Annotated in this window: 40 protein-coding genes and 1 other RNA gene (1 of these 41 only partly in view); 12 read left to right on the forward strand and 29 right to left on the reverse strand. The window is 71.8% G+C overall.

Annotation, left to right across the window (positions count from 1 at the left end; translation table 11 throughout):
- The 5 genes from ssrA to ftsE all read right to left on the reverse strand — a co-directional run.
- Positions 1 to 289, reverse strand: a transfer-messenger RNA (tmRNA) gene (gene ssrA / locus AB0L06_RS33625); it reaches 84 nt to the left of the window's first position.
- A 338-nt stretch (positions 290 to 627) separates the two neighbouring features.
- Positions 628 to 2,664, reverse strand: coding sequence for a penicillin-binding transpeptidase domain-containing protein (locus AB0L06_RS33630; RefSeq protein WP_500235186.1), 2,037 nt, complete (start codon positions 2,662 to 2,664; stop codon positions 628 to 630).
- Positions 2,665 to 2,673: 9 nt separating this feature from the next.
- Entirely contained in the window at positions 2,674 to 3,147 is a 474-nt protein-coding gene (gene smpB / locus AB0L06_RS33635) for an SsrA-binding protein SmpB (RefSeq protein ID WP_500235187.1), read from the reverse strand.
- A gap of 153 nt (positions 3,148 to 3,300) precedes the next feature.
- A complete protein-coding gene (gene ftsX, locus AB0L06_RS33640; RefSeq protein ID WP_500235188.1) occupies positions 3,301 to 4,206 on the reverse strand; it encodes a permease-like cell division protein FtsX in 906 nt (301 codons plus the stop codon).
- A 156-nt stretch (positions 4,207 to 4,362) separates the two neighbouring features.
- Entirely contained in the window at positions 4,363 to 5,052 is a 690-nt protein-coding gene (gene ftsE, locus AB0L06_RS33645; protein WP_500235189.1) for a cell division ATP-binding protein FtsE, read from the reverse strand.
- A 374-nt stretch (positions 5,053 to 5,426) separates the two neighbouring features.
- Here ftsE and AB0L06_RS33650 point away from each other — a divergent pair, with 374 nt between their 5' ends.
- Positions 5,427 to 5,612, forward strand: a complete 186-nt coding sequence (locus tag AB0L06_RS33650; protein WP_026415743.1) for a hypothetical protein — start codon at positions 5,427 to 5,429, stop codon at positions 5,610 to 5,612.
- Between the two features lie 91 nt (positions 5,613 to 5,703).
- Here the strand turns inward: AB0L06_RS33650 and AB0L06_RS33655 are convergent, their stop codons facing one another.
- Complete coding sequence (locus AB0L06_RS33655; protein WP_500235190.1) at positions 5,704 to 6,771, reverse strand: DUF8094 domain-containing protein; 1,068 nt, start codon at positions 6,769 to 6,771, stop codon at positions 5,704 to 5,706.
- Between the two features lie 117 nt (positions 6,772 to 6,888).
- On the opposite strand from AB0L06_RS33655, the gene prfB reads away from it, so the two are divergent.
- Together prfB and AB0L06_RS33665 are read left to right on the forward strand one after the other, a co-directional pair.
- Positions 6,889 to 8,010: a peptide chain release factor 2 gene (gene prfB / locus AB0L06_RS33660; RefSeq protein ID WP_500235191.1), complete on the forward strand. Its 1,122-nt coding sequence runs from the start codon at positions 6,889 to 6,891 to the stop codon at positions 8,008 to 8,010.
- A 178-nt stretch (positions 8,011 to 8,188) separates the two neighbouring features.
- A complete protein-coding gene (locus AB0L06_RS33665) occupies positions 8,189 to 9,259 on the forward strand; it encodes a DUF8094 domain-containing protein (protein WP_500235192.1) in 1,071 nt (356 codons plus the stop codon).
- A 70-nt stretch (positions 9,260 to 9,329) separates the two neighbouring features.
- Here the strand turns inward: AB0L06_RS33665 and AB0L06_RS33670 are convergent, their stop codons facing one another.
- Positions 9,330 to 10,016, reverse strand: coding sequence for a hypothetical protein (locus AB0L06_RS33670; protein ID WP_500235193.1), 687 nt, complete (start codon positions 10,014 to 10,016; stop codon positions 9,330 to 9,332).
- A 51-nt stretch (positions 10,017 to 10,067) separates the two neighbouring features.
- Positions 10,068 to 10,631 carry a hypothetical protein gene (locus AB0L06_RS33675; protein ID WP_500235194.1) on the reverse strand — a complete coding sequence of 188 codons (564 nt, stop codon included), beginning with the start codon at positions 10,629 to 10,631 and terminating at the stop codon, positions 10,068 to 10,070.
- A gap of 98 nt (positions 10,632 to 10,729) precedes the next feature.
- On the opposite strand from AB0L06_RS33675, the gene AB0L06_RS33680 reads away from it, so the two are divergent.
- Complete coding sequence (locus tag AB0L06_RS33680; protein WP_500235195.1) at positions 10,730 to 11,248, forward strand: GNAT family N-acetyltransferase; 519 nt, start codon at positions 10,730 to 10,732, stop codon at positions 11,246 to 11,248.
- Between the two features lie 25 nt (positions 11,249 to 11,273).
- Here the strand turns inward: AB0L06_RS33680 and AB0L06_RS33685 are convergent, their stop codons facing one another.
- On the reverse strand, positions 11,274 to 12,143 hold the full coding sequence (locus AB0L06_RS33685; protein WP_500235196.1) for a methyltransferase domain-containing protein: 870 nt from the start codon (positions 12,141 to 12,143) through the stop codon (positions 11,274 to 11,276).
- Between the two features lie 108 nt (positions 12,144 to 12,251).
- Positions 12,252 to 12,698: an ATP-binding protein gene (locus AB0L06_RS33690; protein ID WP_500235197.1), complete on the reverse strand. Its 447-nt coding sequence runs from the start codon at positions 12,696 to 12,698 to the stop codon at positions 12,252 to 12,254.
- 300 nt (positions 12,699 to 12,998) lie between these two features.
- Between AB0L06_RS33690 and AB0L06_RS33695 the strand changes: the two genes are divergently transcribed.
- Positions 12,999 to 13,862, forward strand: coding sequence for a helix-turn-helix domain-containing protein (locus tag AB0L06_RS33695; RefSeq protein ID WP_500235198.1), 864 nt, complete (start codon positions 12,999 to 13,001; stop codon positions 13,860 to 13,862).
- Between the two features lie 171 nt (positions 13,863 to 14,033).
- Here AB0L06_RS33695 and AB0L06_RS33700 read toward each other — a convergent pair whose 3' ends face one another.
- From AB0L06_RS33700 to AB0L06_RS33710, 3 genes are all read right to left on the reverse strand, one after another.
- A complete protein-coding gene (locus tag AB0L06_RS33700) occupies positions 14,034 to 14,282 on the reverse strand; it encodes an ATP synthase subunit C-like protein (protein WP_500235199.1) in 249 nt (82 codons plus the stop codon).
- 245 nt (positions 14,283 to 14,527) lie between these two features.
- Positions 14,528 to 19,363, reverse strand: a complete 4,836-nt coding sequence (locus tag AB0L06_RS33705; RefSeq protein WP_500235200.1) for an NAD-glutamate dehydrogenase — start codon at positions 19,361 to 19,363, stop codon at positions 14,528 to 14,530.
- A gap of 403 nt (positions 19,364 to 19,766) precedes the next feature.
- Positions 19,767 to 21,362, reverse strand: coding sequence for a serine/threonine-protein kinase (locus AB0L06_RS33710; RefSeq protein WP_500235201.1), 1,596 nt, complete (start codon positions 21,360 to 21,362; stop codon positions 19,767 to 19,769).
- Between the two features lie 398 nt (positions 21,363 to 21,760).
- On the opposite strand from AB0L06_RS33710, the gene AB0L06_RS33715 reads away from it, so the two are divergent.
- On the forward strand, positions 21,761 to 22,888 hold the full coding sequence (locus AB0L06_RS33715; protein WP_500235202.1) for a C40 family peptidase: 1,128 nt from the start codon (positions 21,761 to 21,763) through the stop codon (positions 22,886 to 22,888).
- A 78-nt stretch (positions 22,889 to 22,966) separates the two neighbouring features.
- Complete coding sequence (locus AB0L06_RS33720) at positions 22,967 to 23,569, forward strand: hypothetical protein (protein WP_500235203.1); 603 nt, start codon at positions 22,967 to 22,969, stop codon at positions 23,567 to 23,569.
- Between the two features lie 7 nt (positions 23,570 to 23,576).
- Here the strand turns inward: AB0L06_RS33720 and AB0L06_RS33725 are convergent, their stop codons facing one another.
- The 9 genes from AB0L06_RS33725 to AB0L06_RS33765 all read right to left on the reverse strand — a co-directional run bounded on the left by AB0L06_RS33725 (position 23,577) and on the right by AB0L06_RS33765 (position 33,508).
- Entirely contained in the window at positions 23,577 to 25,535 is a 1,959-nt protein-coding gene (locus tag AB0L06_RS33725; protein WP_500235204.1) for an acetoacetate--CoA ligase, read from the reverse strand.
- 178 nt (positions 25,536 to 25,713) lie between these two features.
- A complete protein-coding gene (locus AB0L06_RS33730; protein ID WP_500235205.1) occupies positions 25,714 to 26,427 on the reverse strand; it encodes an HAD family hydrolase in 714 nt (237 codons plus the stop codon).
- A gap of 9 nt (positions 26,428 to 26,436) precedes the next feature.
- Positions 26,437 to 26,970, reverse strand: coding sequence for a hypothetical protein (locus tag AB0L06_RS33735; protein ID WP_500235206.1), 534 nt, complete (start codon positions 26,968 to 26,970; stop codon positions 26,437 to 26,439).
- Positions 26,971 to 27,020: 50 nt separating this feature from the next.
- The gene (gene pruA, locus AB0L06_RS33740; RefSeq protein WP_500235207.1) at positions 27,021 to 28,649 is read right to left on the reverse strand and encodes an L-glutamate gamma-semialdehyde dehydrogenase; all 1,629 of its coding nucleotides are present in this window, start codon (positions 28,647 to 28,649) and stop codon (positions 27,021 to 27,023) included.
- A 131-nt stretch (positions 28,650 to 28,780) separates the two neighbouring features.
- On the reverse strand, positions 28,781 to 29,272 hold the full coding sequence (locus AB0L06_RS33745) for a DUF6912 family protein (protein ID WP_500235208.1): 492 nt from the start codon (positions 29,270 to 29,272) through the stop codon (positions 28,781 to 28,783).
- Positions 29,273 to 29,299: 27 nt separating this feature from the next.
- Positions 29,300 to 29,935 (reverse strand): HAD family hydrolase, encoded by a 636-nt coding sequence (locus AB0L06_RS33750; protein ID WP_500235209.1) that lies wholly within the window; start codon positions 29,933 to 29,935, stop codon positions 29,300 to 29,302.
- Positions 29,932 to 31,407, reverse strand: a complete 1,476-nt coding sequence (locus tag AB0L06_RS33755) for a hypothetical protein (RefSeq protein ID WP_500235210.1) — start codon at positions 31,405 to 31,407, stop codon at positions 29,932 to 29,934. The genes AB0L06_RS33750 and AB0L06_RS33755 overlap by 4 nt, the downstream gene beginning before the upstream one ends.
- Before the next feature lie 242 nt (positions 31,408 to 31,649).
- Positions 31,650 to 32,546: an N-acetylmuramic acid 6-phosphate etherase gene (locus AB0L06_RS33760; protein ID WP_500235211.1), complete on the reverse strand. Its 897-nt coding sequence runs from the start codon at positions 32,544 to 32,546 to the stop codon at positions 31,650 to 31,652.
- A complete protein-coding gene (locus AB0L06_RS33765) occupies positions 32,543 to 33,508 on the reverse strand; it encodes a MurR/RpiR family transcriptional regulator (RefSeq protein WP_500235212.1) in 966 nt (321 codons plus the stop codon). Before AB0L06_RS33765 ends, AB0L06_RS33760 begins: the two co-directional genes overlap by 4 nt.
- An 88-nt stretch (positions 33,509 to 33,596) precedes the next feature.
- Between AB0L06_RS33765 and AB0L06_RS33770 the strand changes: the two genes are divergently transcribed.
- Both AB0L06_RS33770 and AB0L06_RS33775 read left to right on the forward strand, forming a co-directional pair.
- The gene (locus tag AB0L06_RS33770; RefSeq protein WP_500235213.1) at positions 33,597 to 34,673 is read left to right on the forward strand and encodes an N-acetylglucosamine kinase; all 1,077 of its coding nucleotides are present in this window, start codon (positions 33,597 to 33,599) and stop codon (positions 34,671 to 34,673) included.
- A 270-nt stretch (positions 34,674 to 34,943) separates the two neighbouring features.
- Positions 34,944 to 36,587, forward strand: coding sequence for a glycoside hydrolase family 3 protein (locus AB0L06_RS33775; protein WP_500235214.1), 1,644 nt, complete (start codon positions 34,944 to 34,946; stop codon positions 36,585 to 36,587).
- A 78-nt stretch (positions 36,588 to 36,665) separates the two neighbouring features.
- Here the strand turns inward: AB0L06_RS33775 and ptsP are convergent, their stop codons facing one another.
- From ptsP to nagA, 7 genes are read right to left on the reverse strand one after another with little or no spacing between them, the layout of a single operon-like run.
- Positions 36,666 to 38,396 carry a phosphoenolpyruvate--protein phosphotransferase gene (gene ptsP / locus AB0L06_RS33780; protein WP_500235215.1) on the reverse strand — a complete coding sequence of 577 codons (1,731 nt, stop codon included), beginning with the start codon at positions 38,394 to 38,396 and terminating at the stop codon, positions 36,666 to 36,668.
- On the reverse strand, positions 38,389 to 38,661 hold the full coding sequence (locus AB0L06_RS33785) for an HPr family phosphocarrier protein (RefSeq protein WP_500235216.1): 273 nt from the start codon (positions 38,659 to 38,661) through the stop codon (positions 38,389 to 38,391). Before AB0L06_RS33785 ends, ptsP begins: the two co-directional genes overlap by 8 nt.
- A complete protein-coding gene (locus AB0L06_RS33790; protein ID WP_500235217.1) occupies positions 38,658 to 39,350 on the reverse strand; it encodes an HAD family hydrolase in 693 nt (230 codons plus the stop codon). Before AB0L06_RS33790 ends, AB0L06_RS33785 begins: the two co-directional genes overlap by 4 nt.
- Positions 39,341 to 39,790 (reverse strand): PTS sugar transporter subunit IIA, encoded by a 450-nt coding sequence (locus AB0L06_RS33795; RefSeq protein ID WP_500235218.1) that lies wholly within the window; start codon positions 39,788 to 39,790, stop codon positions 39,341 to 39,343. Before AB0L06_RS33795 ends, AB0L06_RS33790 begins: the two co-directional genes overlap by 10 nt.
- Before the next feature lie 17 nt (positions 39,791 to 39,807).
- The gene (locus tag AB0L06_RS33800; RefSeq protein WP_500235219.1) at positions 39,808 to 40,164 is read right to left on the reverse strand and encodes a PTS sugar transporter subunit IIB; all 357 of its coding nucleotides are present in this window, start codon (positions 40,162 to 40,164) and stop codon (positions 39,808 to 39,810) included.
- A 25-nt stretch (positions 40,165 to 40,189) separates the two neighbouring features.
- Positions 40,190 to 41,233, reverse strand: a complete 1,044-nt coding sequence (locus AB0L06_RS33805; RefSeq protein WP_500235220.1) for an SIS domain-containing protein — start codon at positions 41,231 to 41,233, stop codon at positions 40,190 to 40,192.
- Complete coding sequence (gene nagA, locus AB0L06_RS33810) at positions 41,230 to 42,390, reverse strand: N-acetylglucosamine-6-phosphate deacetylase (protein ID WP_500235221.1); 1,161 nt, start codon at positions 42,388 to 42,390, stop codon at positions 41,230 to 41,232. Before nagA ends, AB0L06_RS33805 begins: the two co-directional genes overlap by 4 nt.
- Before the next feature lie 144 nt (positions 42,391 to 42,534).
- Between nagA and AB0L06_RS33815 the strand changes: the two genes are divergently transcribed.
- The 3 genes from AB0L06_RS33815 (at position 42,535) to AB0L06_RS33825 (ending at position 46,307) form a co-directional block, all read left to right on the forward strand.
- Positions 42,535 to 43,818, forward strand: a complete 1,284-nt coding sequence (locus tag AB0L06_RS33815) for a PTS transporter subunit EIIC (protein WP_500235222.1) — start codon at positions 42,535 to 42,537, stop codon at positions 43,816 to 43,818.
- Between the two features lie 333 nt (positions 43,819 to 44,151).
- On the forward strand, positions 44,152 to 44,892 hold the full coding sequence (locus tag AB0L06_RS33820; RefSeq protein ID WP_500235223.1) for a GntR family transcriptional regulator: 741 nt from the start codon (positions 44,152 to 44,154) through the stop codon (positions 44,890 to 44,892).
- A 71-nt stretch (positions 44,893 to 44,963) separates the two neighbouring features.
- Positions 44,964 to 46,307 carry a PTS transporter subunit EIIC gene (locus AB0L06_RS33825; protein ID WP_500235224.1) on the forward strand — a complete coding sequence of 448 codons (1,344 nt, stop codon included), beginning with the start codon at positions 44,964 to 44,966 and terminating at the stop codon, positions 46,305 to 46,307.
- Positions 46,308 to 46,432: the final 125 nt, after the last annotated feature.

The following is a 46,432-nucleotide window of genomic DNA, read 5'->3' on the forward strand; positions in this document are numbered from 1 at the left end:
GCCCCAGCGCTCTCGCAGGCGAGTCGCTGACGGGCTCAGTCGCTGTTAGGTGTTCTCTACTGCCCCGCGACCGGGCGGCAGAGTGGAGTCTCCTGATGATGCCGGATCCCGGGGCGGAGACGTACCCGGGCCGGCAGAGTCGCTACTCGCCTCAGGCGGCGAGAGCGAACTCGGACTGCTTCTTGTTGGCAGTTATAGGTTTGCTGTCACAGGATTAACGAGGTCACAACAGCAACCCTCGACCCGCTTCCCCTGGCTCGACCTACCGAAGTCGAGACCGGTCACCCCCATGTTGACTTGTCAAGAAGTCGGACGCCTGGGCGTCCACCACCAGACACTAGTAGGTCAACGCCGCGGATGCCAACGGGATTCCCGGGGGCCGGAGAAAAGTGACGCCCCGGTGGGCGGCGAACATGTCGCGCCCACCGGGGCCGACCGGCAGGGTCAGGCCGGTCCGGACGGCAGAGCCTCCCCCGAGACGAGGCTCTGGTCTCATCACGGCGACTGGGTCCGCAACCCCCCAAGCGGTGTCCCAGTCACCTGTGAAGACGTGCGGAACGGCTCGGATGGTTGCTTCCGCCGAGTCAAGAGATCACCAAAAGGTGACGGAAGTCTCACCGCATGTGATCAGGGGTTGCGGGTGGGGCCGGTCGCCGGGTTCGCACCCGTGCCGGGCGACTGGTGGCCCGGCGTCTGGCCGCCGGTCCCCGGACGCTGTCCACCGGTGCCCGGGGTCGTCCCCTTCGGCGGCTTGGTGGTGGACGGCGGGCTCACCGTGGTGCCGTTCAGGAAGTTCGCGGCGATCTTCGCCGCGTTCGCCCTTCCCTCGACCGCGATCGCGAACGCGATGTCGTCGCGGAACCCGACGAACCAGGACACGATCTTGGTGCGGCCGCCCTCCTGGTAGGTCACCTGCGCGCTCACGCCGGAGACCTTGCCGCCGCTGGTGGCGTTCGCGTCATTCGCCGCACCGGTCTGGACGGACCGGCGCACCATCACCTTCAGGTCGCTGGCCGTGATCGCGTTGAGCAAGTTCGCCTGCGCGGACGGGGTGTCCGCCGGGTCCTTGGTGATGAACGGCGGGCGCCACACCCCGGACGACACGGCGGCGGCCGCCGCGGCCATCGCCAGCGGCGAGGTGGTGACGCCGCCCTGCCCGGTCGCGATCAGCGCCTTCTGGCCGTCGTTGGCGGGGGTCGGGATCGTCCCGGCGTAGGACGGGAAGAGGCCGCCCCAATCCTTGCCGAGGCCGAAGCGGGCCGCCGCCTGGGGCAGCGCCTGCTGCGGGAGCTTGGTGGCGAGCTGCGCGAGGGTCGTGGCGCAGTTCACAGAGAAGGCGCGCTCCAGGGTGCTGTTACGGCCCGCCTTCCCGGACGGGTTGGACACCGTCTGCCCGCCCACGTTCGTCGTGGCGGGGCACTCGGTCGGCGTGGTCTTCGCGATCTGGTTCTGGAGCAGCGCGTCCGCGGTGACGAAGGAGAACGCCATGCCCGGCGGGTAGTGGCCCTCCATGGCCTCGTCACGGCCGCTGGTGTGGTGGTTCGACACGGCCAGCACGTCACCCGTGCCGGGCCGCACCGCGACCAGGGACGCCGGGACCGAGCCCTTCAGCTGTGCGAGCACCTGGTCGGCGCGCGGCTGGAGCCTGCGGTCGAGGGTGGTGACGATCGGGGCCGGGTCATGGCCGCTCCACGAGCGCAGCGGCGTGATGTCCTTGCCCTCCGGGTCCTGCGCGACGACGTCGATCGAGGGGGTGCCCGCCAGGCGGCGCTGTTGCAGCAGCTGGAGGCCGCTGACGCCGATCGTGTCGCCCGGCTGGTAGGGGGCGCCGACCTGCTGCAGCCGGTCGGCGGTGGCCGCGCCGAGCTCGCCGACGACCTCGGGGGCGAACAGCGCCTGGATCGGCGCGCTGATGACCTTGAACTGCAGGCCGTCCACCTGCCTGAGCCGCTCGATCAGCTTGTCGCCGCTGGAACGCTGGAGGGTCAGCAGGGGGAGGAACTTCTGCGGGGGCGCGGACTGGACGCGGCCGAGCAGCCGCTCGCCGTCCAGCCGCCGGCCGCCCTCGATCTTGGTGGTCTTCACCATCTGGTCGATGGTGGCCTTCGGGTCCTTCAGCTGCCCGGGGATGACCCCGACCAGGTCGGCCGGGACGGACTTCAGCACCGTCTTGGCGTTCTGGTCCTGGATCGCCGCGCGTCGCGGGACGGTGGTGACCACCGCGAGCCGCTGGCCCTGCTTCAGGCTCGGGTGGATGATCGACGGTTCCCACTTGATCTTCCAGCCGGCACCCGCGCGCTGCAGGTTCATCGAGCTGTTGTAGGTCCAGGGCTCGCCGTTCTCACCCAGGTCGATCTTCACGGCGTACTGCGCGGTCGCGGTGTCGCCGGTCTTGACGACCTTCAGCATGTCGAGCTTCAGCGCCGCAGCGTCGAGCTGCTTGCGCACTCCTCCGAGGGCGGCGGCGACCTCCGCCTTGTCCGCCCCCATGGTGTGCCCGGCGGCGGCCGGATAGTTGCCGACCTCCCAGGCGACCAGGAAGTCCCGGACGGTGGGCATGGCCGACTGTTCGGCGAAGCACGCCGACGCCGAGCCGCCGACGAGGACGACGCAGGCCCCCACCGAGATCATCCGGCGAGCCGTGCTGCGGCCTCGGAGGTTCATCGACACCCTTCACCGTCTCCTGAGCCGGGCCGCGGCCGCCTTCTGCATCTCGCGGTCGGCCTCGCGCTTGGCGATGGCCTGGCGCTTGTCGTACGCCTTCTTACCACGGCCCAGCCCGATCTCGATTTTCGCTCGACCGTCCTTGAAATAGAGCGCCAGCGGGATCAGGGTCCAGCCGGGCTCGTCGGTCTTCTGCTCGATCTTGTTGATCTCCCTGCGGTTCAGCAGCAGCTTGCGCCGACGCCGCGGGGCGTGGTTGGTCCAGGTGCCCTCGGTGTACTCGGGGATGTGGACGTTCTCCAGCCAGACCTCGTGGTCCATGACGTGCGCGTAGCCGTCAGCCAGCGAGGCCCGTCCGGCGCGAAGGGCCTTGACCTCGGTGCCCATGAGCACCAGGCCGGCCTCCCAGGTGTCGACGATCTCGTAGTCGTACCGGGCGCGCTTGTTCTGGGCGATCAACTTTCGCCCCTGCTCACGTGGCACGGGAATCAGCCTCGGTTCTGGTCGGGTCACCCCGGCCCGGCGCCGGTCGGGGGCGCCGGAACGGGAACGTCGGCCCAACGCGGAGCCGCCCGCGTCCTGAGGTGGACGGGGCGGCATCGGCACGCCGGACCTCGGCCCAGTGTAGGCGGGTGATCAGATGCGCAGGTATCGGCGCAGGGTGAGGAAGGACGCCACCGCGCAGAGCAGCACACCGAAACAGATGGCCACGATGATGACGAGCGACACCGAGCCCCAGCCCAGTCTGGACGCCATCTGGATGTTGCTCGCGAGCCGGTCGACCAGCAGCATCTTGGAGAACACCAGCAGGACGGCGGCGAGCACGCCGCCGATCAGGCCGGCGATCGCGCCCTCCAGGATGAACGGCAGCTGGATGTAGGTGTTGGACGCGCCGACCAGGCGCATGATCCCCGTCTCACGGCGCCGGTTGAACGCCGACAGCCGGACGGTGTTGCCCACCAGCAGGACCGCGGCGATCACCTGGATGCCCGCGATGATCAGCGCGGCGCTCTGCAGGCCGCCGAGGATCCGGAAGAACTTCTTCAGGATCTCCTGCTCGTTGATCACCTGGTCCACGCCGCCCTGGCCGAGGACGGCCTGGGAGACGGCCTTGTACTGCTTGGGGTCCTTCAGCCGGACGCGGAAGGAGTCCGGGATGTCGCCGGGCTTGGTGCTCTGGACGAAGCCGGGGGTGGACGCGAAGCGGTCCTTGAACCGCGTGTACGCGTCCTCCTTGCTCTCGTACTCGACCTTGGAGACCTGCGGAAGTCCCTGGAGCTTGGTCTTGAGCGCGTCCTTCTCGCCCTGCTGCGCGTCCTTGCCCGCGCACTGCGGGTTCGAGGAGGTCTTGGCGCACAGGAAGATCGAGACCTCGATCTTGTCGTACCAGTAGTTCTTGGAGGAGTTGGCCTGGTTGTGCAGCAGCAGACCGGTGCCGAAGAGCGCCATGGCGATGGCGACGGTGATGACGAGGGAGATCGTCATAGTCAGGTTCCGGCGGAGACCGATCCAGATCTCCTGGAGAACGAACTGTGCGCGCATGCCTCGCTGTCCTTGATCGCCTGTGCCCCGGTGGGAGCTTCGAATGCCGGTGCAGGCTATCGCTCTGCGACCGCTGGGCCGCGCGGGCGGCGAGCCCCGGGGCGTCCACCCCGGTTCCGCACCGTCCCGGCGTCGGGTTCGGTGGCCGTGGGGCGCCTAGTACGCCTGGCCGTAGACGCCGCGCGACTGGTCGCGGACGACGCGGCCGTCCTCAAGCTCGACGACGCGCTTGCGGAAGGCGTCGACGATGGCGGCGTCGTGCGTGGCCATGACGACGGTGGTGCCGGTCCGGTTGATCCGGTCGAGCACCTTCATGATGCCGATGGACGTGGCGGGGTCGATGTTCCCGGTCGGCTCGTCCGCCAGGAGGATCATCGGCCGGTTCACGAACGCGCGGGCGATCGCGACACGCTGCTGCTCACCACCGGACAGCTCGTCCGGCATGCGGTGCGCCTTGCCCTCCAGGCCGACGAGGTCGATGACCTCGGGGACGACCTTGTTGATGAAGCGGCGGGGCTTGCCGATCACTTCGAGGGCGAACGCGACGTTCTCGAACACGTTCTTGTTGGGCAGGAGCCGGAAGTCCTGGAACACGCAGCCGATGCGGCGGCGCAGGTGCGGGACCTTCCAGTTGCTCAGCTTGCCCAGGTCCTTCCCGGCCACGTGGACGTGGCCCTGGGACGGCCGCTCCTCCTTGAGGATCAGCCGCAGGAAGGTCGACTTGCCGGAGCCGGAGGGACCGACCAGGAAGAGGAACTCGCCCTTCTCGATGGCGACGTTCACGTGCTGGAGGGCGGGCCGGTTCTGGTTCTTGTAGCCCTTGGTGACGTTGTCGAAATGAATCACGGCTGCATCACGGCGGTTCAGCACCATTCTTGCGAAGGACCCGCGCGGTCCCAGGGGACGGACCACTCAGCGTAGCCCTCGGACTTACTTCGGGCTCGGAACACTCGACCTTAGGGGCTGAGTCCGAGGAACCGGTAACCGGACGCCCTCAGACCCCGTCCCACCTGCGACGAGCCCGGCCGCACGCCCCGCCGCAGCCGATCCGGCTCGACGGGCCGCGTGACCCCGTGCAGTGTAGGGGCGGAGGCGGGCCGCCTCGACCGCACGGGCCCTCGGCAGGCATCAGGACTTTACAACCGGTCCGCGACGAATGCCGGGGAATCGCGCCTAAAGTTCTCAGTGACAGATAGTTCCCGATCGAGAGGGGCAGCCGGATGAGCTGCGAACATCTGGTCTGCGCGAACTGCTCGGGGCCGGTGGTCGAGGGCCGGTGCCCGACCTGCCGGGCCGCCCGCGCCGAGGTGCACCGGCACGGCCCGTCCGTCCCGCCGGCCCTGGTCCTCGCCGGACTGGTGGCGCTGCTGTTCGTCGCGCTGCTGCTCCAGCGCCTCTACGGCTGATCGGCTCCACGACCGACCCCCGGCGGCTGGGCGGGCCCGGCGCCCGCCTTGTCAAGCCCGCCCTGTCGGGCGGCCCTGTCAGTAGGCCTTGTCAGTTGGCCTTCGGAAGGGGCGCGGTGGCCTTGCTGATCGTCCCGAAGAAGCCGATGACATCGGCTTTCGGAGGATTGGCGGCGCCGTTCTTCGGGTTCGCCGGGTCGGACGCGGCGAGCTGGAGCGTCTCGGTGTAGTCGATCTCATAGCCGGGGACGGTGCCGTCCAGCAGATGGGCGGTCTCCGGCGGGATCGGCGGCTTGCGCTTCGGCCGGTCCTTGGACTTCACATAGAGGCTGTTGTTGCGGAACAGGGAGTACAGCACCAGCGCGCCGCCGCGGTCGGCGCGCAGGGCGAAGATCGGGTAGGGCGTGGCGACCACCACGCTGGAGAACCCGAGCCCCTGCTTGCGGGCCTTCTTCCCGGCCGCCTGGATGTCGGCGTTCATCCCCGTCGTGACCGGGCCGGACGCCATCACCTTGGACGCCACGCTGGACGGCCCCTCGGCGGCGATCGTCGCCTGGATGCCGGGCAGGTCGCGCGGCCGGATCAGGACCGAGGTGTCACCGGTCTCCAGGGCGGTCGCGTAGCCCTGGGCGTCCAGGACGACCTTGGGCAGTTTGGTCTTCGGAGCGAGGTCGGTCTCCACGCTCAGCTTCCACTGGTCCCCCGGCGAGCGCAGGATGAACGCCATGAGCGCCGTCCGGGTGCTCTTGGGCTTGCCCTGCTCGGTCCGCGGGACGGCCGCGACGAACCACTGCGGGAACGTCTTGACCTCCTGGAATCTCGGCACATAGAAGGTCGGCTTGCCGAAGGTGAAGCGGGGCACGGGATCGCCGTCGTGGGCGGCCTTGCGGAACTCGGCGGCGGTCAGCGAGTACTGACCGTCCACGACCCAGCTCAGGGCGAGGCGCTCGTCGCCGGACGCGCGCGCGACGTCGTCGTTCACCGACCAGGACCGGAACCGGTCGGCCGCGAGCCGCGGCGTCAGGGCCACGGGCGTCGCGGTCGGACGCGGCGGGGCCGGGGTGACCTTCGTCTTGACCTTGGAGCCGCCGCCGCACGCGGACACGGACAGGGCGAGCGCCGCGAGGACGGCCGTCGCCGCCCGGTACTTCCTCGGCACCGCGCCCCCTTGCCACCGCTCACCGGCCTCCATGGCCGACCCCATCGTGATTGTGCCATTCACTAGGGTATTGGGCGATCGCTCGGGCACTGGCCGGACGGCGATAAGCTCTGTTACGTGGCTGCCATCGATCCTCAAGATCAGCTCAAGGAGCTCGACGCGACGCTGTCCGGCATCGAGCAGGTGCTGGACATCCCCGCCATGGAGCGGGACATCGCCGGGCTGCGTGAGCAGTCGGCCGATCCCGAGCTCTGGAACGACCAGGAGCGGGCCCAGGCGGTGACGCGCAAGCTGTCCCACCTGGAGGCCGAGCACAACCGGGTCACCGCCCTGCGCCAGCGCCTCGAAGACGTGGCGACGCTCTACGAGCTCGCCGGCGAGATGGACGACGCCGACACCAGGGAAGAGGCCGACGGCGAGCTCGCCTCCGTCCACAAGGCGGTCCAGCAGCTCGAGGTCCGCACCCTGATGTCCGGCGAGTACGACGCTCGCGAGGCCCTGGTCACCATCAACGCCCAGGCGGGCGGGGTGGACGCGGCCGACTGGGCGCAGCAGCTCCAGCGCATGTTCCTGCGCTGGGCCGAGCGCCACAACTACCCGACCGAGATCTATGAGACGTCCTTCGCCGAAGAGGCGGGCATCAAGTCCACGACCTTCGTGGTGAAGGCCCCCTACGCGTACGGGACGCTGCGCGGCGAGCACGGCACGCACCGGCTCGTCCGCATCTCCCCCTTCGACAACCAGGGCCGCCGCCAGACCTCGTTCGCGGGGCTGGACGTCGTCCCGGTCGTCGAGCAGAGCGACCACGTCGACATTGACGAGAGCGACCTGCGCATCGACGTGTACCGGTCGTCCGGGCCGGGCGGGCAGGGCGTCAACACCACCGACTCGGCGGTCCGGATCACCCACCTCCCGAGCGGCATCGTGGTGTCCTGCCAGAACGAGCGCTCGCAGTTGCAGAACAAGGCGACCGCGATGAACGTCCTGCAGGCCAAGCTGCTGGAGCGCAAGCGCAAGGAGGAGGCCGAGAAGATGGCCTCGCTGCGCGGCGAGGGCACCAGCTCCTGGGGCACCCAGATCCGCAACTACGTCCTGCACCCGTACCAGATCGTCAAGGACCTGCGCACCGGCGTCGAGGCGGGCAACCCCACCGCCGTGCTGGACGGCGACATCGACGATTTCATCGAGGCCGAGATCCGCTGGATGCGGCAGCAGGAGTCCGAGGCCGGCGCCTCCTGATCCGACGCCGCACGACCGGGCTTGTGAGGCCCCGTCCCCTGAGGGGGGCGGGGCCTTTTCGGTTCCACCACCCCCTCGCAAAGCGGGCATCTCTCTCATAGCGCATTCGGAGCGTGACTTCATCGTGACTCTGCGATGATGTTGCGTGGAAGCTTCGCCTCTCCCCTCGGGGGCCGTCATGTCCGCTGGCAAGATCCGTCCCGACTCGTCCCGGCGCCACCTCGCCGCCCCGCCTCCCGGTCAGGTCGCCGGGGGCTCGTCCGGAAGCGTCGTCCGGGCCCTCGCGGCCTACGGACGCGTCGGAGGGCTCGCGGTGTCCCTGCTGGTCGGGGTGCCTCTGGCGGCCGGGTGCGGGGGTTCGGACGCGGGCGCGAGCGGATCTCCCGCGCTGACGCAGGACCAGGCGCGGCAGGCGGTCGGGGCCTACGCGGCCACAGTCGGGCAGGCCGGCGACAAGCTGGACGCGTCGCTCCTGCCGAAGGCCGAGACCGACCCCCAGCTGACCATGGACACGGCCGCCGTGAAGCTGCGCCGGGCCACGAAGGCCAGGATCGGGACGCTGAAGCTCTCGCATGTCAGCGTCGCCGTCCCGCGGCTGTCCTCCTATCCGCACTGGTTCGCGGCCGAGGCGATCAGCGGGTCCGGGAAGGACGCGGTGCGCCACGCCATGCTGTTCACGCAGGCGAAGGCGGGGGCGCCCTGGCTGATGGCCGCCGACCCGTTCCCCACCGACACCGCGTTCTCCCGCATCGCCCTGGACGGCCACGGCTACGCGCAGACCGCCGAGGCGTCCGGGGGCGGGCTCGTGATCGCTCCGGACAAGCTCGCCGCCGCCCATTCCGCCCTGCTCAACGACGGTCCGCAGACCGCCGGGGCGGGCCGGCTGGCCCCGGGGCCGAAGACCACCGACGCGTACACGGCGCTGCGGCAGGCCAAGGCGGCCCTGCGGAAGGACGGCATCACCCTGGAATCGCGGTTCTCACCCGCTCCCGCCCAGGTCTTCGCGCTGCGGACCCGGGACGGCGGAGCGCTGGTCTGGTACGTCCTCAAGCAGAAAGAGGCGTATTCCGCGACGAAGAAGGGGAAGCTCACCGTTACGGGCGACCTTGTCGGGCTCGCCCCGCCGTCGTCTGTCTCGACCCGCATGGACACCACCGTGCTGATCCAGTACCTCGCGACCGTCCCGGCCAAGGGCACGGTCGGCGTGACCGGGATGTACCGGAAGGCCGTGGCCGCATCCGGCCAATGAGACCCCGTCGGGGCCGGTGCGCTCCGCTCTTCCTGACCGCTGCAGCGGTCCCGCACCGGCCCCCGACGGTCTACCCCTCCGGCGAGGCGGCGGCGTTCCCGGTCGTGGCGACGATCTCGCCGAGGCGCCGCAGCATGGCGACGTGCCCGTCGAGGTCCTCGGCGCGCGTCCTGCCAGGCAGGACGGCCGTGATCTCGCCGTCGCGAACGTTCCACGCCGGGATCTCGCTGTCCAGGTGGGCCTGGACGGCCACCGCCGAGAGCCGTCCGCGTGCCTCGGGCGGCTCGACCTCGAACCTGGCGTCGAAGGCGTCCGCGTCGGTGGCGTTGCGGGCGAGGGACGCCATCAGCTTCGCGCCGAGGCCCCGCTCGCGAACCTCCATGTCGGGTGTCCCGTCCTCGGCCCGGACGGTCAGCACGGTCAGGTGATAGGTGACGTTCTGGCTGCGTTTGGACCCGTCCGCGCCGCCGACGGACTTCCGGACGTCGTAGGAGCCGCAGCCGATCGTGGCGTCACGGCCGTCGACCTGGCCTTCGAGCAGGAGGCCGAGCCGGAAGTCCTCTTGCGGGGGACGGTCATGCCACGGGGGCCGGGGGTTCTCGTCGGTGAACGCCCAGCCGTGTGCGTCCGCCCACTCCCGCACTCCGCGCAGCCGGGCCTTGTCGACCTGGTTCCGCGCGTACACCATCCCGCCCGCGACCGCGAAGATCATGACCGCCACCGCTGCCGCCGCGAGGACCGTTTGGGTACCAGACACGCGTCCTCCCCTTTACCTTTTGGGACGAGGGGCGGCCGAATCCAGTTCCGGTCAGAACCGATGCCCGAGCAACTCGGCGAGGCGGCGGGCCGTGCCGAGATGTTCGTCCAGGTCGGAGAGGTGGAGCGGGGTGTCCCGGACGACCATCAGTTCGCCCTGCCGCAGGCTCCAGAGCGGCAGCTCGTCGTCCAGGCGGGCGCGGATGAGGTCGGACGAGAGGTGGTCGCGGGCGGGGTCGCCCGGCTTCACGTCCGTGTCGAGCCGTTCGGCGTCCATCCGGACGACGAGGACGGTGAGGTGGTTCGTCACGGTCTCGGTGCGTTTGTCGCCGTTGGCGTCCGTGACGACGCGCCTGGTCGGGTAGGTGCCGTGGCCGAGCGACACCGGCAGCCCGCCGACGTCCCCGGTCAGCAGTTCACGGACGCGGAAGCCGTCGCGTCCGACCTGCCCGCGCCACGGCACCCTCAGATCGCCCTCGTTGAAGTTCCAGCGGTGCTCAGCCGCCCAGTCGCGCAGGCTCCGGACGCGCTCGTCCTCTTCCGCGGCCCTCTCGCGGGACGCGCCGACCGCGACCAGCACGATCGCGGCGACGAGCACGGCCCCGAGTATCACCATCCCCGCCACGCGGCTCCTTCCCGTCCCCCGTCGGACGCGACGTCCTGGACGTCGGTTCCGCTTGACCGGTTTTGCCCCGATCCAGCACCCTCAACCCCATGATCATCATCAGGCCCGGGGACACCGGGGACATCACGGCCGTCCTCGGCCTCTTCGACCGCGCCGTGGAATGGCTCGTCGCGCGCGGCCAGATCGGCCAGTGGGGGGACGAGCCCTGGACGGGCAACGCGCAGCGCGAGGCCCTGGTCGAGCGTCTGGCCAATTCCGATGGACTGCGCATCGCCCTCCTGGACGGAGCCGTCGCCGGTGCCGTCCACCTGGGTTCGGCACCCGGATATGTGTCGCCCGCGACTGTTTCCGAGCTTTACGTCGAGGCCCTGGTCACCGATCGCCGCCATAAGGGCGCGGGCATCGGAACCGCCTTGCTGGAGCGGGCCCGAGAGGAGGGCCTCGAGCAGGGGGTCGTGCAACTTCGCGTGGATTGCTGGGCGGGCGCCGACGGCGAACTCGTCCGCTACTACGAAAGCCAGGGATTTACCCGGGACACCGAATTCGTCGTCGCCGACCATCCCCGAGGCCCATGGCACGGCCAGGTCCTGGTCCAGCCCCTTCGGTGACCGAATTCCGGTCGAAAGGACCGCGTCAGGTCGGCTGGGTACCGGCGATGGTGTTGTCCGGAGAATCGATCCAGATGGTCTGACCCTCCGGTGTCACGGTAATGCCGTAGCGGGTGAAATCGGGGGCGCCGGATCTGATCCAGCGCTCCACGGCGTCGAAGCCGACCCGCGGGAGAAGCCGCTGGTCGCGGAGGGGCATGAAGAACGCCTGGGCGATGAAGCGGCCCTCGGCGGTGCCGTCCGCCTTCACGGTGAACAGGGCGAGCCGTCCGTCCGGATGGACCGTCTCCGCCCACGGCACGAGGAGACGGCCACCCGGGCGGGTCTGCTCGACCCACGCGTAGGGGACGGTGTGCGCGGCCGCCGTGACCATGATCCGGTCATAGGGCGCGGCGGGCGCGTACCCGTCCTTTCCGCTGCCCGTGATCACCCGCACCGGGTAGCCGGCCCGATCCAGGGCCGCTCGGGCATGGGCGGCGACGTCCTCGTCGATCTCGACGCTGACGACGTTGTCGCCGCCCAGCAGGTAGGCGAGCAGGGCGGCGTTGTAGCCGGTGCCCGTGCCGATCTCCAGCACCCGCATCCCGGGCTCGAGCTCCAGCATCTCGATCATCTCGACCATGAGCGACGGCTGGCTGCTGGAGCTGGTGGACTCCATGCCCTCCCCCGTGGACGGGTCGCACAGCTCGGGCGGCAGCGTGGGGTCGGGACGGATCTGGATGACGACCGGCTCGTCCCACCGAACCTGCTCGTGCCACTGTTCCGGGGCGTCCCTCCGGTTCAGCGGGACCAGATGGCCCTGCTCGCCGCGCACGAAGATCTCGTCGGGGATGAAGTCCTCCCGGCGCACCGCCTTGATCGCGTCGCCCGGGTCCACCCTTCGCCCAGGACGCATGGCTCTCACATCCTGTCGCCGTCGCCTGTTTTCCGGGTCCTCTTCCTTCTTACCCATCCCCACCTCCTTTCGTGACCGAGCGTGAGCGGCGAGCGATCGCTCTTCCCTTTACTTTCGGAGGAGGTCGAACCAGACGGTCGTTCTGGAACGTTCCGCCGCCCAGCCCCAGTCGGCGGCCAGGACGGCGACCATCAGGAGGCCGCGGCCCGACTCCTGCCAGTCGGACGACTCGACCAGGTGCGGGACGGTCCGCGCTCCCCCGTCGTCGGTCACCTCGACCCGCAGGCAGTCGTCCCGGACGAGCAGGCGCACGTCGACGCCCCCGCCGCGACGCCCGGACGCGGTGTACCGGACGGCGTTCGTGAGCACCTCGGACGCCAGGAGCTCGAGATCGTCCAGGTCGACGCCCCACTCGTGCGCCTCGGCGACCCCGCGTAGCGCGCGCCGGGCCACGCCGATGTCCAGCCGCCCCCCCATCCCGCCGACCAGCCTCAGCGCCGGGCAGCCACCCTCAGGCCCGCCGGACGGTCCGGGCACGAGGTGGCCGCCGGTCACCGGCGCACCGCCGCGATTCGCTCCGCAACGCAGGATGTGCCGCCCTCGACGACCTCGGCCTGCTGATCGCCATCCCATCGAAAGAACCACGCGCGCACCCCGTCGACCATCCCCGACCACGCCTTCCCCCCGAAAATCGAACTCTTCGCGTTCGCTTGCGCACCATCCGTGATCGATGGCACGCTGTGCAAAGACTGCTTATACGGAGCGCAACATGCAAGTAATGCAAAGGCATTGACCGCACTCAGTGATCAGAGTGTCACCGGCACGCCACCCTCCGTCCGGCCGGAAGGAGCGAACTTGTCGAGTCGCAGACCCGTCCTCACCATCCGCCTTCGCCGACTCGCCGCGGAGCTGCGCCGGCTCAGGAAGGACGCCGATCTGACCAGGGACGATGTCACCGAACGCACCGCGCTGAACCCGGCCACGCTCTGGCGCATCGAGACCGCCAAGACCCGCCCCCAGGCGCGCACCCTCAAGACCCTGCTCGACCTCTACGGCGCCCCCGAGGAGCAGCGCGCCGAGCTGACCGTCCTGCTCAGGGAGTCGGCCCAGCGCGGCTGGGCGCACACCCTCGCCTCCGACCTCCCCGAGCAGTACGCCGCCTACATCGAGTTCGAATGCTCGGCCAGCCGGATCTCGAACTACGAGTGCTCCTTCATCCCCGGGCTCCTCCAGACCGAGGAGTACGCCCGGGCGACGATCGAGGGCTGCGGGCCGGGGATGACCGAGGACCAGGTGGACCACCGTGTCGAGGCGAGGATCCGCCGTCAGGAGCTCCTCACGGCGGACGGGCCCCTGGAGCTGCGGGCCGTCCTCGACGAGGCGGCCCTGCGCCGCCGGGTCGGCGGCACCGGCATGATGGCGCGGCAGGCGCAACGCCTCCTGGAGGCGGCGGAAATGCGGAACGTCACCATCCAGGTCGTCCCGTTCGGCATCGGGGCGCACCCGGGGATGATGGGCTCCTTCGTCGTCATGGACTTCCCGGAGGACGTCGGCGTGCGCCTCGCCTATCTCGACGGCCAGGCCGGTGACGTCTTCCTCGAGGAGGAGGCCGATGTCGAGCGCTTCAGCCTGGCGTTCGAGCATCTCCGCAGAGCGGCGCTCAGTCCCCGGGCGTCAACGGCCCTGATCACGGAGGTCGCCAGGGATTCACGAGCCTGAGGAGAAGTTCGTTCAGCGCGGTGATCAAGGACCGGCGGCGGCCGGGTCCGAAGCGCGCCGGGGTCGTCCGGACGCCCGGTCTGGGAACCGCCGCCCCCTGACGGGGCGACGGTGCGCGTCTTTGGTGCTCGCCCTGCCTCGTGGGTCAGGCTCGGGCGGTGGTGCCGTCGTTCACTTCAGGTTCGCGTACACGAACGGCACGACGAACGCGATGAGGGACAGTGCCTCGGCCAGGGCGAACCCCAGGATCATGTTCTGGCGGATCACCCCGGTCAGCTCCGGCTGCCGGGCGATGGCCAGGCACCCGAGGCCGAAGATCAGGCCGATCGCGATCCCGGGGCCGATGGTGGCGATGCCGAAGGCCACGGCGGCGATGTGCCCCTTCACCTCGGCGACGACGGGCGGTGGTGCGTGGGTCATGCGTTGGTCCCCTCACTGGTCGCGAGGTTCTCGTGGTCGCCGGGCCGAGCCCGCTAGGGAGGATGACTGACGAACACGGGAACCTCTTCTCTGACATTTCGCTTCATGAAGGACATTCCCTGACAACCCCCGCCTGACGATCGTTTGGACGGTCCAAAAGCGGCCACGCCGGGGAGGTGTAGCGCCCCCGGGAAACACCGCGGCCCCCGTCCCGGGGTGGGACGGGGGCCGCCGTGGGCGCCTGGTTACAGGACGCTGGTGCTGGCCAGGGTGCGGACCGCGCCGAGGGCGACGGACAGGGTCGCCAGGTCGAAGCTGTCGCTCTCCCAGATCTCGGTCAGCGTCTGCTGGGCCCGGGTGACGGCCGTGCGGTTCTTCTCGGCCCAGGCGGCGAGCCGCTCCTCCGGCCGGGTGCCGGAGGCCGAGGTGACCAGGACGTCACGGGTGAGCGCCGCGTGCGCGGAGTACAGGTCGTCCCGCAGGGCGGACCGGGCCATGGAGCGCCAGCGGTCGTCGCGCGGGAGGGCGATGATGCGCTCGCGCAGCCGGGTGAGGTCGAGGCGGTCGGCCAGGTCGAAGTAGACCTCGGCGACCTCCTCGACCGGACGGCCCGTCTCCTTGGCGATCGTGACCAGGTCGAACGTGGAGAAGGCCGGGACGAACATGGCGGCCTTCTCGGCGAGCTCGTCCGGGACGCCGCGCTCGGCGAACGAGTCGCGGCGCTGCTCGAAGGCGGTGAGGTCGGGGCCGGCGAGCAGCTTGGGGAACTGCGCCGACAGGGCGACCGCGCCGCCGCCGAAGTAGTCGATCGTCTCCTGGATGTCGAACGGGGGCCGCCGGTTGTGCAGCAGCCAGCGGGCGCCGCGCTCGGTGAGCTTGCGGGCCTCCAGCAGCATCGCGATCTGCGTCGACTCGTCCACCTGGTAGTCGAGGGCGTCGACCGAGCGCCAGAAGCGCGGCATGTCGAAGACCTCGCGGGCCACCAGGTACGCGCGGGCGATGTCGGACGACGACGCGCCGGTCTCCTCGTTCAGGCGGAACACGAACGTGGTGCCGGAGTTGTTGATCACGTCGTTCACCACGGCGGTGGTGATGATCTCGCGGCGCAGCGGGTGCCGGTCCATGTGCTCGCGGAACCGCTCGCGCAGCGGGGTCGGGAAGTAGTCGACCAGCCAGGACGCCAGGTAGGGGTCGTCCGGCAGGCCGTTGGCGATCAGCTCGCCGTCCAGGGTGAGCTTGGCGTAGGCGAGCAGCACCGAGAACTCCGGGCCGGTCAGGCCGAGGCCGGCCTGGCGGCGCTCGGCCAGCGCCTTGTCGTCCGGGAGGAACTCCAGGCGGCGCTTGAGCTTGCCCTCCCGCTCCAGCTTCCGCAGGTAGCGGGCGTGGACGTGGAGCATGGCCGGGGCCTGCGCGCGGGACGCGGCGAGCACCACGTTCTGCGCGTAGTTGTCGCGCAGCACCAGCGAGCCGACCTCGTCGGTCATCTCGTAGAGCAGGGTGTCGCGCTGCTTGCGGGTGAGCTCGCCGTCCCGCACGACCTGGTCGAGCAGGATCTTGATGTTGACCTCGTGGTCGGAGGTGTCCACACCGGCGGAGTTGTCGATGAAGTCGGTGTTGACCAGGCCGCCCGCGCGGGCGTACTCGATCCGGCCGAGCTGGGTGAGGCCGAGGTTGCCGCCCTCGCCGACGACCTTGCAGCGCAGGTCGGCGCCGTCCACCCGGACCAGGTCGTTGGCCTTGTCGCCGACGTCGGCGTTGTTCTCGGTGGTCGCCTTGACGTAGGTCCCGATGCCGCCGTTCCAGAGCAGGTCCACCGGCGCGCACAGGGCGGCGTGGATCAGCTCGTACGGGGTCATGGACAGGACGCCCTCGGCGATGCCGAGCGCCCGCCGCATCTCCGGCGTGATCTTGATGGACTTGGCGGTGCGCGGGAACACGCCGCCGCCCCGGGAGATCAGGGACGCGTCGTAGTCGGCCCACGAGCTGCGCGGCAGCGCGAACAGCCGCTGCCGCTCGGCGAACGAGCGGGCGGCGTCCGGGTCGGGGTCGACGAAGACGTGCCGGTGGTCGAACGCCGCGACGAGCCGGGTGTGCTCGCTCAGCAGCATGCCGTTGCCGAACACGTCGCCGGACATGTCGCCGATGCCGACGGCGGTGAAGTCCTCGTTCTGGATGTCCTTGCCCAGCGAGCGGAAGTGGTACTTGACCGACTCCCACGCGCCGCGCGCGGTGATGCCCATCGCCTTGTGGTCGTAGCCGACCGAGCCGCCGGAGGCGAACGCGTCGCCGAGCCAGAAGCCGTACTCGGCGGCGACGCCGTTGGCGATGTCGGAGAACGTCGCGGTGCCCTTGTCGGCCGCGACGACCAGGTAGGTGTCGTCGCCGTCGTGCCGGACGACGTCCACCGGCGGGACGACCTTGCCGTCCACCAGGTTGTCGGTGAGGTCGAGCAGGCCGGAGATGAACTCCTTGTAGCAGGAGATGCCGGCCTTCATGAACACCTCGCGGTCCGAGGAGTCCGGCAGCTGCTTGCCGACGAACCCGCCCTTCGCCCCGGCCGGGACGATCACGGTGTTCTTCACCGCCTGCGCCTTGACCAGGCCCAGGATCTCGGTGCGGAAGTCCTCGCGCCGGTCCGACCAGCGCAGGCCGCCGCGCGCGACGGACCCGAACCGCAGGTGGACGCCCTCGACCCGCGGCGAGTACACGAAGATCTCGAACTTGGGCCGCGGGAGCGGCAGGTCCGGGATGCCCTCGGGGTCGAACTTCAGCGCCAGGTACGGCTTGCGCTGGTAGTGGTTGGTGCGCAGGGTCGCCCGGATCATCGCGAGGTAGGCGCGCAGGATGCGGTCCTCGTCGAGACTGGCGACCTCGTCCAGGCGGCCGGTGAGCTCCTCGGTGATGCCCTCCGAACGCTCGGCCTCGCCGCCGGCCAGCGCCGGGTCGAGCCGCGACTCCCACAGCCGGACGAGCAGCCGGGTGATGCCGGGGTTCCGCAGCAGCACGCCCTCGATGTAGCGCTTGGAGAAGGACGTCCCGGTCTGCCGGAGGTACATCGCGTAGGCGCGCAGGATCATCGCCTGCCGCCAGTTCAGCCCGGTGTGCAGGACGAGCGCGTTGAACCCGTCGTTCTCGATGTCCCCGCGCCACAGCGCCTCGAAGGCGTCCTGGAACAGCGCCTTGACGTCGTCCTCGGAGACGTCCGCGGCGGGCTCGTAGCGCAGTCCGAGGTCGTAGATCCAGTACCGGCGGCCCTCGGGGGTGTTGATCTCGTACGGCCGCTCGTCGGTCACCTCGACGCCCATGTTGGACAGCAGCGGCAGGACCCGGGTCAGCGAGATGGGCTCGCCCAGCCGGTAGATCTTCAGGCGGCGCTCGCCCGGCTCGGCGCGGTACGGCTCGTACAGGTTGATCGAGGTGCCGTCGACGGCGTCCGGGGCGGCGCCGAGCTCGTCCAGGCGGCGCAGGTCGTGCACCGCGGTGCGGGCCGGGAAGTCGGCCTTGTAGCCCTCGGGGAACGCGTCGCCGTAGCGGCGGCTCAGCGTGCCCGCCTTCTCCTCGCCGCACTGCTCGACGATCGCGTCGGCCAGGTCGTCCGCCCAGGAGCGGGTGGCGGCGGCGAGCCGGGACTCCAGCTCGTCGACGTCCACGTCCGGCAGCGGGCGGCCGCGCTCGGCACGGACGACGACGTGCAGGCGGGCGAGCATCGACTCGGTGACGTTGGCGCTGTAGTCGACCGCGACACCCTCGAAGGCCTGGCGCAGGATGTCCTGGATGCGCAGCCGGATCCTGGTGGTGTAGCGGTCCCGCGGGAGGTACACCATGCAGGACATGAACCGGCCGTAGGCGTCCTTGCGCAGGAACAGCTTGAGCTGGCGGCGCTCGCGCAGCCGCAGCACGCCGAGCGCGATCGGCAGCAGCTCGTCGGCGGAGATCTGGAACAGCTCGTCGCGGGGGTAGGTCTCCAGGATCTCGACGAGGTCCTGGCCGTCGTAGCTGCTGGGGGTGAAACCGCCGAGCTCGAGCACCTGGTCGAGCTTGCGCTTCAGCACCGGGATGTGCGCGATGGACTCGCTGTAGGCGACGTGCGTGAACAGGCCGAGGAACCGGCGCTCGCCGATGACCTCGCCGTTCTCGTCGAACTTCTTGACGCCGATGTAGTCCAGGTACAGCGGGCGGTGGACGGTCGAGCGCGAGTTCGCCTTGGTGACGATCAGCAGCTTCTTCTCGGTGGCCTTCTCGCGCACCTCGGGGGGCAGCGCGGCGAAGCCGCCGGACTCCGGCTTGTCGTTGCGCAGGATGCCGAGGCCGGTGCCGGGGACGGGCCGCAGCGCCGTGCCGTCGTCGGTCAACGTGTAGTCGCGGTAGCCGAGGAAGGTGAAGTGGCCGTCGGCGAGCCAGTCGAGCAGCTCGACGGTCTCGGCGCGCTCGCCCTCGGGGACGGGCGGGGCCGTCCGCGCGATCAGCTCGGAGATCTCGTTGGCCCGGGCCCGCATCTTCGGCTCGTCCTCGACCGAGACGCGCACGTCCTGCAGGACGCGCCGGAGGTCGTCCTCCAGCTCCTCCCGCCGGGCGCGGTCGGTGGTCCGGTCGATCTCGATGTGGATCCAGGACTCGTCGACGTCGGTCGGGCTCTCCTGGACCGAGCGGAACCCGTGCAGGTGCCCGGCGACGTCCCGGTCCACGCCGAGCTGCGGGTGGACGATCATGTGGGTGGTGTAGTGGTGCCGGTTCAGCTCCATCGCCACCGAGTCCACCAGGAACGCCATGTCGTCGGTGACCACCTGCACGACGGTGTGCCCGGGGTCCCAGCCGTGCTCGTCCAGCGTGGGGGTGAAGACGCGGACCTTGGCCCGGCCCTGCGGCCGCTCCTCGCCGAGCGCGCGGTGCGCCATCGCCGGCCCGCAGATGTCGCAGGGGTCGCGGTCGAGCAGGTCCTCCGGCGCCACGTGGCGGTAGTACAACCGGAGGTAGGCGACCGCGTCGTCGAGATCGTCCCCCCGCGACCCGGAGCCTTGGAGACAGGTCTCCGCAGCCCTCCTCAACAGGTCGTCCTTGGCCTGGTCGAGCTTGCCGCCCATCAAACAACTCCCGAAGAAGAGACCTCGCCACTCCGTTGTGGCGCTGCTCACTGCGTCAGCGTAGCCAGGAATGACCAAAAAGCCGACTTGGGCAGCGCCGGTCCGAGGCGCCGTTCACCTGGCGGTCCATGGCGGAGGTCACGGTGGTTTACGGCCGCGTTCGGCCGGCTGGGAGCGTGTCCGCGAGGTCGTCGCGAACGCCGTCTCCAGCGGCTTCCAGCCTACGGCGCGGCGTCCCGGCTCGCGGGGGACACGCGCCAACACGCCGGTGCCCGACGGCCCCCGGAAGGCCGCCGAGAACAAGATCGTCGCAGCGCATGGCCGGGTCCGGCCGTCCGGAACGTGACGAAGATCACGTTTGGATTCACCGGGACGCCCGGACGCCCTGCCACCGGCCGTGCGCTCAGCCGGTCGGCGCGGGCTGCTGCCCCTGGCCGGTGCTGCTGCTCGGCGGGTCGGTCGGCTTGGTCGGCGGCTCGCTGGTCGTCGGCGGCGGGGTGGTCGGCGTCGTCGGCGTGCTCGTGTGCGTCGGGGTGCCCGTCGGCGTGCCCGTGGTCGTCGGCGGCGGGGTGGACGGCCCGGTCGAGGGCGGCGTCGACGGCCCGGTGGGGGTGTCGGTCGGAGACTCGGTCTCCGAGGACGTCGGGGTCGGGCGGTGCCTGGTCGGCAGCTTGCCCGGCAAGGACGGCCCGGTGCCGCGGGTGTCGGTCGTGGCGGGCTGCCGGTCGGTGTCGTTGACCTTCTGCGTCGCCTGGCCCTTGTTGCCACCGGACAGCGCGAGGACGGCCGACACCACGACCACGGCGATCAGCGCGGCGGCGGCGCCCGCGAGCGCGGCGCCGCGGCCGGTGCCGAGCCGCCCGGCGAACGGGGACCGCCGGCGCGGCCCGCCCTTCGGCTGCGTGATGTGCGCGGCGGGCCCGCCGATGCCCTGCGTCCGCTCGGTCTCGGCGGCGGCGCGCTCCCGCGCGGCGAACTCGGCCGGGCTCGGGAGGCGGTCCGGAACCTCCTGGGCCGGGACCTGCTCGGCGGCGGCCACCGGGTTCGGGGCCGTGCGGCGGCGGCCGAAGCGGCGGCGGCTGCGCTCGTTCTCCTCGGCGAAGTCGGCGGCGACGACGCTGCCGGCGGCGAGGATCGAGGTCGCGTCGGACGGCTCGGGCACGGCCGGGACGGGTGTGGCCTGGGTCTGGTAGTCCTCGTGCCCGAGCAGGCGCATGAGCACCTGGCGGGCGCTCGGCCGGGCGGACGGGTCCTTGGTGAGGCAGTCGGTGACCAGGTCGCGCAGCGGGCCCTCGAGGTCGCCGAGCTCCGGCTCCTCGTGCAGGATCCGGTTGATCACGGCGGGGATGGTGTCCTGCCCGAAGGGCGGCGCGCCGGTCGCGGCGAACGCCACGGTCGCGGCCCAGCAGAACACGTCGGCGGGGGTGCCCGCGCCCTCGGCCCGGATCTGCTCGGGCGACATGTAGGACGGGGTGCCGATGACCTTGCTGGTGAGGGTGGTGGAGCCGCTGGTGGCGCGGGCCACGCCGAAGTCGATCACGCGCGGGCCGTCCGGGCCGATCAGCACGTTGTGCGGCTTGAAGTCGCGGTGCACGATCTCGCCCTGGTGGATGGCGGCGAGCGCGGTCGCGGTGCCGACCGCGAGCCGCTCCAGCGCCGCGCCCTCCAGCGGGCCCTCGTCCAGGACGAGCTGGTTCAGCGACGGGCCGGGCACGTACTCGCTGACGATGTAGGGCCGGTCACCGGTCGCGTCGGCGTCGATCACCTGCGCGGTGCAGAACGGAGCGACCTGCTTGGCGACCTCGAGCTCGCGCAGGAACCGGGCGCGGGCCCTGTCGTCGGCGGTGAGGTCGGAGTGCAGCAGCTTGACGGCGACCCGGCGGCCGTCCTCGGCGGTGGCCAGGAAGACCGTGCCCTGACCGCCCTCCCCGAGCCTGCCGATCACGGCGTACTGTCCCAGCCGCTCCGGGTCTCCCGACCGCAGAGCTCCAACCTCCATGTCGCGAGACCGTCCCTCTCGTGTTGTCGTCGGACCGAACCGTCCCGGAGCCCGCGGCCCCCCGTCCCGCCGCCGTCCGGAAACCGGTCCCCCTCACCGGCTGGACGATCACGGGCCGCGACCGCGCGGATGGTCCCGGTGACAGTGGGACGCCCGGGTGCGCGGGGAGGTTCACCCGTCCCTGCGACCTTACGACGCGATCTGACCCGACACGCCGCATCGGACGGGTTCGGTCGCCTCAAGCCTAGTGGGAAGGGGCGCGGAGCGATACCACACAATCCCGGCAGGAACCCACATTCCCCCTGGTGAGAACGCTGTTTTCGAAGAAATTCGCGAGTGTGAGCGACACGGCGGGGGTATCGGAAGGCCTGACGATCTTGCAAGGAGGTACGACAGGCATGTCCATCCCCTTAAAGGCCGTGACCGGCGCGGTCCCGCTCACCATGTCCCTGACGCTCGCGCTCGGGACCGGAGTGGCCGAGGCCAGGCCCGTCTCGGCCGCGAACGGCGAGGCGACCGCGAGTCCGGAGCAGTCCGCACCACAGCGGCCCGCCCCACAGCGGCCCGCGGACCGGCCGGTTCATGAACGACGCGGTTCGGAGCATCCCGGAGCGCGACCATCCATTCCGGGGCAGTCCGCGCGTGTCTTGGACTCCGCGCCCATGGCGGCCCCGGACCTGGCGCCCGCGCGGGCCGAGGAGGCCGCGGCGTCGCCCGCAGGGGCGGGGGCCTTCAGCGCCGCCCGCACCCGGCAGGTCGCGAGCATGGGAAAGGCCGCCCAGCCCGAACAGGCCGCAGGCCCAGAATTGGGCGCGCGGGCCGTTCAGGCCGCGCAGAGCGGGCAGAGCGCGCACGGCGGACAGGCCGCGCGCGCACGACAGAGCATGCGCGGCGGACAGGCCGTGGGCGCCGGAGAGGTCGTGCGGACGGATCAGGCCGCGCGGGCTCGGGAGGGCGCACAAGGTGTCCGGGTCGCGCAGCGGCAGGCCGCGCGCGGCGCACGGGCCGTCCAGGCCGGGCAGGGGCAGTCCCTGCACAGTCGTCTGGGGCGGGCCGAGCTCGGGGCGCGGATGATGGCCGTCCAGCGGCGCGCGGCGCTCATGCAGCGCGCGAGAGTGGCACGGCGCATGGAGGCGCGCGCGGCGCGGGCCGTGGACTACGCGACGCGGCAACTCGGACGTCCCTACGTGTGGGGCGGCAACGGGAGCCGCGGGTTCGACTGCTCGGGGCTGACCCAGCAGGCATGGCGGCACGCCGGGGTCAGGATCCCGCGCATCGCGGCGGACCAGTTCCGGCGCGTCCGGCCGCATGTGTCGGCCGACCGGCTGAAGCCCGGAGACCTGGTGTTCTTCCACGGGCTCGGGCACGTCGGGATCTACGCGGGCCGCGGGTGGTTCATCCACTCGCCGCACGCCGGGAAGGTCGTGACCTTCCAGCGGCTGCGCGGCTGGTACCGGTCGCAGTTCGCCGGGGCGGCGCGTCCCGGCTGGACGGCCCTGCCGCCGCTGCCGGCGACCCTGCCCTGACCGTTTCGTCCGGACCGCGGCGCGCCCCTGGGAGAGTCTCGGCGGCGCGCCGCGGCCGGTGATCCGATAATCGAGCCCATGACCTTCCTGGACGGACGGCGCGTCTACACCCGCGCGGACCTGATGGCCGAGCACGGCATCGGGCGCAGCACGCTGGAGAAGTGGTACCGGGAGCGCGCCGCCAACGGCCATCCCGAGCCCGTCGGGACGGTCGGCTCGCAGAAGGCGTGGGACGCCGAGGCCTGGGACGCGTGGCACGCGGTGCGGGCGTCCGAGGAGATCCCGGACGGCCTGCTCACCCGCGACGAGCTCGGCGCGAAGCACGGGCTCAGCAGGCACCGGCTCAAGCAGCTGTGGAGCGAGCGGGTCGACAACGGCCATCCGGCCCCGGCGCATCAGGTCGGCAAGGCGCTGTACTGGGACGACGCCGAATGGTCCGCCTGGTACGCCGGCTACACGGCGCAGGAGGCGCGGCCGGAGGAGGGCCCGGACGACCTGGTGACGCTCGCCGAGGCCGCCCGGATCCTCGGGCTGGCCCAGTCGAGCGCCACCGTCTATGCGAAGCGTCCTCCTGCGGGCTGGCCTACGCCCGCGCACGAGGAGCAGCTGGGCGGCGGACGTGTCCGCCGCCTCTACCGGCGTTCCGACGTCCTCGCCTATGGCGAGGGCCGTGGGAAATGAGCCGCCGTCAGCTGTCCTGCGTGTAGTACTTCAGGACCTCTGGGTTCGCCATGGCGCCGGTGTTGGCGGCCTTCTCGATCGGCGTGCCCTGGAGGATCTTGCGGACCGGCACCTCGAGCTTCTTGCCCGACAGGGTGCGCGGAACGCCCGGGACGACGTGGAACTCGTCCGGGACGTGCCGGGGCGACAGCGCGGAGCGGATCTCGCGCTTCAGCCTGTCGGCCAGCTCGTCGGTGAACTCCTGCCCCTCGGCCATCTGGACGTACAGCAGGAGGCGGCCCTCCTGCCCGAGGCGTCCGGTGTCGATGACGAGGCTGTCGGCGATCTCGTCGAACGCCTCGACGACCCGGTAGAAGTCGGCGGTGCCCATCCGGATCCCGCCGCGGTTCAGGGTCGAGTCGGAGCGTCCGTAGATCACGCAGCCGCCGTCCGGGCGGACCTTGAGCCAGTCGCCGTGCCGCCAGACGCCGGGGAACATGTCGAAGTAGGACTCGCGGTAGCGGTGACCGTCCTCGTCGTTCCAGAAGAACACCGGCATGCACGGCATCGGCTCGGTCAGGACGAGCTCGCCGACCTCGTCGATGACCGGCTTGCCGTCCTCGGTGAACGCCTCGATCCTCGCGCCGAGGCCGCGGCACTGGAGCACCCCGGCGTACAGCGGCAGCAGCGGGGACGGCCCGATGAAGCCGGTGCAGACGTCCGTCCCGCCGGAGAACGAGCCGACGAGCAGGTCCTTGCCGACCGACTCGTACACCCAGGCGAAGCCCTCGGGCGGCAGCGGCGAACCAGTCGAGCCGATGCCGCGCAGCCGCGACAGGTCGTACTGCTCGCCCGGCCGCTGCTCCTGCTTCATCGACGCGGTGATGTAGGGCGCGCCGACGCCCAGGTAGGTCACGCCGTTCTCGGCGGCGAGCTCCCACAGGTCGCCGGGCGCGCCGTCGTACATCACCACCGTGGCGCCGACCAGCAGGCCGCCGACCAGGTAGTTCCACATCATCCAGCCGGTGGTGGTGTACCAGAAGAAGACGTCGCCGGGGCCGAGGTCCTGGTGGAACGACAGGGCCTTGACGTGCTCCAGGACGATCCCGCCGTGCCCGTGGACGATCGGCTTCGGCAGGCCGGTCGTGCCGGACGAGTAGACGACCCACAGGGGGTGGTCGAACGGGACGTCCTCGAACTCGAGCTCCGCGCCCGGCTTGGGCAGGTCGGCGTAGGACATCCCGGCGCGCAGGCCGTCCGGGGCGGATGCCGGGTCCAGGTACGGGATGAGGATGGTCGAGGTGACCGTCGGCAGCTCGGCCTCGATGTCCCGGACGACGTCGCGCCGGTCGAAGCGGCGGTCGTTGTAGGCGTAACCGTCGACCGCGATCAGGACCTTCGGCTCGATCTGCGCGAACCGGTCGATCACCGAGGACGCCCCGAAGTCCGGCGAGCAGGACGACCAGATCGCGCCCAGCGAGGCCGCGGCCAGGAAGCAGACCAGCGCCTCGGGGATGTTCGGGACGTACGCCGCGACCCGGTCGCCGCGTCCGACGCCGAGCTCGGCCAGGCCCGCGCGGACCTGGGCGACGTGCTCGGCCAGCTCGCGGCGGGTGATCACCCGGTGCCCGCCCGCCTCGGACCGGAAGATCACGGCGGTGTCGTCCGGCTCGCCCGGCGCGCGGTGCAGGACGTTCCGCGCGTAGTTGACCGTCGCGCCGGGGAACCAGCGCAGGCCGTCCACCGGCATCTTCCCGCCCGCGCGCACCGGTCCGTCACCGCGCTCGCCGAGGACGCCGAAGTACTCCCAGACCGAGTCCCAGAAGGCGTCGATCTCGGTCGTGGACCACTTCCAGAGATCCGCGTAGGACTCGGTGACGACGCCCCTGTCCCGCAGCCAGTTCCGGTAGTGGGTCACACGCGCGTCGGCCACCACTCCTTCGGACGGCCGCCAGAGCGGAAGACCCTCGGGCACCTGCTGGGACATGCGAAAACTCCCCTCCAGCCCCCGCCGTCCGACGGGGGGCGTACCCCAGGATCGGACTCCGGAACCATCCGGCGCAACCCTCACGACCTCGGACGATTCCCCTCCGGGGGTGTGGATGGCCCACACCTTCGGGGCTGATGTGCGTCGGCCGACTCCATCACGACGCCTCAGCGGAGGTTCAGGCGGATTCCGTGAGCTCCACGACGGTGCGGACGACCGCGTCGGTGTCGGTCAGATCGGACAGGACGGCGTCGGCCCCGGCGGCGCGCAGCTCGGCGGCCGTGGCGCTGCCCGTGGCGACGGCGATGATCGGCGACCGGGCGATGCGCGCGGCCTGGACGTCGCGGGGGTGGTCGGCGAGGTAGACCGCCTGCTTCTCACCGAACACGGCATTGTGCCGCTCACCCGCGCGCGTGCGCGCGAGCTCCAGCAGGGCTGCCTTGGAGTAGACGCCGTTCTCGTAGCCGCCCGCCACGAGATCGAGGAATCCGGCCAGGCCCAGCTCGCTCAGCTTCAGCTCGGCGTTCGGCTGGATCGCCCCCGTGAGGACGGACTGGACGGTGCCCGGCAGCCGGGACAGCGCGGTCACGGCCTCGTGCGCGCCCGGGAGGACGCGTCCGTGCGCGGTGAGGTCGGCGCGGCGGGCCGCGAACGCCTCGGTGAGCGCGGCGACGAACGCGGGGAGGTGGTCGTCGGTCGTGACGATGTCGTTGAACGCCAGCGTCTCGAAGATGATCTCCGACTCGGTGCGTCCGGGGGTGGGGGCGAGCCGCACCAGGGGGCGGCCGGTGGTGCGCCGGAACGCCTCCGCGTAGGCGTCCCGGGTGACCCGCCCGACATCCACGAGAGTGTGGTCCACGTTCCAGAGCACCAGGCGGTTCGTCGTACGCATGGCGCGAGGTTAGCCGAACGTGGTCACCGTGGACACCGGGTGTCCGAGCACGTCGTAGGACACCTGTCCGCGCGCGCCGGGGGCGAACGTCGCCAGGTAGGTGTTGATGTGCAGGACGTCCCCCGGACGGCGGCTCGCGGACGTGGAGCCCACCACCTCGACGGTGCGCCGCTCCCCCGCCCGAAGCGTCGGGAAGCTGCAGATCACCCGCTCGAACATGTGGCAGGACGGGTCGCTCACCGACTCGATGCGCATGGCCGTCCCGGCGCGTCCGCCGACGATCTTCTCGCTGCGCGCGACCAGGCCCCGGACGGCCCGGTCGGCGGCGTTCGTGACCGTGAAGGTGTAGCTGTACCGGCCGCCCGCCGTCAGCCGGTCGGCCCCGAGGACGCGCACCGCCGGATCGGCGGACAGCCTCAGGCGGGACGCGGCCTGCGCGGCGTCCACCGGCCCCTCCTGGCTCCCGGCCCAGGGGGTGGTGACGACGGCCGCGCCGCCGGCGACCGCCAGCCCGGCGACCACCGCCCCCGCAGCTCGCCGCACAGCACCCCCAGAATCCGCGTTTTACCAGCTCAATTGATACATATTACTCATCAGCCCATGTGCGGATAGCGGTGGTCGGCGGGTGGGACGAACGTCTCCTTGAGCGCCCGCGCGCTCACCCAGCGGGTCAGGTTGAGGATCGATCCGGCCTTGTCGTCGGTGCCGCTCGCGCGGGCCCCGCCGAACGGCTGCTGCCCGACCACGGCCCCGGTCGGCTTGTCGTTGATGTAGAAGTTGCCCGCGGCGAACCTGAGCCGCTCGGCGGCCGCCGCGATGGCCGCCCGGTCCTGGGCGACGATCGCCCCGGTGAGCCCGTACGGCGCGACGCCCTCCATCTGCCGCAGCATCGCGTCGTAGTCGCGGTCCTCGTACACGTGGACGCCCAGGATCGGCCCGAAGTACTCGGTCGTGAAGATCTCGTCCTCGGGGTCGTCGCAGGTCAGGACGGTCGGCTGGACGAACCAGCCCTCCGAGTCGTCCGCCCGGCCGCCGGTCACGACCTCGATCGCGGCGGACGCGCGGGCCCGGTCGAGCGCGGCGGTGTGCTTGGCGAACGCCCGGTCGTCGATCACCGCGCCGAGGAACAGGTTCAGGTCCTCGGCGACGTTCCCCATGGTCAGCGACTCGACCTGGGCAACGAAGTCGTCCTTCATCCGGTTCCAGAGGGACCGCGGGACGTAGGCGCGCGAGGCCGCCGAGCACTTCTGCCCCTGGTATTCGAACGCGCCCCTGACCAGGGCCGTCTTCAGGACGTCCACGTCGCCGGACGGGTGCGCGACCACGAAGTCCTTGCCGCCCGTCTCGCCCACGATCCGCGGGTACCCGCGGTAGTTCTCGATGTTCTCGCCGATCGTCCGCCAGAGGTGCTGGAAGGTGCGGGTGCTGCCGGTGAAGTGGATCCCGGCGAGATCGGGATGGGTGAGCGCGGCCTCCGAGACGGCCCTGCCGTCCCCGGTGACCAGGTTGATCACCCCGGGCGGCAGCCCGGCGGCCTCCAGCAGGCGCATGGTGTGGTGCGCGGCGAGCTGCTGCGTCGGCGACGGCTTCCACACCACCGTGTCGCCCATCAGCGCGGGCGAGGTCGGCAGGTTCCCCGCGATCGCGGTGAAGTTGAACGGCGTGATCGCGAGGACGAACCCCTCGAGCGGCCGGTACTCCATCCGGTTCCAGACGCCCGGGGAGCTGATCGGCTGGGTCGCGTACAGCTCCCGCGCGAACGCGACGTTGAACCGCCAGAAGTCGATCAGCTCGACGGCCGAGTCGATCTCCGCCTGCTGCACCGACTTGGACTGGCCGAGCATGGTCGCCGCGTTCAGCGTCGCCCGCCACGGCCCGGACAGCAGGTCCGCGGCCTTGAGGAAGATCGCCGCGCGGTCCTCGAAGGCCAGCGCCCGCCACGCCGGGGCCGCCGCGCGGGCGGCGTCCACCGCGGCGCGGACGTCGGCGGGCGTCGCGTTGCCCATCGTCCCGAGGACGTGCGCCCGGCGGTGCGGCTCCACGACCGGGATCGGCTCCCCGCCGCCCAGCCGCCGCTCACCGCCGATCGTCATGGTCAGCTCGGCGTTCTCCCCGCCGAGTTCCTTGATCCGCGCCTCCAGCGCGGTCCGTTCCGGACTCCCCGGCGCGTGCCCCTTCACCGGCTCGTTCACGGGGACGGGCACGTTCGTGACGGCGTCCATGGAAAACTCCCCTGATCTCCGACTGCGTCGTCAAGTGCCGGAGATCTACCCGTCCCGCCGGGCCCCTACGCGGTTCCACGGGGACGCGGCGCGGCCTCACCGGATCGCGCCGGGGGCTTCGCCGGGTCACGTCAGAGCAGGTCAGCGAGTTCCTGGGTGGCGTACCAGAGGAGCTCGTGGCCCTCGGCGCCGTCCACGGTGGAGGACGCGTCGTCGTCGCCCGCGTCGGCGGCGGGCAGGGCCGCCACGGCGGCGCGCACGTCGGTCTCGGCCGCCGCGTCGTCCACGTGGCCGGAAGCGATCTTCTTCCAGGGCACGGCGGCGGTGATCTCGACCCGGGCGGGGTCGTCCTCGTCGCCGGACGGGCGGACCGCGTCGTCCGGGACCTCGGCGGCCAGCACCACGCGGCGCGGCGGTGCCTCCGGGTCGGCGGAGAGCAGCCGCAGCGAGGCGTGCGCCGCGGCCGTCATCGCCGCGTACTCGTACTCCTCGATGTCGGCGGCGGAGTACCACTCGCTCAGCGCCGGCGTGACCGCGTACCCGGTCAGCGGAGCGGGACCGGCCTCGCGGTCCTTGCGGACCCGCGCGAGGGCGGCGAGCGTGGATGGCAGATAGACGCGCATGACCCCGTCAGTCTGCCACACCGCAGGTCAGGGGAGGAGTCCGAGGGACGCCAGGGCCTCGCGGGTGCCGCCGGTGGTGGTGTGGTGGACGCCGTGCATGCCGAGCGCCTCGGCGGCCCGGGTGTTGTGGACGATGTCGTCGATGAAGACGCACTCGTCCGGGGCGAGGCCGAGCAGGCCGGTGGCGTGCCGGAAGATCGCCGCGTCGGGCTTGCGGAGGCCGACCTCGGAGGAGATCACCACGGCGTCGAAGAGCCCGGACCAGCGCTCGCGCGGGTAGGCGTTCCCCCAGGAGTTGGACAGCAGGGCCGTCCGGACTCCGCTCTCGCGGACCTCCCTGAGCAGCGCGTACATGTCCTCGACCGGCGCGAATCCGGCGAACATCCGCTCGATGAGGCCGGGGGCGGCGACCGGGCCGCCGTCGACCGTGCGCAGCTCGGCGGCCAGGAGCCGCTCGAACTCGGCGGGGTCGAGCGAGCCGTCCTCCAGCCCGTGGATGGGGTTCTGGCCCGCGCCGTCGTACGCCTGCTTCACCCAGGCGCGCATGAGGGTCCGGTAGCCGCCGGTGTCGATCCGGTCGGCGGCCAGCCAGGCGCCCACGGCCTGGTCGAGCGGGGAGGTCAGCACCCCGCCCCAGTCGGTGATCACAGCTCGGGGGGTCACACCTTCGATGGTATGAGACGCCTGATTCGTCCGGGAAGTCGTATCGGCGCGACGGTCTCCCCCGGCGCCGCCGGACGCACGGCCAGCACGAAGGCCAGGCACAGCAGCGGGACGGCGGGCAGGACGTACCGGTAGTCGAACTGCGCGGTCAGCGCGGGGAGGACGATCAGGGTCATCCCGATCGTCCAGGGCATCAGGGCGTCCCAGCGGCGCCGCCTGATCATGAGGACCAGGCCGCCGAGCATGATCACGCCCAGTAGCGTGCCGGGCAGGTAGGCGACCTTCTGGTAGGCGCCCAGGAAGGACGCGTACGGGCCGGTCGCCTTGGTCGGCCTGTAGCCGGGGTCGTACGCGCGCACGTAGGGCTCGGCCGGGGCTTCGGGATTGAAGGTCTTCGAGCCGAACAGGTAGTGCTCGTAGGTCGTCCGGTCCGGGAAGGTGGGGTGGTCCCAGCGGAACGTCCGGCCGAGGTCGGTCGCGGCGACCTGGGCGTAGTCGCCTGGCTGGTGGGTGACCGCGCGGATGGCGAAGTCGAACGCCAGCCGCTCCCCCTCGGGCGTGAAGCCGGTGGCCTCGACGCGGTAGCGCGGCGCGCGCGGCCCCCAGATGTAGGACTCGCGGACGGACCGGTGCCTCGGGTCGCTCGACAGGCACAGCGCCATCTGCTCGACCGGCACGTCCATCTTCCTGCAGTCGGCGAACGGCGCGACCCGGCCGTACAGGAAGACGCCCGTGCTGCGGGTCATCGTGAACTCCCCGCGATCGGCCGCGAACCAGGACGAGTAGGCGACGATCGGGATCACGCCCGCGACCGCCATGGCCACCAGTGGCCGCCAGCCCGTCCGCCGCGCGAGCATCACGAACGCCGCGACCCCGAGCAGCGGCAGCCCCGCCGACCGCGTGATCGTCGCGAGGCCGAGCAGCAGCCCGCCCGCCGCGGCGAGCACCAGCGTCCGGCGTCCCGTCGCGCGCAGGAGCAGGACCGTGACGGCGCCCATCACCAGGAAGCCGAACAGGGTGTCCGACATGAGCATGTGCTCGAGCTGCACCTGGTTGCCGTCCAGCAGGACGGGGACCGTCGCCAGAGCCGCCAGCCAGCGCGGCGCGCGCGCCCTGCGGGCCAGGACGTAGACCATGACCGCGACGGCGAGCCCCATGAGGTGCTGGAGCAGCGACACCAGGGCCAGGCTGTGCAGCGGCTTGACCAGCCAGAGGAACAGCGAGTACCCACTCGGCCGAACCAGGTTCGGGTTGAGGTTGACGGCCCCGGACAGGTAGTCGCTCGAGTCCGGGAACCACATCACCCAGCGGTAGCCGAGCATCGCCGTGCCGCGCAGCAGGGCGCCCGCCGCCAGCAGCGACAGGAAGATCCAGTGCGTCCGGGCGAACGCGCGCGACCGCGCCGCGCGCGCCCTCGGCGGCCCGGCGGTCCCGGCGCCCGGGACGTCCTCCCGGACCGTCAGCTCGGTCATATCCGCCACAGTCTAGGCAGGAACCCCCTCTGACCCGCCCGACTTCACCCCGAACCGCCCTCCGGCAGGCGCGACGCGGCGGCCCCTCGCCACCGGGAGGCTCTGGCTTCGGTCGCGGGCACGCCACCGGGAGCCTCCGCCCCCCGCGTCCTCATGGGCGGGACGAGGGGGCCGGAGGCCCGTCCGGCGAAGGGCCGCAGCGGGTGCGGGGGCTGCTGCGGGCCTCCGCCGGCCGGCGCCGGCTAGGCCGACTGGAGGCGTTGGAGTGCCTCGCGGACGCCGCCGTCGCTCTCCTCCAGGAGGACGGTGGCGCGGTCGGCGGGGATCTCGCCGAGCAGGCTGACCAGGGCCACGCGGGTGTTCCCCCCGGCGTCGGCCAGCGCGGCGGCGCAGGAGGCGGAGTCCATTCCGGTCGCCTCGGTGAGGATGCGGACGAGGCGGGCCCGGAGCTTGGCGTTGAGGGCGTTCACGCTGACCATCAGGTTGGAGTAGGTGCGGCCCAGCCTGATCATGAGCGTGGTGGAGAACGAGTTGAGCACCAGCTTGGTGGCGGTGCCCGCCTTCATCCTCGTGGAGCCGCTGATCACCTCGGGTCCGGTGGCCAGCGGGATGTGGACGGCGACCTCGTCGCCGTACGGCGCCTTGGGGTTGCAGGAGATGAGCGCGGTGTGCGCCCCGGCGGCCGCGGCCGCGCGCAGGGCGCCGATCACGTAGGGGGTGCGTCCGGACGCGGCGACGCCGATCGCGACGTCGCCGGGCTCGACCGCGGCGGCGTCGGACGCGCCGAGGTCCACGTCGTCCTCGACCTCGGAGACGGCCTGGGTGAACGCGCCCGGGCCGCCCGCGTGGTGGGCGACGACCCGGTTCCACATGCCGAACGTCGGCGGCAGTTCCGCCGCGTCCAGCACCGCCAGGCGTCCCGAGGTGCCCGCGCCGAAGTAGTGCACCCGGCCGCCGCGCCGCAACGACTCCACGGCGAGGTCGACCAGGACGGCGAGCTCGGGCAGGACGGCCGCGACCACGGCGGGGACGGTGGCGTCCTCGGCGTTGATGCGGCGCAGCACCTCCAGGGTGGGGAGGGTGTCGACGTCGAGGGTCCGCGGGTTGCGGCCCTCGGTGGGCAGGTCAACCTCGATCACCGACGCCTCCGGTCGGGTCGCACGGTCCGGCCGCGGACCGCCTCGAACGTGGCCTCAAGGGCCCTTCGGGTAGAGCCGAAGGTGCGCTGCGCGACCCCGACGAACACGCAGTCAACCACCGTCAGCTGCGCCAGCCGGCTGGCCGTCGCCCCCGATCGGAACGTGGTCTCCCGCGCGGCCGTCGTCAGGATGAGGTCGGCGACGTCGGCGATGGGCGATTTGGGGAAGTTGGTCAGGGCTACCGTGGTGACCCCCTTGCTCTTGGCGACCTCCAGCGCGTCGATGGTCTCCACCGTCGCGCCGGTGTGCGAGATCCCGATCGCGACGTCCCCGGGGCCCAGCAGCGCGGCGCTGGTGAGCATGATGTGGGCGTCGGACCAGGCGTAGCAGTTCCTCCCGATGCGGTGGAGCTTCTGCTGGAAGTCCAGGGCGACGAAGGCGCTGGCGCCCACCCCGTACACGTCCACGCGGTCGGCGGCCACGATGACGTCGACGACCTGCTCGAGCATCTTGATGTCGAGCTGGGACGCCGTCTCCTCGACGGCGCGCGCGTCGGCGAAGGTGACCTTCTCCACGATCTGCTCGAGGGAGTCGTCCGGACTGATGTCGCTGCCGATGACCCGTCCGCCGGTGGCGCTCTGGGCCCTCCCCGCCTCCGTCGCGAGGGTCAACCGCAGCTCTGGATAACCATGGAACCCGATCGCCCGGCAGAACCTGATGACCGTGGTCTCGGAGGTGCCGCAGTTCTGGGCGAGTTCGGTGATGGTCGAGTTGGCGACCCCTTCGGGATCGTCGATGACGCGTTGCGCGACTCTGCGCTCCGCCGGTGGAAGCGAGGGCAGCAGCGACCGCACCCGCACCACGGTGCTCAGCGGCGTCTGCGACGTCGCCTCGTCCCGTGCTGTGTCCTGGGTCGCCCCACCCCCACTACTCCCCGACTCTGAGCCGGTGGGTTTCCTCATGTAAGGAATTTTCTTACCCCCGCGATGTTCCGTCAACGGTAGAAACGGCTACGGTCGCCATGTGTTGACCCATTTGGCCGGTCCTTACGTGATCGGCATAGACGCGGGTGGCACGAAGACCCGCTGTGTACTGCTGACTCTCGGCGGAGCGCCGGCCGGGACCGGAACCGGCCCCGGCGCGAACCCGAATTCCGGTGGCGACACCGCGGGTGCCCTCACCACGGCCCTGAGAGAGGCCCTCGGCGACGTGGACCGATCTCTCGTCCTCACGGGCGTCTTCGGGATCGCGGGCGCCGGCTCGGCCGGACGTCCCGCGGCGGTCTCCGCCGCCCGGCGCGCCTGGCAGTCCTGCGGCCTGCGCGGATCGCCCGCCGTCGTGACCGACATCGCCGTGGCGTTCGCGGCCGGCACCAGCGCCCCCAAGGGCATCGTGGTGTTCTCCGGCACCGGCGCGGGCGCCGCGGTCATCAGCGACGGCACGATCGTGCGCCGCGCGGACGGCTACGGCTGGCTCGTCGGGGACGAGGGGTCGGCGGTGTGGCTCGGCCGCGAGGCGGTGCGCGCCGCGCTCGCCGCGCTGGACGGCCGCAGCCGCCCCACCCTGCTCACCGAGTCGGTGCCGCGCGCGCTGCTCGGCCAGGCCGTGCTGGCACAACTGGGCGCCGTGTCCCCCCGCCATCAGCGCACCCACCGTCCCGCCGCGTCCCCGGCGCCCGCCCTGGCCTTCGCCGGGGCGGCCGTCAACGGGGCCGGCGCGGGCGGCACCACGACGCTGGCCCGCGAGCCGGGCCCGCGCGTCCCCCAGAACCCCGCCCTCGCGCAGGCCATCATCAAGGAGGTCTACGGTCGCCCGCCCGCGGCCCTCGGCAGGCTCGGCCCGGTGGTCGCCGCCGCGGCCGCCGCGGGGGACGCGGTGGCGCGCCGGATCACCGAGGAGGCCGCCGAGTGGCTGCTGCGCGACGTGGACGCCGTCCGCGCCGCGCTGACCGACCCGTCCGCACCGGTCGTCATGCACGGCTCGGTGCTGCGGGACGGCCCGGTCGCCGACGCCGTCCGGGCGGGGCTGCGGCACCGCTTCAACGCCGACCCGCGGCGCGCGGGCGACGGCGCCGTCGGGGCCGCGTCCCTCGCGATGCGGCGACTGGGATTCCCACCGCCGGAATAGCCGTCCACCCCGCGCCGACGCCCCCTTCTCTACTGGAACGTGCCATTTTCGCCACCTGGGGTGAGTGAATGTTCACTCACCCCAAGTGGCGGCCCGCCCGCGCGGGCACCTCCCGTGCACGTTCGAGCAGGGCTTCAAAGAAGCCGCCAACAGCCGCCCCGCGGACCCCGAAGATGGACGACGCGGCCCGGCGATGGTTTGGACAGCGCGCCGCGCTCCGGCTACCGTCGCCCGGGTCAGGTCACGGACCGGTCACGCCTCGGGAGTACTGTGCGCGCTTCACGTCCCTCGTCCCCTGCCGGGGTCGCGGCCGTCGCGGCCCTGGCCGCCTCGCTCGCCGCCTCGCTCGCCGGGTGCGCCGGAGACGCCGAGGCCGGAAGACGCGGCGCGGAGGCCGCACCCAAGCCGTCCCAGGCGGCGGCCGCCGCGGACTGGATCCCCGGGTACGTCGCGAGACTGACCCCCGCCCAGAAGGTCGGGCAGCTGTTCGTCCCGACGGTGGGCGACGCGGCGCAGGGCCGGGAGATGGTCCGCCGGTTCCATGTGGGCGGCGTCATCTACTTCCCGGAGAACCTGCGGACGCCGCGGTCCACCGCCGAGCTGTCCAACGCGCTGCAGAAGGCGTCCAAGATCCCGCTGACGATCGGGGTGGACGAGGAGCAGGGCATCGTGTCGCGCACGCCGTTCGTGACCCGGTTCCCCGGGAACATGACGCTCGGCGCGTCCGGGCGTCCGGCGGACGCGCAGGCCGCGGCGCAGGCGACCGGGGCCGAGCTGCGCGCGGTCGGCGTCAACCAGAACTACGCCCCGGACGCCGACGTCAACGTCAACCCGGCGAACCCGGTGATCGGCATCCGCTCGTTCGGCGCCGACCCCGCGCTCGTCGCGCGCATGACGCACGCGGCCGTCGCCGGGTACCAGCAGGCCGGGGTCGCCGCCACGGCCAAGCACTTCCCCGGGCACGGCGACACCGCCACCGACAGCCACACCGGACTGCCGGTGATCAAGCACGACAGGGCCACCTGGGAGCGCCTGGACGCGCCGCCGTTCGAGTCCGCGGGCGCGGACGCGGTGATGTCGGCGCACATCGTGGTCCCCGAGCTGGACGGCAGCGGAGACCCGTCGACGCTGTCCAAGAACGTCCTGACCGGGCTGCTGCGGAAGAAGCTCGGCTTCCAGGGCGTGATCATCACCGACTCGCTCCAGATGGACGGCGTCCGGGAGAAGTACAGCGACCGGGCGGTGCCGGTCCGCGCGATCAACGCGGGCGCCGACCAGCTGCTCATGCCGCCGAGCCTGTCCGTCGCGTACAAGGCGGTGCTGAAGGCGGTGAAGTCCGGCAAGATCCCCCAGGCCCGGCTGGACGACGCGGTCGCGCGGATCCTGCGCTTGAAGGAGCATCGCGGCCTGTTCCGCGGCACGCAGGTCGATCCGGACAAGGCCGCGGACCTGGTGGGCACCTCGGAGCACCACGCGCTCGCGCGCAGCGTCGCCGAGCACGGGGTGACGGTCGTCCGCAACGACGGGAACGCGCTGCCGCTCAAGGGGCGCACGGTCTACGTCACCGGCGCGAAGAGCGCCCAGGTCGGCGCGGCGCTGCGCGCGGCGGGCGTGAAGACGGCCGGTTCGCTCGGCCAGGCGGACGTCGCGCTGCTCACGACGCTGAACCAGGGCGCGTCCGGCACCGCCGCGAGCGCCCGCGCGCTGGCGTCCAAGCCGACCGTCGTCGCCGCGCTCGGATCGCCCTACGACCTGGACAAGTCCAGCCGGGCGAAGGCGCTGGTCGCGACCTTCTCGTCCGCCTCACCGGCGGTCACGGCGCTCGCGCGGGTCCTGTCGGGGCAGGTCAAGCCGACGGGGAAGCTCCCCGTCCCGGTCGCGGGGAAGCCCGTCGGCACGGGCGTCTCCTACTGAAGCCACGCAGGAACGACGAAGGCGGGGGTGCCGCTCATCCGAGCGGCGCCCCCGCCTTTCGTCGTGCGCGGTGACCGGTCAGAGACCGAGGTCCGCCAGGGCCGGGAGGGCCCGGCGGGCGGCCTCCTTCGCCTCCCCGGCGGAGCGGGAACCGCGCGCGGCCTCGGCCGCCTCCCGGCATTCGTCCAGCGTGTGGCGGGCGAGGGCGGCGCGGACGAGCGGCAGCGACGGCGCGCTCATCGACAGCGACGTGACGCCCAGGCCGACCAGGACGCAGGCCAGCACGGGATCGCCCGCGGCCTCGCCGCACACGCCGCACGGGATCCCGGCGGACGCGGCGGACGCGACCAGGTCCAGGACGGCGGGCTGCCACGCGTCCTGGAGGTGGGCGAGGCTGCCGACCTGCCGGTCCGCGGCGCAGGTGTACTGGGTGAGGTCGTTGGTGCCGAGGCTGAAGAACTCCACCTCGGACGCCAGGTCGCGGGCGCGCAGCGCGGCCGCCGGGACCTCGATCATCACGCCCGGGTGCTCGATCCCGGCGTCGCGGCAGGCGGCGGCGAAGAAGGCCGCCTCCTCGGCGTCGGCCACCATCGGGGCCATGACCTGCAGCTTCGCGGTCCGGCTGGACGCGGCCCGGGAGAGCGCCGACAGCTGAGCCGACAGGACGTCCGGGTGGCGGCGCAGCATGCGCAGGCCGCGCTCGCCGAGCGCCGGGTTCGGCTCCTCACCGGGCGGGGGGAGGAACGCCAGCGGCTTGTCGGCGCCGGCGTCCAGGGCGCGCACGATGACGCGCCCGTCGGGGAACGCCTCCAGGACCTCGCGGTACGCGCGCTCCTGCTCCTCGTCGGACGGCGGGGTCGCGCGGTCGAGGAAGAGGAACTCGGTGCGGTAGAGGCCGACGCCCTCGGCGCCGTTCTCGACCGCCGCCGGGACGTCTTTGGGCCCGCCGATGTTCGCCAGCAGCGGCACCCGGTGGCCGTCCTTGGTCCGCCCCGGGCCGGTCGCGCCGGCCAGCGCGTCGGCCCGCGCGGACGCGGCGTCGCGCGCGGCGGACACGGCCGCCCCGGAGGGGTTCACCACGACCGTCCCGGCCTGGCCGTCCACCAGGACGGGCGTGCCGTCGGCGATGCCGGTCGCGCCGGGCAGCGCGACGACCGCGGGCACGCCCATGGTGCGGGCGATGATCGCGGTGTGGCTGGTCGGACCGCCCTCCTCGGTGACGAACGCGACGACCTTGGCCGGGTCGAGCACGGCGGTGTCGGCGGGCGCGAGATCCCGCGCGACCAGCACGAACGGCTCGTCCGAGTCGGGCACGCCCGGCATCGGCAGGCCGAGCAGGCGGGCGACCGTGCGGTCCCGGATGTCGTCGAGGTCGGTGACCCGGGCGGCGAGGTACTCCCCCGCGCCCGCGAGCAGCTCGCGGTACACGCCGAACGACTCGAACACGGCGCGGGCCGCCGCGCGGCCCTCGGCGGCCTTGGCCTTGACGCCGTCGGCGAGGCCGGGGTCGCGGGCCATGAGCGCCTGCGCGTTCAGCACGTCCTGGCCGTCCTTGTTGCCGACCTCGGCCGCGACGACGCCACGCGCCTCAAGGTCGTCGGCGACGGCGGCGAGCGCGGCGAGCGCCGCGGCCGTCTCGGCCTCGGCGTCACCGGCCGGCGCGGTGTCGGCGGACGGCTCGGGGACGGCCCCGGCGATCCCGCGAACCGGGCCGAAGCCGACGCCGGGGCTCACCCCGGCGCCGCTCAGCTCCGCGGAGTCGCCGGAGGTCCCGGCGTCCGTACCGCCCGAGTTCCCCGGCTCAGGCATTCTCGGGCTCGGGCGTGGACAGCAGCGCCTCCAGCTGGCCCAGGAGCTCGTCGGCGCCGTCGAAGTCGGCGGCGATCACGACCTCCTCACCGTGCCTGGCGTCCATACCGAGGACGGCCAGGATGCTCTTGGCGTTCACCGGGGCGCCGCCGGCCTTGGCCACGGTGACGTCGCCCGCCGCCTTGGCCGCGGTCTGCACGAACAGCGCGGCCGGGCGCGCGTGCAGCCCCACCTTCGACTCGATCTTGACTTTGCGCTCGGTCACAGGTCCTTCTTCTCCTCGGTGTCCCGGATCCGCAGCTCGGGTCCAGGAGTCACGGTCACTTGCCGCAGGTCGGCCACCACGTGCTGCGCGGCGCGCAGCGCGGCGGACGGCTGCGTCGTGGTGATCCCCACGACGGTCATACCCGCGTCCCTCGCGGCGGCCACGCCCGCGGGCGCGTCCTCGAAGGCCACGGCCTCGTCCGGCGGGACGGAAAGGCCGCGCGCGGCGGCCAGGTAGCCCTCGGGGTCGGGCTTGCCGACGACGACGTCGTCGGCGGTCACGATCAGGTCCATCAGCTCCCGGACGCCCAGCTCGTCCAGCAGGTCGTGGGCGTAGCCGCTGATCCCGGACGTCACGACCGCGGTCGGGACGCCGAGTCCGCGCAGCGCCCGGACGAGCTCGACCGCGCCCGGGACGGCCTCGGGGACCGGCATGTCCGGGTCGTTCTCGTAGGCCAGCACCTCGTGGAACAGTTCCTCGACCGTCCGGCCGGGGAACAGGTGCAGGCGGTCGGCGAGGACCTCGCGCCCGCGCCGTCCCGCGAACGAGGCCAGCTCGGCCTCGTCGTGGGGCACGCCGTGCGCGTCGAAGAGCCGCGCCCACATCACGCGGTTGCGCGGCTCGGTGTCGATCAGCGTGCCGTCCAGGTCGAAGACGGCGGCGCGGACCGGAAGGCGGGTCAGCTCCATACGAACAGCTCGGCGCCCTGGTTCACGTCGCCGGACTCCACGACGTCCGACAGGGCCTCGGCCGGCGCGTCGAGCGCGACCACGGCGCAGATCGGCGAGCGTCCGCCCGCCTCCACCGCGGCCGGGTCCCAGGCGACCAGCGGCTGGCCCGCCGTCACCCGGTCGCCCTCGGCGGCCAGCAGCTCGAACCCCTCGCCCTTGAGCTGGACGGTGTCGATGCCGAGGTGCACCAGCACCCCGTGCCCCTCGTCGTCCACCACCACGTAGGCGTGCGGGTGCATCTTGACGATCTTCCCGGCGACCGGGGCGATGGCCTGACCGGGCTCGCGGGCCGGGTCCACGGCGGTGCCGGGGCCGACCATGGCCTGGGCGAACACCGGGTCCGGCACGCCGGCCAGCCCGACGACCCGCCCGCCGACCGGGGAGAGTACGCGCGTCATCGGTCCTCCTTGCGGGGTCAGTCGAGGATGTCCTCGATGTCGGTGGCGATCGTGTCGGCCTCGGGGCCCACGACCACCTGGACGACGGAACCGGACCGCATGACGCCGAACGCGCCGGCGGCCTTCAGGCCCGCCTCGTTCACCAGGCCCCCGTCCTTGACCTCGGTGCGGAGCCGGGTCGCGCAGGGCTCGATCTCGATGATGTTGTCGGCGCCGCCCAGCGCCGCGACGATGTCCTCGGCCTTGGCCATAGCGGGTTTCCTCTCGATCTCTTGTTCGGCCGCGACCGGCCCGCGGGCCGGTCGGAGCGGTGTCGGTTCGTCGTGGGGGGCGGTCCGTCCAGGGGGAACGAGCCGAAAAGCCGGACGGTCCATCCGTGCGGACGGACCGTCCGCGGTGTCAGTCCGTCTGGGTGACCTTGTTCAGCCCGCGCGGGACGTCCGGGTTGATGCCGAGCCGCCGGGCCAGGTTCTCGACCATGATCTGGCCGGGCACGATGAGGCCGAGCGGGGCGACCCATTCGGGCAGGTCGGGGCCGGGCAGCGCGGCCGTGCTGGCCTGCGCGAGGCCGCTGCCGCCGCCGAACCCGAACGCCTCCGCGCCCGCGCCGCGCACCCGCTCGGCGAGCGCGATCGTGCCGGGCAGCGTCGGGCTGTTCTCGGCCGCGACGAGCAGCGCGGGGGTCTGGTCGTCCACGACGGCGATCGGGCCGTGCAGCAGGTCGGCGTAGGACAGGCCCATGGCGTGCAGGTAGCACGCCTCCTTGATCTTCAGGGCCAGCTCCAGGGCGGTGCCGAACGCGATGCCGCGTCCGGACACGACCGCGCCCGGGACCTTGGCGAGCGCCTCGACGATCTGCCCCAGCGCCGGGGACGCCTCGGTGGCGCGGATCAGGCCCTCCACCTCGTCCGGGACGCGGCGCAGGTCGCCCGCGTCCTGGCCGATGCCGAGGCCCAGGCCCAGCACCGCGAGCGCGGCGAGCTGGGTGGTGTAGGTCTTGGTCGCCGGGACGGCGAGCTCCTCACCCGCGAGGGTGATCAGCGCGACCTCGGCGGCCTCGGCGAGCGGCGAGCCCTGGCCGTTGGTGACCGCGACGGTGCGCGCGCCGCACTCCTTCGCCCAGGCCAGCGTCTCGACGATCTCCTCGGTCTTGCCGGACTGGCTGATCGCCACGGCCAGCACGCCGTCGAGGTCGAGCTTGCGGTCGTAGGCCGTCGCGATGGAGGGCGCGGCGAGCGTCGCGAGGCGCCCGGCGTGCGACTCGATCAGGTACCGGCCGTACACCGCGGCGTTGTCGGACGAGCCGCGCGCGATGAACAGAACCTGCCGGGTCTCGGCGGCGAGCCGCTCGACCTCCGGGACGCGCGGAAGCAGCGCCTCGATCGTGCGCCGGAGCGCCTCCGGCTGCTCACCGATCTCGGCGCGCATGCGGCTGGTGGTCATGATCCCCCTCCGAAGAGTTCCTGCCCGTTGATCCACGTCATACGCGCGCGCTGGTCGGGGCCGAGCCAGACCAGGTCGGCCTTCGCCCCTGGGGCGATGCGACCGAGGTCAGGCCGTCCGACGAGGTCGGCGGGGACGCGGGTGGCGGCGTCCACGGCCGTCACCAGGTCGATGCCGATCGCGAGCGCGTTGCCGATGGCGTCGTCCAGCCGGAGGCCGGAGCCCGCGATGGTGCCGTCGGCGCGCAGCGGCGGCCCCTCCTCCGGCATGGTGATCGGTTCGCCGCCCAGCTCGTAGGTGCCGGGCGGCATGCCCGCGGCGGACGCGGCGTCGGTGACGAGCACGACGCGTCCGGCGGCCGCGTTGAAGACGACCCTGGCCACGGTCCCGGACACGTGGTGCAGGTCGAGGATGAGGCCGGGGCTCAGCCGGTCGTCGGCGAGCGCCTGGGCGGCCACACCCGGATCGCGGTGGTTCATCCCGGACTGGGCGTTGAAGATGTGGGTGACCTTGCGCGCGCCCGCACCGGCCGCGGCGGCGACCTGGCTCGCGGACGCGTCGCTGTGCCCGACGCTGACCAGCACGCCGTTCTCGACGAGGGTGCGGATCGCGTCCAGCGCGCCGTCCCGCTCGGGCGCGAGCGTCACCAGCTTGACCAGCCCGGTCTCGAGCAGCGTCGCGATCTTCTCGGGCGTCGGGTCGGTCAGGTGCGCCGGGTTGTGCGCGCCCTTGCGCTTCTCCGACAGGAACGGGCCCTCGAGGTGGACGCCCAGCACGCGCGTGCCCAGGCCGTCCAGCGTTGGCAGCTGGTCGCGGACGCGGCGCAGCGCGGCGGCCTGAACCTCGACGGGCGCGGTGATGAAGGTCGGCAGGAACGACGTCACACCGGTCTCGGGGAGGCGCTCGACGACCGTCCGCCAGCCCTCCTCGTCGGCGTCCACCATGTCGTACCCGAAGAAGCCGTTGACCTGCAGGTCGACCAGACCGGGAGCCAGCAGGCCGTCCTCGAGGTGGAGGTCGGCGCCGTCCGGGCGCCCCTCGCCCGCCTCGACGATCACGCCGTCCTCGATCCGGACGTATCCCGGCGAGACCACGCGGGTAGAACCCTCCGCGGGGGAAATGATCATGCTGTTCGCGGTGATCAGACGTTGTGCCATCGGGACGCACTCTCCGTGACGCCGGGTTCGCCGGTCGTGTCTGCCACGACTGGTCTAGTCCGGTCTGGACCAGTACGCAACATACCCGACACACGCCGCAAAGCGATAGAGCGAGGATGCCGCTCGGGGGGAGCCCGGCCGCTCATGAGTTCCACAGGCGCGCAGGCAGGAAGCGGGAGCGGCGCGCGGCACGCCTGGTCCGCCGCGCTCGCGGTGCTGCAGCGCGTCGGCCGCAGCCTCATGCTGCCCATCGCCGTCCTGCCGGCCGCCGGCATCCTGCTCCGCCTCGGCCAGAACGACCTGCTCGGCAAGGACGGCCTCGGCTGGGACCGGATCGCCGAGGTGTTCGCCGCGGCGGGCGGCGCCCTGCTCGACAACCTCGCGATCCTGTTCGCGGTCGGCGTCGCCATCGGCTTCGCCAAGAAGTCCGACGGCTCGACCGGCCTGTCCGCCGTGGTCGGCTACCTGGTCTTCGACCGGGTGTCGAAGACCCTGTTCGCCCACTCGTCCACGCTCAAGGGCTCGGTCGTCCAGAAGGTCGAGCAGGACGGCGTCCTCCGGGAGGTGGTCGGGTACGGACTGCAGAACCCGACCCGGGTCCTCGGCGGCATCGTCGTCGGGATCGTCGTCGCCCTCCTCTACCAGCGCTTCTACCGGATCAAGCTACCCGCGTGGCTGGCGTTCTTCGGCGGACGCCGGTTCGTCCCGATCGTCAGCGCCGCCGCCTGCCTGCTGCTCGGTGTGGTGTTCGGACTCGTCTGGCCGACGCTCGGGAGCTGGATCGACTCGTTCGGCGACTGGATCACCGGCCTCGGCGCGCTCGGCGCGGGCGTCTACGGCGTCGCGAACCGGCTGCTGCTGCCGGTCGGCCTGCACCACATCCTGAACTCGCTGATCTGGTTCGTCTTCGGCTCGTACGACGACCACGGCGTGATCGTCCACGGCGAGATCAACCGCTACCTGGCGGGCGACCCGCACGCCGGGACGTTCCTCGCGGGCTTCTTCCCCGTCCTGATGTTCGGCCTGCCCGGAGCCGCCCTCGCCATCTGGCGCGCCGCCCCCGCCCGGACGCGGGACGTCGTCGGCGGCCTGATGGTGTCGTCCGCGCTGACCGCCTTCGTCTGCGGCGTCACCGAGCCGATCGAGTTCTCGTTCATGTTCGTCGCGCCGCTGCTCTACGGCATCCACGTGCTGCTGACGGGCGTCTCGATGTACGTCCTCGCCGCGTTCGACGCGCAGCTCGGCTTCTCCTTCTCCGCCGGGCTCATCGACATGGCGCTGAACGCGACCAAGAGCAACACCCGCCACCTGTTCCTGATCATCGGGATGGGCGTCGTCTACTTCTTCCTGTACTACGCGATCTTCCACGTCGTCATCACCCGCCTGAACCTCCCCACCCCGGGCCGTGAGCCCGAGGACGACGCCTGACGATTCGGGACGGGTCGCATTACCCCGGTTCGACCTGCGAGCACAAGCGTTCAGGATTTCGCCGTTAGCGAACCGACCCTCACACACGGGACTTCGACGGACAAGAACACCTCCGGGGACGACCGGCACGAAACCTCGAATTCGGCGGCTTCATGGCGCTGACCTGCGGAATCAAGTGATCTTCGGCGGCCTCGGCGCGATCCGGACGTTACGCATCTGTGAGTTGACACACGTCGAAATCGTGTGGTCTAGTCCGGACTAGACCAGTACATACCGAGTCGATCCGGACTCCAGCCGGCCGGCGATCGGCCCGGGCTCCCCTGAGGATCCCCCGTGACGACCATTGACCCGAACAGCCCCGTCCCCAAGTACTTCCAGCTCAGGGCCATCCTGCTGGACATGATCGAGAGCGCCGAGCTCCCGGTGGACGCCTCCATACCCTCCGAGCGCGAGCTGTGCGCGCGGTACGGGCTGTCGCGGATGACCGTCCGGCAGGGCGTCGACCAGCTCGTCTCCGAGGGCCGGCTGTACCGGGTGCCAGGCAAGGGCACCTTCGTCGCCCGCCCGAAGATCGAGATGCCGCTGCGGCTGGTCTCGTTCACCGAGGACATGCTCGCCCGCGGGATGCGCCCCGGCGCGATCGACCTCGACCGCCGCACCGTTCCCGCCGACGCCCGCCTCGCCCGCACCTTCGAGGTCGAACTCGGCACCCCGATCCACGTCATCGAGCGGCTGCGCACCGCCGACGGCGAACCCATGGCACTCGAAAGGGCGCATATCCTCGCATCGCTGGCGCCCGACCTGCTGGACCGGAGGCTCGCCGACCGGTCCCTGTACGGCGTCCTCGAGGCGGTGTACGGGCTGGTCTTCGACGCGGGCGACCAGACGATCGACGCCGGGCTGGCGGACGCGGCCGACGCCCGCCACCTGCAGATCCCCCGGGGAAGCGCCGTGCTGTTGCTGCGCCGCCGCTCCTTCACCAACGGGACCTGCGCCGAGCTCGGCGTCTCCACCTACCGTGCCGACCGCTACCAGGTCCACACGGCGCTGGGCCATCCCCCGACCCGATCCTGACCCCCGGCAGCGCGGGCCGCTCCGCCCGCCGCTGACACCACCCCGCATACCGAGGAGAGGAATCACCCCTGATGAGTTCCATCGCCGCGGCGGAGGGCTCGGCCGGGCGCAAGCCCTGGTCGGCCGTGTTCGCCGTCCTGCAGCGGATCGGCCGCAGCCTCATGCTGCCGATCGCCGTGCTGCCCGCCGCCGCCCTCCTGCTGCGCTTCGGCCAGCCGGACATGCTCGGCGCGGACGGGCTCGGCTGGGTCCGCGTCGCCGAGATCGTCGGTGAGGCCGGCAACGCGCTGTTCGCCAACCTGCCGCTGCTGTTCGCCGTCGGAGTGGCGATCGGCTTCGCGAAGAAGGCGGACGGCTCGACCGCCCTGGCCGCCGTCGTCGGCTACCTGGTCTTCGACCACGTCTCGAAGATCATGTTCTCGCACACCTCGCAGCTCAAGGCGAACGTGCTGATCGACAAGGTCGCGGACGGCAAGACCTCCGCGGTGATCGACTGGGGCGCCAAGAACCCCACCGACGTCCTCGGCGGAATCCTCATCGGTGTCGTGGCGGCCCTGCTCTACCAGCGCTTCTACCGGGTCAAGCTGCCCACCTACCTGGCCTTCTTCGGCGGCCGCCGGTTCGTCCCGATCATCACCGCCGTCGCCGCCCTCATCCTCGGCGTCCTGATCGGCTTCGTCTGGCCGGTGTTCGGCACCTGGCTGACCGACTTCGGCAACTGGATCACCGGCGCGGGCGCGCTCGGCGCGGGCACCTACGGCGTCGTCAACCGCCTGCTGCTGCCGTTCGGCCTGCACCACATCCCGAACTCGCTGGTCTGGTTCGTGTTCGGCACCTACAACGACAACGGCACCGCCGTCCACGGCGAGATCAACCGCTACCTGGCGGGCGACCCGCACGCCGGCGGCTTCCTCGCGGGCTTCTTCCCCGTCCTGATGTTCGGCCTGCCGGGCGCGGCCCTCGCCATGTGGCGCGCCGCTCCCCCGCACCGCCGCAAGGCCGTCGGCGGCATCATGATCTCCGCCGCCCTCACCGCCTTCGTCACCGGCGTGACCGAGCCCATCGAGTTCGCCTTCATGTTCGTCGCGCCCGTCCTGTACGCCGTGCACGTCGTCCTGACCGGCATCTCGATGGCCCTGCTGGAGGCCCTCCACGCCCAGCTGGGCTTCGGCTTCTCCGCGGGCCTCATCGACCTGCTGCTGAACGCCAGCAAGAGCAACACCAAGGGCCTGGCACTCATCCTCGGCCTCGGCGTCCTCTACTTCTTCATCTACTACTTCCTCTTCAAGTTCCTGATCGAGAAGTTCAACTTCGCGACCCCCGGCCGCGAACCGGACGCCGACGAGGCCATCGACACCCCCGCGCCCGCGGAGAAGGCCCCCGCCTCCCGCAAGCGCGAAAAGGCCACCCAGTAACACCAGGCCGGACCCAGCCCACAAGTCCGGTGCGACGCCGCGCTCTGCAAGGCCCCATCCGAGGCCCGCGCCGCCCCAGTCTTCCCGGACGTTCCGGCTGTGCGTCGCCCGTCGGGTTTGCGAGC

Source organism: Spirillospora sp. NPDC052269, assembly GCF_040679435.1.
Taxonomy (GTDB): Bacteria; Actinomycetota; Actinomycetes; order Streptosporangiales; family Streptosporangiaceae; genus Spirillospora.

Bases quoted from the DNA above. Each gene is read 5' to 3' on its own strand.
- AB0L06_RS33795 (WP_500235218.1), bottom strand. From the start codon at position 39,790: ATGACGCGCGTACTCTCCCCGGTCGGCGGGCGGGTCGTCGGGCTGGCC.
- AB0L06_RS33815 (WP_500235222.1), top strand. From the start codon at position 42,535: ATGAGTTCCACAGGCGCGCAGGCAGGAAGCGGGAGCGGCGCGCGGCAC.
- AB0L06_RS33710 (WP_500235201.1), bottom strand. From the start codon at position 21,362: ATGGAGGTTGGAGCTCTGCGGTCGGGAGACCCGGAGCGGCTGGGACAG.
- AB0L06_RS33805 (WP_500235220.1), bottom strand. From the start codon at position 41,233: ATGACCACCAGCCGCATGCGCGCCGAGATCGGTGAGCAGCCGGAGGCG.
- AB0L06_RS33790 (WP_500235217.1), bottom strand. From the start codon at position 39,350: ATGGAGCTGACCCGCCTTCCGGTCCGCGCCGCCGTCTTCGACCTGGAC.
- AB0L06_RS33680 (WP_500235195.1), top strand. From the start codon at position 10,730: ATGATCATCATCAGGCCCGGGGACACCGGGGACATCACGGCCGTCCTC.
- pruA (WP_500235207.1), bottom strand. From the start codon at position 28,649: ATGGACGCCGTCACGAACGTGCCCGTCCCCGTGAACGAGCCGGTGAAG.
- AB0L06_RS33665 (WP_500235192.1), top strand. From the start codon at position 8,189: ATGTCCGCTGGCAAGATCCGTCCCGACTCGTCCCGGCGCCACCTCGCC.
- AB0L06_RS33730 (WP_500235205.1), bottom strand. From the start codon at position 26,427: ATGCGTACGACGAACCGCCTGGTGCTCTGGAACGTGGACCACACTCTC.
- AB0L06_RS33685 (WP_500235196.1), bottom strand. From the start codon at position 12,143: ATGCGTCCTGGGCGAAGGGTGGACCCGGGCGACGCGATCAAGGCGGTG.
- ftsX (WP_500235188.1), bottom strand. From the start codon at position 4,206: ATGCGCGCACAGTTCGTTCTCCAGGAGATCTGGATCGGTCTCCGCCGG.
- AB0L06_RS33825 (WP_500235224.1), top strand. From the start codon at position 44,964: ATGAGTTCCATCGCCGCGGCGGAGGGCTCGGCCGGGCGCAAGCCCTGG.
- AB0L06_RS33725 (WP_500235204.1), bottom strand. From the start codon at position 25,535: ATGTCCCAGCAGGTGCCCGAGGGTCTTCCGCTCTGGCGGCCGTCCGAA.
- ptsP (WP_500235215.1), bottom strand. From the start codon at position 38,396: ATGCCTGAGCCGGGGAACTCGGGCGGTACGGACGCCGGGACCTCCGGC.
- AB0L06_RS33800 (WP_500235219.1), bottom strand. From the start codon at position 40,164: ATGGACCGTCCGGCTTTTCGGCTCGTTCCCCCTGGACGGACCGCCCCC.
- AB0L06_RS33765 (WP_500235212.1), bottom strand. From the start codon at position 33,508: ATGAGGAAACCCACCGGCTCAGAGTCGGGGAGTAGTGGGGGTGGGGCG.
- AB0L06_RS33675 (WP_500235194.1), bottom strand. From the start codon at position 10,631: ATGGTGATACTCGGGGCCGTGCTCGTCGCCGCGATCGTGCTGGTCGCG.
- AB0L06_RS33720 (WP_500235203.1), top strand. From the start codon at position 22,967: ATGACCTTCCTGGACGGACGGCGCGTCTACACCCGCGCGGACCTGATG.
- AB0L06_RS33715 (WP_500235202.1), top strand. From the start codon at position 21,761: ATGTCCATCCCCTTAAAGGCCGTGACCGGCGCGGTCCCGCTCACCATG.
- AB0L06_RS33630 (WP_500235186.1), bottom strand. From the start codon at position 2,664: ATGAACCTCCGAGGCCGCAGCACGGCTCGCCGGATGATCTCGGTGGGG.
- nagA (WP_500235221.1), bottom strand. From the start codon at position 42,390: ATGGCACAACGTCTGATCACCGCGAACAGCATGATCATTTCCCCCGCG.
- AB0L06_RS33705 (WP_500235200.1), bottom strand. From the start codon at position 19,363: ATGGGCGGCAAGCTCGACCAGGCCAAGGACGACCTGTTGAGGAGGGCT.
- AB0L06_RS33755 (WP_500235210.1), bottom strand. From the start codon at position 31,407: ATGACCGAGCTGACGGTCCGGGAGGACGTCCCGGGCGCCGGGACCGCC.
- AB0L06_RS33650 (WP_026415743.1), top strand. From the start codon at position 5,427: ATGAGCTGCGAACATCTGGTCTGCGCGAACTGCTCGGGGCCGGTGGTC.
- AB0L06_RS33700 (WP_500235199.1), bottom strand. From the start codon at position 14,282: ATGACCCACGCACCACCGCCCGTCGTCGCCGAGGTGAAGGGGCACATC.
- AB0L06_RS33745 (WP_500235208.1), bottom strand. From the start codon at position 29,272: ATGCGCGTCTATCTGCCATCCACGCTCGCCGCCCTCGCGCGGGTCCGC.